Genomic DNA, 57,363 nt, shown 5'->3' with positions numbered 1-57,363 from the left:
TCGGAACCGGATCAGAGCTTGACGATCATCTTTCCGGTGTTGTCGCCGCGCAGCACCCCGAGGAACGCCTCCAGGTTGTTCTCGATGCCCTCGACGACCGTCTCGCGGTACTTCAGCTCACCGGAGCGGATCCAGCCGCCGACCTCTGCGACGAACTGCGACTGGAGGTCGTAGTGGTCGCCGACCAGCAGGCCCTCGATACGGCCGCGGGTCTGGATGAGACGGGCCAGGTTCTTCGGGCCGGGGGCGGCCTCGGTGTTGTTGTAGACGGAGATCATGCCGCAGATCGCGATCCTGCCGTGCAGGTTGAGGGAGCCGATCGCGGCCTCGAGGTGGTCGCCGCCGACGTTGTCGAAGTAGACGTCGACGCCGTCGGGAGCGGCCGCGCGCAGCTGCTCGGCCACGGGGCCGTTCTTGTAGTTGAAGGCCGCGTCGAAGCCGTACTCCTCGACGAGGAGCTTGACCTTGTCGTCCGAGCCGGCGGAGCCGATGACCCGGGAGGCGCCCTTGAGCTTGGCGATCTGGCCGACCTGGCTGCCGACGGCGCCGGCCGCGCCCGACACGAAGACGGAGTCGCCCTCCTTGAAGGAGGCGGTGCGCAGCAGGCCGGCGTAGGCGGTGAGGCCGGTCATGCCGAGGACGCCGAGGTAGGTGGACAGGGGCGCGGCCTCGGGGTCGACCTTGACGGCCTGCTTGGCGTCGACGGTGGCGTACTCGCGCCAGCCGCCGAAGTGCAGGACGTGGTCGCCGACGGAGACGCCCTCGGCGGCGGAGGCGACGACCTCGCCGACCGCCCCGCCCTGCATGGCCTTGCCCAGCTCGAAGGGGGCGACGTACGACTTTGCGCTGCTCATGCGGCCGCGCATGTACGGGTCGACGGAGACGTAGGCGTTGCGGACCAGCACCTCGCCCTCGGCGGGCGGGCGGATCTCCGCCTCGGCCAGCTCGAAGTCCTCGGGCTTCGGCCAGCCGACGGGGCGGCTGAGCAGACGCCATTCGCGGCTGGTGGTGGGGAAGGCCGAGTCAGTCATGGGGAGGCTGCCTTTCGCATGCTTCAGTGCTTCAGATGCTTCAGTTGCTTCACTGCAAAATACTTCAGTACCTGAAACAACCATGCCTCTGAATATTTCATGATGTCAAGTAAAGAGGTACGCTGAGTCCATGCCGACCTCACATGCGACCCGCCTCCCCGACCCCGTGACCATGGAGGTCGTCGAGCTGATCGGCGAGGTCGTGGCCCGCTACTACGAGGACTACGAGGAGGCCGCCGCCGGCCACGCCCTCACCGGGGCGCAGGCCCGGCTGCTGAGCCTGCTCTCGCTGGAGCCGCTGCCGATGCGGAAGCTGGCGAAGAAGCTGAAGTGCGAGCCGTCCAACGTGACCGGCATCGTCGACCGTCTGGAGTCCCGCGGTCTGGTCGAACGGCGTCCCGACCCGGCCGACCGCCGGGTCAAGCTCGCGGCGGCGACGGACGAGGGGCGACGGATCGCCAAGGGCCTGCGCGAGTCGCTGCGGTTCGCCCGGGAGCCGCTGGCGGGGCTGGAGGCCGAGGAGCGGGAGGCGCTGCGGGGACTGCTGCGGCGCATGCTCGTGCCCGAGGGCGGCCGACCCTAGCGGGTTCCGCTGGAAGTGCCGCGATGTGCCGTCGTTTCGCTGCGGCGCCGTTGTGGCTGGTCGCGCAGTTCCCCGCGCCCCTTCAGGGCGCTGCCGCACCGCAGCCGACCTCCCCCGACCCGCTCAGTCGTCCTGTCCGTCGTCCGAGCTCGACTGCCCGCTGCCGCGTCGGCCGCCTCGGTCCGCCGCGCGCACCAGATCGCTGATCGCCAGCACCACGACGCTCACGCCCCGCGCCCAGCGCGGGCCGCCGCGCGCCGCCCACCAGACACAGGCGCAGCCGCCGAGGACGAGGGCGAGGAGCCCCGAGAGGACGAGCACGGTCACGCTCCTCCCCCTCCTTCCGCTGTGAACTCGTACTGCAGCTCGTAGAGATGACCGGCCTTCACCATCACGGTCACCTCGACGGGACGGTCGGCGTCGCTGTGGATCACGCGCAGTGTACGCAGTACCGGCATGCTGCTGGTGAGGCGGAGGGCCCGGTACTGGTCCTGGGTGGGCACCCGGGCGGAGACCCGGTCCGTGCTGCGGCGGGGCGGGTGGCCGAGTTCGGTCAGCAGGGCGGGAGTTCCGCCCCTGATCCGGCGGCGCTCGGCCAGCGGCGTGCCCTGCGCGAGGTCCGACGGATAGTAGGACTCGACGAGTTCGGCGGGTTCGTCGTCCACGAGGAGTATCTGGGCGCGCAGCAGGGCGGTGCCGTCCGGCGGGAGGCCGAGGGCGGCGCGGACGTCCGCGGGCGGTCGGATCTCGGTCACGTCGAGGAGTTCGGTGCGGGCGTGCGTGCCGTGTTTGGCCGCCTCGGCGAGCCAGCGGTAGGGCGCGCCGGGGCCGCCCGGCGTCATCAGGGCGGCGGGCCGGACCGTGCGCTGGCGGTGTTCGCGGACGGTGACGGCGGCGCCCGCGCGGCCGATCACCAGGCCTTCGTCCTTGAGGAGTTGAAGGGCCTTCTGCACGGTGGCGCTGGACGCGTCGAAGCGGTCCTTGAGCTGGGCGGTGGTGGGCAGGTTGGCGCCGGGGGCGAGCTCTCCGCCCATGATGTCGTCGCGCAGATCGGCCGCGATCCGCTCGTGCAGGGATCGGCGGTCGACGGCTTCCGGTTCTGCCTTGGGCACGGTCATCCGATCCTGATCTGGTAGCGCAGCCTCTGCCGTAGGGCAGGCATCACCATACGGTCGACCTGGATCGGCCGGTCGTCGCGGTCCAGGGTGAGCCGGACCAGCCGCAGAACGGGCTCGTCGGGGGCGGTGCGCAGGGCCTGGCGCTCGTCGCCGTCCGGCATCCCCGCCGTGACGTCCTCCCGGACGAGGACGCCGACGTGGCCGAGTTCGGCGAGCAGGGCGAGGGCGCCGCCGCGGATCTTGGCGGTGCCGGCGAGGCGGGTGCCGGCCGCTATGGCGGTCGGGTAGTAGGTGTCGGTGAGCTCGCTGGGCTCGTCGTCGAGGAGGATCAGCCGGCGGCGCACGACGACGGGCTCGCCCTCCGCAACGTCGAGCAGCGCCGCCACGTCGGCGGGGGCGGGCACCTCGCCGGCATGCACTATCCGCTGCGTACCCCGCCGCCCCTGTGCCGCGGCCTCGGCCGCCCAGGGGTCGCCCTGCCCCGTCCCCCGGGGCATCAGATACGGCAACGACGTGCTGACCCAATCGCTCCCACCCACGACGTCCTCCTGTACGGCCGACCGTTCTTTCGACCCTGCCGCCCTACACGGTAGGCGACTTGACTGATCCGCCAACCGCCACCCCGAGCCACCCTCAGCCACCCTTCACTACCTTGTTACCTTTCGCGAATAACAGTAAGGTATCGCCGCAGGACGCCCCTGAACCACCGGAGGTGGCCCCCCGTGCCCCTGACACGGCAACGTCGTTTCCCCCGCTCGCGCGCCTCCGTACGGGCCGCCCGCGCCTTCGTCGAGCAGATCCTGACCGAGTGGGGCTGCGTCGACCGGCTGGACGACATAAAACTGTGCGTCTCGGAGCTCGCCACGAACGCCCTGCTGCACGGCGTGCCCCCGGGCCGCCAGTACTGCGTGACCCTCACCCTGGACGGCCCGCTGATCCGCCTCGCCGTCCGCGACACCGGCGACCACCCGGTCCCCGCGGACCCCCCGACCTACGACGCCTGCTCGGGCCGAGGCCTCCATCTGGCCCGGCACGTCTCCGACGACTTCGGCATCACGGAGCACGCCATCGGCAAGACGGTCTGGACGATCTTCAAGGCCGGCTGAGCCGGCGACGGGGAGGCGGCGGGGAGGCGGCAGGGAGGCAGCAGACAGGCGGCGGTCAGGCGGCGGGCGACGCGGAAACGGCGAGGGTCCGGCGCACCGGGTGAGTGCGCCGGACCGCTCCGGACCGGGAACGTCCCCTCGGCTCAGGTCTTCCTGCGGGTCGTCATGAAGCGCTGGATCAGGATGAACGCACACAGCAGCACACCGGTGGCGATCTTCGTCCACCAGGAGCTGAGCGTGCCCTCGAACTGGATGATGCTCTTGATCAGACCCAGCACCAGAACACCGAACAGGGTTCCCAGGACATAGCCGGAGCCACCCGTCAGCAGGGTGCCGCCGATGACGACCGCGGCGATCGCGTCGAGTTCCATGCCCGTCGCGTGCAGCGGGTCGCCGGACTGGATGTACAGCGTGAACAGCAGCCCGGCCAGCGCCGAGCAGAACCCGCTCACGGTGTACACGGCGATCTTCGTGCCGCCCTGCGGGAGACCCATCAGCAGCGCCGACTGCTCGTTGCCGCCGATGGCGTACACCCGGCGCCCGAAGCGCGTGTAGTGCAGCACATAGAACGCCACGGCGAGGACGACCAGCGAGACGATCGCGCCGATCGACAGGAAGCCCATCCCCAGCGACACCTGCGCCTGGGCCATGCTGCTCACCGAGGAGTCGCCGATGGAGATCGACTCCTTGCTGATGACCAGGCACAGGCCGCGGAAGAGGAAGAGGCCGGCGAGGGTCACGATGAAGGGCTGGATCTCGAAGTTGTGGATCACATAGCCCATCAGGAACCCGCCGAAGGCGCCCACGGCCAGCGCCATGGGTATCACGACCACGATCGGCAGCCCCTGGCGCTCGACCAGCCAGGCCGTGAACATCGTCGTGAAGCCGATCACCGAGCCGACGGACAGGTCGATGCCGCCGGACAGGATGACGAAGGTGACACCGACGGCGGCGACCAGCAGATAGCCGTTGTCGATGAACAGGTTCAGGAAGACCTGCGGCTCGGCGAACCCGTAGTACTGATAGCGGCCGAGGCCCACGCCGTACATCACGAGGAAGAGCAGGGCCGTCGCCACGACGGGCAGCCGCCGGTCGCCGAGCAGCCGCGCGGCCTTGGACGGGGTACGGCTGTCCGGGGCCGTGGGGGCCTGGGTGGTCGTGCTCATCACGACACCTCCATCTTGGGAGCGGCCTCGGTCGCCGCGGCGGTGTCCGCGGGCGCCGCGGCCGACTTGGCGCCTGCCTTCGCGCCGAACCTGGCGCCGAATCCGGCGCCGAAGACCTTGGCCCGGAACTTCGGGGACTGCAGCAGACAGACGACGATGACGACGGCGGCCTTGAAGACCAGGTTGGTCTGGGTCGGCACGCCGATGGTGTAGATCGTGGTGGTCAGCGTCTGGATGACGAGGGCGCCGACCACCGTGCCGCCGACCGAGAACCGGCCGCCCAGCAGGGAGGTGCCGCCGATCACCACGGCGAGGATCGCGTCCAGCTCGATCCACAGGCCGGCGTTGTTGCCGTCCGCCGCCGAGGTGTTGGAGCTGATCATCAGGCCCGCGATGCCCGCGCACAGCGCGCAGAACGCGTACACCATGATCTTGATGCGCCGGGACCTGATGCCCACCAGCCGGCTGGCCTCGGCGTTGCCGCCGACCGACTCGACCAGCAGTCCGAGGGCCGTGCGCCGGGTCAGGACGACGGTGACGGCCACCACGACGGCCACCACGAAGATGGAGAACGGCAGCGTCAGCCAGTAGCCGCCGCCGATCAGCTTGTACGGCTCGCTGTTGATGGTGATGATCTGGCCGTCGGTGATCAGCTGGGCGACACCGCGCCCGGCGACCATGATGATCAGCGTGGCGATGATCGGCTGGATGCCCATCCGGGCGACCAGGAAGCCGTTCCACAGTCCGCAGACGACCGCGGCCACCAGGCCCAGGCCCATGGCGAGCAGCACCCCGGACAGGGCGCTCTGATCGGCCTGGTCGCTGATGTACGAGCAGGCCAGTGCTCCGGTGATGGCGACCACGGCGCCGACGGACAGATCGATGCCGCCGGTGGCGATGACCAGGGTCATGCCGACCGCCACCAGGATGAGCGGCGATCCGAACAGCACGATCGAGACGAGGCTGCCGTAGAGGTGGCCGTCCGCCATCTTGATCGAGAAGAAGTCGGGGGTGAAGGGCACGTTGACGAGCAGCAGGAAGACGAGGACCGCTATCGGCCAGAACAGGTGATGGCGGGTCAGCGCTCGCCATCGGGTGGAGGTCGAGGTGGAGGTGGAGGTGGTCACTGGTGCTCTCCGCTCGCGATGGTCTCCAGGATCCGGCTCGTGGTGATCTCGGGCCCGTTGGCGATCTGCGCCACCAGCCGGCGGTCGCGCAGCACTCCGATGGTGTGACTGAGCCGGAGCACCTCCTCGAGCTCGGCCGCGATGTACAGCACCGACATGCCGTCCTCGGAGAGCGAGACGACGAGCTTCTGGATCTCCGCCTTCGCGCCGACGTCGATGCCGCGCGTCGGCTCGTCGAGGATCAGCAGCTTCGGCTGGGTGATCAGCCAGCGGGCCAGCAGCACCTTCTGCTGGTTGCCGCCGCTGAGCTGGCCGACCCTGGCCTCGGGGTTGGCGGGGCGGATGTCCAGCGCCTTGATGTACTTGGCGACGAGTTCGTCGCGCTGCGCGACCGGGATGGGCCGGGTCCAGCCGCGGGAGGCCTGCAGGGCCAGGATGATGTTCTCCCGGACCGTCAGATCGGGCACCAGGCCCTCGGTCTTGCGGTTCTCGGAACAGAACGCGACGCCTGCGCCGATCGCGTCGTTCGGGGCGCTCATCGAGACCTGCCTGCCGCCGATGGACACCTTGCCGCTGTCCGGCTGGTCGGCGCCGAAGAGCAGCCGGGCGAGTTCGGTGCGGCCCGATCCGAGGAGGCCGGCGAGCCCGATCACCTCGCCCTTCTTGATCTCCAGGTCGAAGGGGGCGATGCCGCCGGTCCGGCCGAGGCCGTCCGCCTTGAGCAGCGTCTCGCCCACGTCGGCGTGCAGTTGCTGGTCGTGGAGCTCCTCCAGCTGGTCCAGGGCCTTGCCGATCATCAGCTGGATCAGCCCGACCTGGTCGAGGTCCGCGACCAGGTGCTCGCCGACGAGCGTGCCGTTGCGCAGGACCGTCATCCGGTCGCAGATCTCGTAGATCTGGTCGAGGAAGTGCGACACGAACAGGATCGCCACGCCCTCGTCCTTGAGCTGCCGCATCAGGCGGAACAGCTCCTTGACCTCGTCGCGGTCGAGGCTGGACGTCGGTTCGTCCAGGACCAGCACCTTGGTGCCCGAACCCTGTCCGTCGCTGTCGCCGGTGCCCACCGACCGCACGATCGCCACGAGTTGCTGCACGGCCAGCGGGTACGAGGACAACGGCGCGGTCACATCGATGTCGAGGCCGAGCCGGTCCACCAGCTCCGCGGCCTCCTTGCGCATCCGCTTCCACTGGATACGGCCCATGCGGGTGGGCTCGCGCCCGATGAAGATGTTCTCCGCCACCGACAGGTTGGGGCAGAGGTTCACCTCCTGGTACACCGTGCTGATGCCGGCCTGCTGCGCCTGCAGCGGGCTGCCGAACCGCACGGACTTCCCGTCCAGGGTGATCGTGCCGCCGTCCAGGGTGTAGACCCCCGTCAGGACCTTGATGAGGGTGGACTTCCCGGCGCCGTTCTCGCCCATGAGGGCGTGGATCTCGCCGGGGAGGAGCCGGAAGTCGACGTCCGACAGAGCCCGTACCCCTGGAAACTCTTTGACTATGCCCGTCATCTCCAGGACGGGCCGCGGCTCTGCCATGGCAGTGCTCTCCTCGTTCGAAAAGGTTCAGGCCCGCAGGGAGCCCCGGGACCGATGGCGCTCGGTCGGCCGGAGGCTCCCTGCCGGTGGGTGCGTCGGTCAGTACTTCCGGGTCGGGAGCGCGGCGGCGGCCTGGTCCTGCATGAAGTCGCCCTCCTCGGTCTTGATCCAGCGCTCGACCGTCTCGCCGTCCTTGACCTTCTTCACGACGTCCATCAGCTGGGGGCCGAGCAGCGGGTTGCACTCGACGATGGCGTTGATCTTGCCCTCGGACATGGCCACGAAGCCGTCCTTCACGCCGTCGATGGAGACGATCAGGATGTCCTTGCCCGGCTTCTTGCCCGCCGCCTCGATGGACTGGATGGCGCCGATGGCCATGTCGTCGTTGTGCGCGAAGAGCACGTTGATGTCCGGGTTGGACTGCAGGAAGGCCGCCATGACCTGCTTGCCGCCGGCGCGGGTGAAGTCGCCGGTCTGGCTGACGACGATCTTCCAGTCGGAGGCGTGGTCGGCGTCCATGACCTCCTTGAAGCCCTTGGCGCGCTCGATCGCCGGGGCGGCGCCGGTGGTGCCCTCCAGCTGGGCGATCTTCACGGCGCCCTTGAGGCCGGCCTTCGCGATGACCTTCTCCAGGATCTTCGCGGCGCGCCGGCCCTCGTCGGTGAAGTCGGAGCCGACCAGGGTGACGTACAGGGACTCGTCGGAGGTCTCGACGGAGCGGTCGGTGAGGACCACCGGGATCTTCGCGGCCTTCGCCTCCTTGAGCACCGCGTCCCAGCCGGTGACGACCACCGGCGAGAAGGCGATGACGTCCACCTTCTGCGCGATGTAGCTGCGGATGGCGGAGATCTGGTTCTCCTGCTTCTGCTGCGCGTCGGAGAACTTGAGGCTGTAACCCGCCTCCTTGGCGGCCGACTTCACCGAGTCGGTGTTGGCGCTGCGCCAGCCGCTCTCCGAGCCGACCTGGGAGAAACCGAGGCTGATCGCCTTGCTGCCGTCCCCGGAGGAGGAGCTGGACGCGGTGTCGTCCTTCTTGGCGCAGGCGGCCAGGCCGCCCACGGCCGCCACGCCGACCGCCGCGGTGAGGAAGTTCCTTCTGCTGAGCATGTTCTTCTCCTTTGAAGAGCCGGGCCGGGGATGGACCCGTTGACACTCGAGAGGACCGGCCGCACTGCGTCCAGCCTGTCGATCATTGTTCGGTATGTCGGCCACAGTGGGGGGCGGGGAGACCTGTCGGTCCGTCAGAGAGGTACGCCTTCCGACTGGGCGGCGTACGGGAAGGAGCTGGCGCGGACGACGAGTTGGGGCTCGATCGCGGACCGGGGCGCGGCGGCCGGCGGCCGGCCCTCGATCAGTTCCAGAAGCAGTGCGATGCCTCGCCGGCCCACCGTCGAGAAGTCCTGTCGGACGGTGGTGAGCGGAGGCGCGAAGAACTCCGACTCCGGGATGTCGTCGAAGCCGACCACGGCGACGTCCTGGGGGGTTCGGACCCCCGCCTCGCGCAGGGCCCGGAGCACGCCCAGCGCCATCTGGTCGTTGGCGACGAAGACGGCGGTCAGCCCTCGGCCCACCCAGCCGGCCAGTTCCTGGCCGGCCCGGTAGCCCGACAGCGGACTCCAGTCCCCCCGCAGCAGCATGGGCGGTTCGACGCCGGCCGCTTCGAGGGTCGCCCGCCAGCCGGCGGCCCGGTCGGCCGCCTCCTGCCAGTCCTCCGGCCCGGCGAGGTGCCAGACCGTGCGGTGGCCGGCGGCCAGGAGGTGACCGGTGGCCAGCCGCGCTCCCAGGTGCTGGTCCACGCTGACGCTGGGGACGTCCACGCCGGTTCCGCTGCCCACGACCACCACCGGGAAGGGATGGCGGAGTTCGGCCAGAGCCTCCACCGCCGACCGCTGTGGGGCGATGGCGACCACGCCCTCCACCCCGCCCTCGCTGAGGTGGTTCAGGGCCTCGGACACCTTCTCCATGGTCAGTTCGCGCAGACTGACCGTCGAGACGAGATATCCCTCGGCGCGGGCGGCCTCCTCGAGCGCGAACAACGTGCTGGCCGGCCCGTACAGGGTGGTGTCGGAGGCGACCACACCCAGGGTCCGGGTGCGGCGAGTCGCCAGGGCTCGTGCGGAGGAGTTGCGACGGTATCCCATCTCCTCGATCGCGTGCAGCACCCTGGACCGGGTCTCGTCCCGCACATTGGGGTGATCGCCCAGCACGCGGGACACGGTCTGGTGGGAGACGCCGGCCAGTCGTGCCACGTCAGCCATGGTGGGCGGTCGAAGCTGCGCGCGGGTCACGGCCGTACCTCCTTGGCGATCGTCTGCCGATAAGTCCTGCGCCGCGGGCGGATGTTGCCGCGCCGTGACGGTGGACGCCGACTGGTGAATGCGGAGGTCATTGTGAGCGCTAACAATTCACGGCGGTCAAGAGGCCTGCATCGGAACGGCGTCACGGTTGAATAACGCGCCCGGTGGCGAGGGTGGCCGGGCCGACCGCGGATCCGGTGGCCGGAACACGTCCAACTCCCGCCCGCAGCAGTCCTGTTCGCCCCGCGGAGAAGCTACGAGCACCACCAGAGGAACCTCGTGCACGTCTCCGACGGCGACGGCTCCGGGGAGCTCCCCGACGTGGGGTCGGCCGTCGGGGTGGCGTCGGAGTCCGAGGGGGTCGTCGACCCGGAGGAACCGGGGAGGGTGGCCGACTGGGCTTCCTTGCCGGGGGTCCGCGTGGCGGCGGTCGCGTCGTCCGGGGACTCGGAGGCCGAGGCCGAGGCCGACGGGGAGCCGGAGGCGTCGGGGGAGGGCGAGGCCGTGCCCTCGCCCGTGCCGGTCCTGTCGTCCAGGGGCTGTGCGGAGGCGCTCGGCTCCGCCGTCGAACCGTCGACCTCGGCCGACTCGCCCCCGGCCACCGCCGGGTCCGGGGTGGAGGAGAATCCCGGCGCGTCCACGCCGAGTTCGGCCAGGCTCAGGCCGCCCGCGGCCAGGACGAAGCCGACGGTGACCAGAATGGTGCGTTTGCGGCGCCGCCGATGGACCGTGGCCTTGCGATCGCGACGACTGGCGTCCGACGCGGCGGCCGTGCCCGCGGGGGCCCGCCGGCTGCCCCGGCCCTGCTCGCGGCGGCGCGCGGCGCGGCCCTGCGGCTCGGCGTCCGGGCGGTCGTCCTCGACGCCGTCGGCCGCGTCCCGGTCCCGATCCCGGTCCCGATCCCGGTCCTCGTCGGGGTCGGACCCGGGTGCGTCGGGCGCGGGCACGTCGGGCGCGGGTTCCTCCCACGTCCGCGCCGGTTCCCGGGGATACGCGCGTAGCGTTTCGGCGGATGCGCCGCACCCCGGGCAGGCGAGAGCGCCGTTGAGGTGCCTTCGGCACGGGTTGCAGTAGTCCATGACGCGGGAAGACTAGGTTCCCGGGTGGTCACGTTCCTAGGTCCGGCTGTGAAGGTTGTGTGGGAAATCGATCATCCCGGCGTGGCGAGTTGATCAGCATGAGTCGAAAGCTGGGCCGAAACTATCGAAACCGTTACCTGTTCGACCCATTGACACCCGCCGCGCGCCATCCTTACTGTCTGCCCAGCATTTCGAACAAGTGACGAAATCTCGAACAGTCGAAGGGCAACTTCCGTGCGCATCACCGGAATCAGCACACACGTGGTCGGGACGCCCTGGCGCAACCTGACCTACGTCCTGGTGCACACCGACGAGGGCATCACGGGTGTCGGCGAGACCCGCATGCTGGGCCACACCGACGCGCTGATCGGCTACCTGAAGGAGGCCGAGGCCAACCACATTCTCGGCTCCGACCCGTTCGCTGTCGAGGACCTCGTGCGCCGGATGAAGTACGGCGACTACGGTCGGGCCGGCGAGATCGTGATGTCCGGCATCGCCATCGTCGAGATGGCCTGCTGGGACATCAAGGGCAAGGCCCTCGGCGTCCCGGTCTGGCAGCTGCTCGGCGGCAAGGTCACCGACAAGGTCAAGGCGTACGCCAACGGCTGGTACACCACCGAGCGCACCCCGGAGGCCTACCACAAGGCCGCCCAGGGAGTCATGGAGCGCGGCTACAAGGCGCTCAAGATCGACCCCTTCGGCACCGGTCACTTCGAGCTGGACCACGAGCAGACCCTGTACGCCGTCTCCCTCATCGAGGCCGTGCGCGACGCCATCGGGCCGGACTCGGAGCTGATGCTGGAGATGCACGGCCGGTTCTCGCCGGCCACCGCCATCCGGCTGGCGAAGGAGCTCGCGCCCTTCAAGCCCGCGTGGCTGGAGGAGCCGTGCCCGCCGGAGAACCTGAAGGCGCTGGAGAAGGTCGCGGCCAAGGTCGACATCCCGGTCGCCACCGGTGAGCGCATCCACGACCGCATCGAGTTCCGCGAGCTGTTCGAGAGCCAGGCCGTCGACATCATCCAGCCGGACGTCGGCCACATCGGCGGAATCTGGGAGACCAGGAAGCTCGCCGCGACCGCCGAGGCGCACTACGTGCTGGTCGCCCCGCACAACGTCGGCGGCCCGGTGCTGACCGCCGCCTCCCTCCAGGTCGGGTTCACCTCCCCGAACTTCAAGATCCTCGAGCACTTCAACGACTTCGCGGACGCGGAGATCAAGAAGGTCGTCAAGGGCGCGCCCGAGGTGATCGACGGCTACTTCCACCTCTCCGACGCGCCCGGTCTCGGCGTCGAGCTGGACGTGGACGCCGCCGCCGAGTTCCCGCAGCAGCAGGCCCGCTTCGACCTGTGGGCCGAGGGCTGGGAGCAGCGCAAGCCGAAGGGCAGCGAGCAGTGAGCACCGCCGTCGTCGTCGACGCGCCGGGCGAGCACCGGATCGTCCCGCACGAGCCCCGGCGGCCGGAGCCCGGCGAGGCGCTCGTCCGGGTCCATGCGACCGGCATCTGCGGCAGCGACCGCGAGGTGTACCAGGGCAACCGGCCCGAGGGGTACGTCCGCTACCCGCTGACCCCCGGCCATGAGTGGTCCGGGACGGTCGAGGCGGTCGGCGCCGGGGTCCCCGCGTCCCTCGTCGGCCGCAAGGTGGTGGGCGAGGGCTTCCGCAACTGCCAGGTCTGCGACCGCTGCCACGCGGGCGAGACAACGTTGTGCACGGACGGGTACGAGGAGACCGGCTTCACCCAGCCGGGAGCGATGGCCGCCACCCTCACCCTGCCGGCCCGGCTGCTGCACGTGCTCCCGGACGACGCCGATCTCACCGCCGCCGCCCTGCTGGAGCCGGCCGCCTGCATCGCGGCCGCCGCGATCAAGGCGCGCGCGCTGCCCGGCGAGAAGGTGGCCGTGGTCGGCACCGGCACCCTGGGCATGTTCGCCGTCCAGTTCCTGAAGGCGGGCTCCCCGGCCGAGCTGCTGGTCGTCGGGACCCGCAGCGACCGGGAGGACCTCTCCCGCCGGTTCGGCGCCTCCGACTTCCGCACCCGGGACCAGGAGCTGCCGGACGACTTCGACGTCGTCATCGAGACCGCCGGCTCCGCGTCGGCCGCGCGCACGGCCGCCTCGCTGCTGCGCCGCGGCGGACGGCTGGTGCTGACGGGGATCCCCGCGCCGGGCGCCGACGGGCTGGACCCGACGGACCTGGTCGTGCGGCAGCTGGAGGTGCACACCGTCTTCGGCGCGCCGCCGGACGCCTGGTCGCACACCGTGCGGGTGTTCGGTGCCGGGCTGCTGGATCCGCTGCCGCTCGTCACCCACGAGCTGCCGCTCGCCGAGTTCTCCGAGGCCATCGAGCTGGTGGGATCCGGCGATCCCAAGGTGGGCAAGGTACTGCTCCGCCCGTAGGAGAATCCGGCCCGGCGCCGGAGAACCCCCTAGCCGTACGCCGGTACGGCGGCGACCTGACGGCCGCCGTACCGGCGTACACCCACATCCCGCACCCCGCACGCCCTGAGCCGCGAACCTCGTCCGAAATATCGAACACGAAGGACAGCTTGTGACGACCGACGCTTCCGCCACGGCCGCCCGCCGACCCGGTGAGCAGGCGCTCACCGCGCTCGGCCTGGGCGCGCCCGCCCTCGACCCCGCCGACGCCTCCTCCCACACCTTCCCGGGCGGCGGCCGCTGGCGCACCGAGGTCCCTTCGTGCGAGGGTCCCGAAGCGCTGGCCGTCATCCTCAAGGAAGCCTCGCGGCTCGACGTGCCGATCCACCGGATCAGCCAGGGCAGCGGCGTGTGGATGCTCTCCGACGCCGAGATCACCGAGATGGTCGAGGCGACGGGCGAGCGCGACATCGAGCTCTGCCTGTTCACCGGCCCGCGCGGCACCTGGGACATCGGCGGCTCCACCCGGACCGACTCGCGCGGCGGGGGCCTGCGGGCCCGCGGCCATGACGCGGTGGCCGGCTGCGTCGAAGACGCCGTCCGCGCAACGGAGTTGGGCGTCAAGTGCCTCCTCGTCGCGGACGAGGGCGTGCTGTGGACGCTGCACCGGGCCCGCCAGGCCGGCATCATCCCGGCCGACACGACCCTGAAGGTGTCGGCGCTCATCGGCCCCGTCAACCCGGCCGCGTACGCGGTCTACGAGCGCCTCGGCGCCGACTCGGTCAACGTGCCCAGCGACCTCACGCTGGACCACCTCACCGAGATCCGGCGGGCGTCCGGCGCCCCCATGGACATGTACATCGAGGCCCCCGACGATCTCGGCGGTTATATCCGGATGTACGAGGTCGCCGAGCTGATCCGGCGCGGCGCACCGCTCTACCTGAAGTTCGGTCTGTCCAAGGCCCCCGGGATCTACCCGTATGGTCACCACATGCGCGATCTCACGCTCTCCACGGCCCGGGAACGAGTGCGGCGCGGACGGCTCGCACTGGACCTGCTCGCGCGGCACGGAGCGGACGGCGACATGGCGCCTCTCGGCTCGCGACTGCCCGGCGAACTGAACCGGTTCGACATTCACTCATAACGTTCCGGAAACCCTGCTTCACACAAGCCGACACAGGCGCGCAGAATCCCACACATCTTCTTCTCGGTTTCTTCTCGGTGTTCTCGGCCTCAACTCCGGGAGCTCCAGGGCCCGTTCGGCACCGCGAGACCGATCCCTGCACACACATCAAGGATGATGAACATGCGTAACCGCAGAGCCGCACTCGCCGCCATAGCCGGAGCCGCCTCCCTCGCCCTGACCCTGTCCGCCTGCGGACAGTCCGGCGAAGGCGGCAGCGATGACGCCGGTGGCGACGCCAAGGGCGGGACGATCGGCATCTCGATGCCGACCAAGTCGTCCGAGCGCTGGATCACCGACGGCGCGAACGTCGAGAAGGACCTCAAGGCCAAGGGCTACAAGACCAAGCTGGTCTTCGGCGAGGACGACCCCGACCAGCAGGTCAACCAGATCGAGAACCTGATCACCCAGGGCGTCAAGGCACTCGTCATCGCCGCCATCGACAACAAGTCCCTGAACAACGTCCTCCAGCAGGCCGCCGACGCCAAGATCCCGGTCATCTCCTACGACCGTCTGATCCTCGGCACGAAGAACGTCGACTACTACGCGTCCTTCGACAACGAGAAGGTCGGCAAGCTCCAGGCCACCTACCTCGTCGACAAGCTCGGCGTGGCCGCCGGCAAGGGCCCGTTCAACATCGAGCTGTTCGCCGGCTCGAACGACGACAACAACACCAAGTACTTCTTCAACGGTGCGATGAGCGTGCTCCAGCCGTACATCGACAGCAAGAAGCTCGTGGTCAAGTCCGGCCAGACCGAGCTCACCAAGGTCACCACGCTGCGCTGGGACGGCGCCACCGCCCAGAAGCGCATGGAGGACATCCTCACCTCCACGTACACCAGCGGCCGGGTCGACGCGGTCCTCTCGCCCTACGACGGCATCTCCATCGGCATCCTCGCCGCGCTGAAGTCGGACGGGTACGGCACCAAGGCCAAGCCGCTGCCGGTCATCTCCGGCCAGGACGCCGAGCTGGCCTCGGTGAAGTCGATCATCGCGGGCGAGCAGTCGATGACCGTCTACAAGGACCTGCGCAAGCTCGCCCAGGTCGCCACGGACATGGTCGACGCCTCGCTCAACGGCAAGAAGCCCGAGATCAACGACACCAAGTCGTACGACAACGGCACCAAGGTCGTCCCCGCCTACCTGCTGCAGCCGGTCAGCGTCGACAAGACGAACTACGAGAAGGAGCTCGTCGAGGGCGGCTACTACACGGCGGACCAGCTCAAGTAAGCGTCGAACCTTACGGATTGGAAGGCACGACCATGGCGGGACCCGTCCTGGAAATGCGCTCGATCGTCAAGACCTTTCCCGGCGTAAAAGCGCTGTCGGACGTCTCACTGACCGTCCGTCAGGGCGAGGTCCACGCCATCTGCGGTGAGAACGGCGCCGGGAAGTCCACCTTGATGAAGGTGCTCTCCGGCGTCCATCCGCACGGCAGCTACGAGGGTGACATCCTCTTCGAGGGAGAGATCTGCTCCTTCAGGGACATCCGGGCGAGCGAGCAGCACGGCATCGTCATCATCCACCAGGAGCTGGCGCTGTCGCCGTACCTCTCCCTCGCGGAGAACATCTTCCTCGGCAACGAGCACGCCAAGGGCGGGTTCATCGACTGGAGGAGGACCCTCGGGCACGCCACGGAGCTGCTGCGCCGGGTCGGTCTGAGCGACCACCCGGAGACCCGCGTCGCCGACATCGGCGTGGGCAAGCAGCAGCTCGTGGAGATCGCGAAGGCGCTGTCGAAGAAGGTCAAGCTCCTCATCCTGGATGAGCCGACGGCGGCGCTGAACGACGAGGACAGCGACAAACTCCTCGATCTCATCCTGGAGTTGAAGAACCAGGGCATCACCTCGATCATCATCTCCCACAAGCTCAACGAGATCCGCAAGGTGGCGGACTCGGTGACGATCATCCGCGACGGGCACTCCATCGAGACGCTCGACGTGAAGTCGGCGGAGACGACCGAGGACCGGATCATCAGCGGCATGGTGGGCCGCGACCTCGACCACCGCTTCCCCGAGCGCACCCCGCACGAGCCGGAGAAGGGCGCGGCCCCGGCCCTGGAGATCCGCGACTGGACCGTGCACCACCCGATCGACCAGCAGCGCAAGGTCGTCGACGACGTGTCCATCCAGGTGCGCCGCGGGGAGATCGTCGGCATCGCGGGTCTGATGGGCGCCGGCCGCACCGAGCTGGCGATGAGCGTCTTCGGGCGCTCCTACGGCCGGTACGCGGGCGGCACGGTCCTCAAGGACGGCAAGGAGATCCGGACGAAGTCCGTCGCGGAGGCGGTCGAGCACGGCATCGCCTACGTCACGGAGGACCGCAAGCACTACGGCCTCAACCTCATCGACACGATCAACCGCAACATCTCGCTCACCGCGCTGAACAAGGTGGCCAAGCGCGGGGTCGTCGACGAGCACGAGGAGCGGCAGGTCTCCGAGGGCTTCCGCAAGTCGATGAACATCAAGGCCCCGACCGTGTTCGAGCGGGTCGGCAAACTCTCCGGCGGCAACCAGCAGAAGGTCGTCCTCAGCAAGTGGATCTTCGCGGGTCCGGACGTGCTGATCCTGGACGAACCGACGCGCGGCATCGACGTCGGCGCCAAGTACGAGATCTACACGGTCATCGACCAACTGGCCGCCCAGGGCAAAGCGGTGGTCTTCATCTCCTCCGAGCTGCCCGAACTGCTCGGCATGTGCGACCGCATCTACACCATGGCCGCCGGGCGGCTCACGGGTGAGTTCCCGCGTGCCGAGGCCACGCAGGAAGTGCTGATGCGTCAGATGACGAAGGACAAAGAGGTAACGCGATGAGCACCGATGTGACCGACAAGATCCCGGCCTCGGCGCCGCCCGGCAAGAGCGGCGGGTCGGCCTCCGGCGGCGGACTGCTCCAACTGGTGCTGGACGGCCTGCGCCGCAACATGCGCCAGTACGGCATGCTGATCGCCCTCGGTCTGATCGTGATCCTGTTCCAGGTGTGGACGGACGGCGACCTGCTGCTGCCGCGCAACGTCTCCAACCTGGTGCTGCAGAACAGCTACATCCTGATCCTCGCGATCGGCATGATGCTGGTGATCATCGCGGGTCACATCGACCTGTCGGTCGGCTCGCTCACCGCGTTCACCGGCGCCTTCGCGGCCGTGCTGACCGTGCAGCACGACATCGCGTGGCCCCTCGCACTGCTGCTGTGCCTGGCCATCGGCGCGGTGGCCGGCGCGGCCCAGGGCTTCCTGATCGCCTACCTCGGCATACCCTCCTTCATCGTCACCCTCGCGGGCATGCTGATCTTCCGCGGTCTGACGGAGATGCTGCTGAAGGGCCAGACGCTCGGCCCGTTCCCGGACGGCCTGCAGAAGATGGGCAACGGCTTCCTCCCGGAGGTCGGCCCGGACACGAACTACCACAACCTCACGCTGCTGCTGGGCTTCACCCTGATCGCCTTCTCGGTCCTCCAGGAGGTCCGCGACCGCAAGCGGCAGCAGGAGTTCGCCCTCGAAGTGGCGCCCAGGAACCTCTTCCTGCTCAAGCTCGTCGCCATCGTCGCCGCGATCCTCACGGTCACGATGCTGCTCGCCAGCTACAAGGGCGCGCCGATCATCCTGATCGTCCTGGCCGTGCTGGTGGTCGGCTACGGCTACGTCATGCGCAACGCGGTCTTCGGCCGTCACATCTACGCGATCGGCGGCAACCTGCCGGCCGCGAAGCTGTCCGGCGTGAAGGACAAGAAGGTCACCTTCCTGGTCTTCCTGAACATGGGCGTGCTCGCGGCCCTGGCGGGTCTCGTGGTCGCCGCGCGGCTGAACGCGGCGTCCCCGAAGGCCGGCCTCAGCTTCGAACTCGAGGCGATCGCCTCGTCGTTCATCGGTGGAGCGTCCATGAGCGGCGGCGTCGGCACCGTCCTCGGCGCGATCATCGGCGGTCTGGTCCTCGGCGTGCTGAACAACGGCATGAACCTCCTCAGCGTCGGCACCGACTGGCAGCAGGTCATCAAGGGCCTCGCCCTGCTGGCCGCGGTCGGGTTCGACGTCTGGAACAAGCGCAAGTCCGGTTCCTGAACCTGAACGGGCCCCCGCCGGAAGGCGGGGGCCCGTTCTGTTTTCGGCAGCAGGCAGGCAGCAAACAGGCAGCAGGCAGCAGACAGGCAGTGGAAGGCAGCACATGGTGAAGACGCCCTTCGGCACACTGGCCGACGGCACCGAGGTCTCCAGCTGGTTCCTGGAGAACGGCGGCACCCGGCTGAAGGTGCTCTCCTGGGGCGGCGTCGTCCAGTCCCTGGAGATCCCCGACCGGCACGGCCGCCACGCCGACGTCTGCCTCGGCTTCGACGACCTCGAGGACTACGTCGCCAGTACCCCGTACTTCGGCGCGCTGATCGGCCGCTACGGCAACCGCATCGGCAAGGGCCGGTTCACCCTCGACGGCACGGACCACCAGGTCGACGTCAACGACGGCGCGAACAGCCTGCACGGCGGCGCGACGGGCTTCGACAAGCAGGTGTGGGACGTGGAGCCGTTCACCGAGGGCTCCGACGTCGGCCTGCACCTGTTCCGTACCAGCGCCGACGGCGAGATGGGCTACCCGGGCACGCTCGAGGTCAAGGTCACCTACACCCTCACCGAGCGCGGCGAGTGGCGCATCGACTACGAGGCCACCACCAGCAAGGCCACCGTCGTCAACCTCACCAGCCACGTCTACTGGAACCTGGCAGGCGAGAGCAGCGGCACCATCGAGGGGCACGAGCTCACGATCGCCGCCGACCGCTACACGCCCACCGACTCGGGCCTGATCCCCACGGGCGAGCTCGCGGAGGTCTCCGGCACGCCCTTCGACTTCCGCGAGCCCAAGACGATCGGCCGGGACCTCCGGGCCAGTCACATCCAGCAGCTGCGGGCCAAGGGCTACGACCACAACTGGGTCCTCGACAAGGGCGTCACGGCCGAGCCGGTCCAGGTGGCGACGCTGCGCGACCCGGGCTCCGGCCGCACCCTGAAGATCGCCACCGACCAGCCGGGCCTGCAGTTCTACTCCGGCAACTTCCTGGACGGCACGCTCGTCGGCACCGGCGGCCGCGCCTACCGCCAGGGCGACGCCCTCTGCCTGGAGACGCAGGGCTTCCCGGACTCACCGAACCAGCCGGCGTTCCCCTCCACGGTGCTGCGGCCCGGACAGACATACCGGACGACGACGATCCACTCGTTCGACGCGTAGACAGCATTACCGCTGATGCGGTCACGGTGGCTGGTAGGGGTAAGACGGTGCGAGTGTGCCCAGGGTTCCGGAAGCCAAACAAGAACTCACACTGCTTTCACACCCGTTGAACAACACCCCGCCAGTCTCCGTATGTAAGAGCGGCCCGCGCTCCCCCGCGCGGGCCACCCAATGACGACGGGCCCGGTCGTCCCCGCCGGGCCCGCCCCATACGGAGGTTCCATGGCCGACAACGTCTCCTCGTTGTTCCGTAACACTGCGGCCCACAGTCCGTCGATGGCGGCACTGACTCGCGAGGGCGGCGAGGGGGTCGGCCCGGTGGACTTCTGCATCCCCTGCAACCCGTACTTCCCCACCCCGGCCATGATGGACACCATGTCCGCGCGGCTGCGGGACATCATCACGTACTACCCCAGCGGCGCCGACACGATCACGGCCGAGCTCTGCAACCTGCTCCAGCTCCCGCCGCAGGCCGTCGCCATGGGCAACGGCTCGACCGAGCTGATCACCTGGATCGACCATCTGCTGGTCCGGGAGTCGCTGGCCGTCCCCGTGCCCACCTTCGGCCGCTGGACCGACCAGCCGATGGAGACCGGCAAGCGGGTCGACATGTTCCCGCTCCAGGAGTCCAGCGGCTTCGCCCTGGACCTCGCGCAGTACGCCGAGTTCATCCGCACCCGCGGCACCAAGGTCGCGGTGATCTGCAACCCGAACAACCCCGACGGCGGCTTCCTGCACAAGCACGCGCTCGTGCAGTTCATGGACGCGATGGCCGACCTGGACCTGATCGTCATCGACGAGTCGTTCCTGGAGTTCGCGGACGCGGAGCAGGAGCCGAGCGTCGTCCAGGAGGCGATGATCCGGCCGAACGTCATCGTCCTGCGCAGCCTCGGCAAGAACTTCGGTCTGCACGGCATCCGCTTCGGCTACATGGTCGCCAACCCGTCGCTGGCCGGCCGGGTCCGCTCGATGCTGCCGAAGTGGAACCTCAACGCCTTCGCCGAGTACGTGGTGTTCATGCTGAAGGAGCACGGCCCCGAGTACGCGCAGAGCCTGATGCAGGTGCGCCGGGACCGTCTCGACATGGCGAGCCAGCTCAGCGCGCTGCCGGGGCTGACCGTCTACCCCTCCCAGGGGAACTTCCTCTTCGTGCGCCTTCCCGTCGGCGCCGAGGGCACCGTGGTCCGCGACCGGCTGCTCGCCGAGCATCGCATCCTGGTCCGCGAGTGCGGCAACAAGATCGGCTCGTCGAGCCGCTTCCTGAGGCTCGTGGTGCGCCCCCAGGTGGACGTGCGTCGCCTGGTGTCCGGCCTGGAACAGGTGCTCTACGGGACCAGGAGGGGAGCTGCCGTGCCCGAGCTGAGCACCGGGATCAGCTACAGCTCGGGTACGGCGGCGGTGGACCGGCTGGTCACCAACGGGGCCGGCATGCCCGGTCTTGCCGCTCAGGCCATGGGCATGGGCGCCCAGATGCCGGGGCTGGTCGCGGCCGCCCCGGCGATGGCCGCCCCCGCGATGGCCCCGGCGATGGCGCAGTCCGCACCGTCCGACGGCGTCGGGATGCCGATGCCGGCCGCAGCACAGGTCTTCCCCCAGCCCGTGCAGATGCCGGCACCGGTGCCCGCCCCGCAGCCCATGGTCCCGGCGATGGCCCCCGCGGCGATGGCGCCGGCCATGGCCCCGGCCGCCCAGGCCCCGCCGATGGGCCCGACCCCCACCGGCGTCCCGGCCCGCGGCGGCCTCACCGCCGCCCAGGTCAGGGGCACCAACGGCCTCTCCCCCGCGGCCGCCACCGGCTGGCCCAACGCCCAGAGCTGGCCGAACGCGGCGGGCATGGGCCAGGTCAGCTAGTCAGCGCTTCCTGGGCGCGGGTGTGCTGCACGGCCTTCGGCCGGCAGCGCGCCCGCGCCCACCTTTGCCGTGGAGGCGACCTCAGTAGGCGACGGGCCAACCGCTGCTCCAGTCGAGGAGGTTGACGCCCAGCTTGGGCGTGCCGTTGTCGTTGCCGTCGTAGTAGTGGTAGACGATCAGGTCCCCGTCGGAGTCCTTCATGATCGACTGGCCGCCTGGGCCGATGTACCGGCCGTGCGACTCCAGTACGGGAGTCCCGCCGTTGTTCGTCATCGCGACGCCGCTCTTGTCGTAGTACGGACCCGTCACGGCGGTGGCGCGGCCGACCTTGATCTTGTAGGTGGAGCCGACGCCGGCGCAGCAGGTGTCGTACGAGGCGAAGAGGTAGTAGTAGCCGCCCCGCTTGACGATGTACGGCGCCTCGACGGCCTTGGTCCCGGTGGGGCGGGCGGCGATCGAGCGGCGGGCGGTGTCGGAGGAGAGCTGCTTCCCGGTGGCGGGGTCGATCCGGATCATCTTCAGCCCCGTCCACCAACTCCCGAAGGACAGCCACCACTTGCCGTCGTCGTCGACGAAGAGGTTCGGGTCGATGGCGTTGTAGTCGCCGGCGGTGGTCGAGGTGTAGACGGTGCCGTAGTCGGTCCAGGAGCCGGGCAGTCCGGTCGTCGAACCGGCCAGTCCGATCGCCGACCTGTTGGAGCCGAACGTCGAGACGGCGTAGTACATCAGGTACTTGCCGCCCTGGTACGAGAGGTCGGGCGCCCAGGCCTCCGTGGCGCCGTACGACGACCACCAGCCCGGCTTCGTCGGGAACGCGTCGCCGCCCGCGCTGAACGCGATGCGGTCGGTGGAGGTGCGGTGGGCGAGACCGCCGCCGGTGGCGTAGAGGAGGTAGCGGCCGGCGGAGGTGCGGATCATCGTCGGGTCGTGCACGACCGTCGATCCGGTGACCGTGCCGGGGTTGGGGTACGCGGAGGCGGTGGAGGGGGTCAGGGCGAGCAGGATCGCGGCGGGGAGAGCGAACAGGGCGGCTCTGCGTGAGATGCGGCTCATGCGGACGCTCCTTCGGTGGGGCCCGCCGTTCGCGATGCCGAACAGCGGTCGCGTCATCGGGCCGGACCGTAGATTCGAACCCCTTGCGCGTCAACGGCCCGCGCGGACACCCGAAAGTCTTCGAGAAACGGACGGCTCCCCCCTGGAACCCAGAGGGGAGCCGCCGATGCCGCCTTCGCCTACGTGAGGGCCGCGATCAGTTCTCGCGCAGCCCTGGAGACTTCGGGGTCCGGATCGTCCAGCAAGCCCCGGAACACCCCGGCGCCCGCCAGAACGGCGCTCTGGCTCGCGGCCTCCCAGGCGATCTTCTCCTGGTACCCCTGCGCGTCCTTGCCCGGTGCCAGGCGGGCGGTGGACTCCCACTCCCTGGCCGCATGGATCCTGGCGATGAGCGCCAGGATCTCCGCGCGGCCGCGGACGGTGTCCGCTCCGGCCAACTCGACCAGGAACGGCACCACATGGGGTGTCGCCTCCGACACGACGAAGCCGAGGGAGCACACGCGGTCGCCGAGTTCGTCGACCGCATCGCGCGCGGTCTCCTCATCACCCCAGGCCACTCTGGAAAGGAGTGGCGGGATGTCGCGAGCCGATCCCGTCGAGTCCCTGAGACTCCCCCAGGGGACCTGGGGGACCCGCTTGAGCATGCGTCCCATCGCCTCCCCTTCCGGAGTCCTCAACCCGTGGACGAACGGCGGCCGCCGCACGCTTGCGGACGGCTCCCCCGGAGGGATCTCCGGGGGAGCCGTCGTCTCACTTTTCCCGCGAGGGCAGACAGCGCCCCGCGTCACTTCCTGTCACCAGGGCGGACACGGCAGGCCACTCGCTTTCCTCGGCTCCAGGAACTCCTCCCGGAACACGTCCAGGGAGGCCCTGAGAAGAGGAATGTCGATCTCGGAACGGACGTAGCTCAGCCGGGCCGAACTGTCGTCGAAGCGGAACTCCAGCAAGAGCTCACCCCGCTTGCCGTCGATCATCTCGACGACTTCCATCGACTCGTAGTCGTTGTGGTCGCTCAGGATGATCAGGGCCATGAACTGCCGCCCTTGAACGGAGAACGATCTCATAGCCATCCCTCGAACTGGACTCGACCGCCGCGCATGCTCCAGCGAGCACCACGGCCTGTTGCGCTATCCATGATCTCGAGCACCTCCCCACCGTAGTGCGCGGATGACGGGCTGATGGCTCTTGTCGCGTTGGGGTTGCCCAGTAGCTCACCCACAAGATCCGCTCCGCCCCGGTTCAACGCACCGAAGTCGTTCTTCCGGTTGGCTCCCCGGAGGAACGGCGCGTACTTGGCGACGTGGCCCGGCGTGCGGCTGTCCGGGTCGGTGTGCTTCTGCAGAGACCTTCCCGCCTCGGTCATGTGGAACTCGTACTGGAACGGCTTGCCCTTCTTGGGCGGGATGGGCCGCAGCGCCGCAGCGGTCAGGTCGAAGTCCGTGGCGTCGGCGAGACAGTTGTGCGCGAGGACCGGCGTGGACCCGGCCAGCACGTAGTACGTGTGGACGTCCGTGACGGTCAGGTTGTGGACCGTGGCCTTCTTGGCGGTCCATGCCTCGACCGCGCCGACCTGGATCCAGGCGCCCGAGGACGTCTGAAGCCACTGGCCCGGCTTCAGTTCACCGGCGTCGACCCACTCCCGCAGGGACGGCACCCAGAAGGGGTGGCCGGCCGTCGCGGTGACCGTCGTGGTGGTCTTGGACCGGCTGTCGGACGGGCCGTCATGGACCGCCGGCGTGATCCGCACGAGGTCCTTGCTGCCCTTGCCTATGATCGTCGCCGTGGCCGTCTGGACGGAGGTCTTCCCCGTCTTCGGGTCGGTGGCCACGACCTTGTCGCCGACCTTGACCTTCTCGATCGGCCTGGTCGATCCGTCGGCCATCAGCACCCGGGTGCCGGGCTTGAAGCTGTTGGACTCGCAGGCCGCCGACTGGACCTCTTCCTTGACGGTCTCCTTGACCTCCTTCGCGACCTTCTTGACCGCCCGTCTCACCTGCGACGGCTTCGGACGCGCCTTCGGCTGCGAACGGGGCTTGGCACGCGGCTTCGGACGGGCCGCCGCCTTGCGGGCCGCGGCCCGGCGGGCTGCCGCCTTCTTCGCCGCGGCACGCGCGGCGCGGGCACGAGCCTGGGCTGCCGCCCGCTTGGCCGCCGCGCGTTTCGCCGCCGCACGGGCCGCTGCCCGCTTGGCCGCCGCGCGCTTCGCAGCGGCCGCCTTGCGGGCAGCCTCCCGCTTCGCCTTCGCCGCCGCGCGCTTCGCGGCCTCGATCGCCCGCTTGCGGGCCAGGGCCGCCGCCCGCCGGGCCGCCGCCTGCGCCGCCTTGCGGGCCGCGATGATCGCCGCACGACGGGCCGCCGCGCGGATCGCCGCCTGGATGGCGATACGGGCCGCGATGCCGATCAGGATCGGGAAGAACGCCCCGGACGGATCGGAGAACGTGGCCGGCGCGTTGTTGCTGTAGGCGTACGGGTTCATCGTGCCCGGGTTGCCGTAGTCGACCATCGGGTCGACCTGGATGAACCGGCCCGACACCGGGTCGTAGTCACGAACGCCCAGTCGGGTCAGACCCGTGTCCTGGTCGACCGTCCCGCCGACGAAGCCGCGCCAGCCGGGCCAGGTGGAGGGCTGTTGGCCCCGCGCCTCACCGAACGGACTCGACTTGCGCCGAGTGACGCCCATCGCCGGGTCCACCATGTCCACGACCGTGTGGGACGTGCCGTGGTGGTCGGCGAGCATCATCTGACGGACGCCGCCGGTCGCCCGGACCGTCGTCGAACCGTCCGGGTTTCCGTAGAACCGTTCCGCCTTCGCGCTGGTGTTGGCCGCGTTGACGGTCAGTTCCGCGTCGGCGAGGTAGAGGGTGCGGCTGCCGTCCGCGCCGGTGCGGATCAGGCGGTCGCCGTCCGCGCCGTAGAGGTACGACGTGGTCTTCGTGCCGCCGCCTTCGACCGGCTGGGTCACCTTGCGCAGCTGGCCCTCGATGTCGTACTCGAGGGTCTGCTCGGTGCCGCCGTGCTGGCGTCCCGTGGTGTGGCCGGCCTTGTCGTAGGAGAAGGTGTTGAGGCGTTCCCCCTGCGGGCCCACGGACTTGATCTCCGCGAGCGCGTTCGGGCCGCCGACGCCCGCCTTGCCGTACACGTACGAGCGGGTGACGTCCTTGGTGGCGTCGCCCGTCGGGTCGTGCTCGACGAGGGTCTTGCGGTTGCCCGCGGTGTCGTAGTCGTAGGAGTTCCAGTAGGCGTCCGGACCGCCGACGGTGTCCTTCGACGGAGCCGCCGCGCAGTCGTCGGTCTTCGCCGTCCAGGCCGAGGTCATCTGGCGGAGCTGGTCATAGACGAAGCACTGCGTGTCCGTCTTGCCCGCGTCGGGCGCCGCGCTGCCGGGCACGTCGGTGATCTTGGTGACGTTGCCGGCCTCGTCGTAGCCGTACCGGGTCTCGTTGATCCGGACCGGGCTGACCGAGCGGTCGAAGGTCGCCGTCTGGAGCCGACGCGTGAACTCGTCGTAGACGTACGAGCCGTAGACCTTCTTGCCCGCCGGGCCGGCATCCGTGCGCAGGATCTCGCCGAATGCCGAGTACTCGACGTCCGCAAGGTACGTGGACGCGCCACCCATGGCGATCGGCAGGTCGTCGGAGTTGTAGCGGAAGACGACCCGCTCGGTGACGAGACCGCCCAGACCCGGCACGGACACCCAGGCGAGGTTGCCGGTCGGCGTGTAGGAGTACTCGTACTCGTACGTGCCGGCCAGGCCCGTCTCCTCCGCGGGGATCACCGTCTTCGACGACTCCACCCGGTAGGCGTCGTCGTACGCGGTGACCTCCTCGCGGTACTCACGGCCGTTGTCGTAGCGGATCTGTGCCGTGGGCAAACCCTTGCCGAGGCTGTCGTACGTCCATTCCATGCGCTTGGGACCGGTCGAGGAGCCCTCGCGCAGGGAGGTCTGACGGCCGCCCGCGTCGTAGGTGGTGAACAGGGACCGCTTGAGCGGGTCGACGGTCTCGATCACGTTGTCGGCGTTGTCGTACCGCACCTCGACACGGCCGCCGTCGGGATCGACGACCGCCGTCTGCCGGCCGCGCTTGTCGTACTCGAAGGTCGTGACGGCGCCGCCCGGGGCGGTCACCCTCCACAGGTTGTCGAGGTCGTCGTACTCGTACCGCGTGTCCCGCCACTTGGTGCGGGCCTTGTCGGTGTACTCGCGCAGCCGCTCGGTGCGGCCCTCGGCGTCCTCGAAGACGGCCGTGACGGTGTCCCCGCCCGGCGGGATCGTCGTGGAGACGTCGCCGTCGCGTTCGGTGGTCGTGCGGAGCTTCTCCGTGCCGCGGTAGTAGGTGACCTCGGCGGTGGGCTGGCCCAGTCCGTCGAAGGTCGTGCGGCTCTGGGACGGCACCTCGTGGTCGCCGACCTGGAGGAGCTTCGCCTCGGGCTCGGCCGAGTTGTAGTACCCCTCGTTCTCCTTCCACGGACGGCCCACGCTGTCGTAGAAGACGTCGTTGACGATCCGGCCCGCGCCGACCGCCTCGTCCTGCGTCTGCCGCTCGCGCAGCAGGCCGTCGAGGATCTCGTACGAGACCGCGTACTGGCCGTTGTCCTTCAGCGTGCGCGAGGTGACGATCGTCGGACCGTCGCGGCGGACGGTGTAGTCGTACGTGGCCGTCGGGGTCTGGGTCGCCGGGTCGCGGTCGATCTCCCAGACCTTGAGGAGCCGGCCCAGCGGGTCGTACTCCATCGTGGCCGTCTTGCCGTTGGCGTCCGTCTCGGTCAGCGGCAGGCCGCGGACGTCGTCGAAGACCGTGGTCTCGGTGAACCCGAGCGGGTCGTGCGAGACCTGCTGGGTCGGCCGGGTCACCGTGGTCGGCGTGTACTCCATCCACGTCTTGCGGTTGTCCGCGTCGTACGTCGCCGTCTCACGGCCGTGGATGTCGTACTCGGTGCGGTCGATGGTGATGAAGCCGTCGCCCGTGCCGTTGAGCTCCTGGACCTCGGTGGGCAGCCCCTTGGTGGGGGCCGCGCCGAAGGCCAGGTTGTCGTAGAGCGTCCGGGTGTCCTCGACGACCTCGGCGTTCGCGGTGCCGCAGGCGCCCAGCGTGGTCCGCTCCCGCGACTCCGGCTCGATCAGATACGCCGTGGTGTTGCGGGCGTAGGCGACCGTGGAGCAGCGGAGCTTGCCGCCCGGGGTCTTCTCCTCGACCTCGTACGGCAGACCGTAGCTGTCGTACTTGGTGGTCTCGGTGGTGGTGCGCCAGGTGTCGCCCTTGACGCGCTCGCGGGTGCGGACGCTCTCCGGGCGGGACATCCAGGCCTCGAGAGGCGTGGTTCCGGCGCGGGTCCGGGTCGCGGTCTTCACGGCCCAGGGGGTGGTGACGGTGGCCGAGTCGACGGGGCCGCCGTCGGACTCGTAGCCGATCTGCTCCAGCAACTGGCCCTGGTACTGCGGGAGATCGCTGTACGTCTTGCCCTCGCTGTCGGTCACCGTCGAACTGCGGGTGCCGGAGGGCAGCTTGTCGCCGTGCAGGCCGCGGTAGTAGCGGTGCTCGGTGAGCTGCTTGACGTCGTCGCCCGTGCCCTGGCGGGTGCGGACGCGTTCGTAGCCGCGGTACTGCGACCAGGTGCGGTGCTTGTTCTCGGTGAACTCGCTGTCGTCGTAGGCCCATCCGGCGCCGCCGAGGAACTCGTACGAGGTGACCTTGGCGGGGCTGTCGGTGACCAGGTCCTCTTCGCGGACCTCGGTGACGACGTACTTGTGGAACCAGTCCTTCACCGGGTTGAGGGCGCCCTTGGGCGTCCAGTACTGCGGGAAGCAGCGCATGGTGTTGGACTCGGGCGAGGCGGGCATCCGCTTGGGCTCCAGGGCCTGGCAGTCGCGCGCCGAGTAGGTGACGCCGATCCGGCCGCCGGTCTCGGTGTCGATCGCGTGCACCCGGTAGCGGGAGAAGGGCGGCAGGCCCTCCACCTTGTCGACGCGGTTGTCCAGCTGGATGCCGGCGAAGGTGACCTTCGGCATCGCGGCGCTGCCGCCGGCGCCGTGCCCGGTGCGGGTGACGGCGTCCAGCCACAGGGCCGGGGAGGTGCCGTCGCCGGTGGCCGGGTAGGACTGCTCCAGCGTCCAGGAGTCGACGGGCTTCAGGGCGCTGCCGGAGAGCACGCTGGCGGTGATCTTCGTCAGGCGCTTGGTCGTCCAGAACGTCGGGGAGTATTTGTCGGTGCACTTGGCGCCCGACAGGCACTCCTGGTCCAGCGGCACGTCCGGCCAGTGCTTGGCGTTGGCCGCGGTCCGCTTGGGCTCGGTGCAGTCGAACGCGGCGGTGGGGATGCAGCGTTCGGTGGCGGTGAAGGAGACCCGGCCGGCCGGCTGGACGCCGAACAGCTTGTCGGAGCGCAGGCCGTAGTCGATGCGGTCGAGCTCCGCGAACCGGGTGTAGGAGATCTGCTGGTCGGCCTTCATGTTCTGGCCGTAGTAGTTGGTTCTCTTGTTCCACCACAGGGTCATGGCGTCGCCGAGCGGGTCGACCACGTAGTCCAGGTTCCAGCGGTAGGCCTGGTAGCAGTCGGAGTCCATGAACGCGGTGGCGTGGCAGGGCTCGCCCGGGTGGTTGCCGAACACCGGCACCGTGAGGGCCGAGTTGGTGACCGTGCCGTCGGGCGCGCCGGGCAGCTTGTTCAGGCCGAAGTGGTACTGGGTGCCGTCGGTGGTGGTCAGGACCCAGTATTCGCCGCCCTTCGCGCCGTTGGCGGCGTCGGACTTGTGCTGCAGGCGGGAGCCGTCGTCGTCGGCCGGACGCCACTCGTCGGTGCCGTCCTTCCTGACGAGTTCGGAGGTGTTGCCGCCCAGGGACATCACGACATGGTCGGAGCCCCAGCACAGGTCGCCGCTGTCACCGGTGTTGTTGGGCTTCTGCTCGGCCCCGTTGGCGTCCTTGATCGGGTCCTTGTCGTCCGAGCAGGAACGGAAGCGGCGCTCGATGAAGCCCGGCTCGTAGTCCCAGCCCTCGGCGAGCCAGGAGGACTGTCCGTTGGTGGAGGCGGTACGGCCGTCCACCGCCTGGGAGCTGTAGGAGAGTTCGACCTCGGGCTGCGGGCCGCCGGGGACCTCGGGCGCCTCGATGGGGTAGCTCCAGGAGAAGCCGCCGGACGAGGAGCCCGCCATCCAGGAGCCGGACGGCGACAGCGAGGTGGCGCCGTGGTTGCCGCCCGGCCCCGCGGCCTCGGCGGCGGCCGCGAACACGGCGGGCGCGGCGGCGGCGGTGGACCGGGCGGCCGCGGTGGACGCCGCCGTCAGGTCGGTGCTGCCCGAAACGGTGTGCGCGGACGCGTCGTTGGCGCCCGGCAGCGGGGTGCGGGTACGGCAGCGTTCCAGTTCGGGCGTGGTCAGCGCACAGGCCGGAAGCCGGTAGAGGCGGAGCCGGGAGCCCCAGTCTCCGCCGTAGGTGTCCTTGAACGACGCGTAGTCCAGCTCCAGTTCGACCGCGCCGGAGGCGGCGGGTCCCAGGCCGTTCCGCGCGGGGGCCGCCGTGAACAGCAGGCCCTGCACACCGGCCTTGCGGGCGGCGGCCGCGTCCCTGACCTGGACCTGGACGGCGCTGCCGGGTGCGGCGGCGGCGCGGGCCGACTTGCTCTTGGCCCCGACCTGACGGGCCTTCACCAGGCCGCTCTGTACGGCGGTTGCCCCCTGGTCGGCGCCGGTGGTCAGCGGCGCCTTCCTGGGGAGCTTGTCGCTGCGGTCCGTCACCAGGGTGGTGAAGGTGCGGGCGGGGACGATCCCCGCGGCGGGCTTGAAGGCGCCCGTGGCCTCGTCGCGCGTAGCGGGCCGCTTCTTGTCGAAGTCCTGGCCGGGTACGGAACGGTCGCGCTTGACGTCGGAGATCCGGGTGCTCCCGTCGGCGGCGCTGGCGTCGTCGGGTATCAGCCCGACGAACAGCACAAGCCCGACTAACAGGGAGACGGATCTGGTCCAATGACCGAAATAGCGCAGCTGTCTTATCAAGTGGTCCACAAAAGGACCTCCCCCTCACTCTGTGTGACCGAGTGTTGAACGGTCAGACAGTAAGCGCTGTCGATCACTTGCACAAGTAATGCACAGGCAATGCGACAATCCCCACTTTCACTATGAGTTGGCAAAGGAATCCCTATGACCGCGGGTACTGTTCGGCGTCGCGGCCCCCGGTCGGGGGCACGCACGGCAACGAACTCCGGGGGGATTCGCCCATGCCTGCACCATCCCGAAGACCACAGCGGACCCGGCGGTTAACGCACGCCGTACTGGTCGCGGCGATCGCCGGCGGGACGCTCTGCCTGACACCGCTGACCTCACCGGTGTCGGCCTCGACCACCGCCGCCGACCCCGAGCAGCACGCTCTCCAGCAGGCCGCCGAGACCGGCGAGCCCGTGGAGCTGGTGTCCGAGCGCACCGAGACCAGCGAGACTCATGCACTGCCCAACGGCAACCTCCGCCACACCCAGCACACCCTGCCCGTGCGGGTGAAGCGCGAGGGCGTCTGGACGCCGGTGGACACCACGCTCGCCGAGGCGTCCGGCCGGATCCAGCCAAAGGCGGCGCCCGGCCGGGTCGCCTTCTCGGCCGGCGGCGACAACCGTCTGGTGACGCTCTCCGACCGGGGCGGTGAACTGGCCCTGACCTGGCCGAACGCCCTTCCCGAGCCGGTGCTCGACGGCCCGACGGCGACCTACCGGGAGGTCTTCCCGGGCGTCGACCTGGCCGTGAAGGCGAGCCTGGACGGCTTCAGCCAGGCCCTGATCGTCAAGACGCCCGAGGCGGCCGACCGCCCGGAGCTCAAGGAGATCGACTTCGGTCTGCGCACCGAGGGCCTCGACCTGCGCAAGAACGCGGAGACGGGCGCGCTCACCGCGGTCGACGCGGCCGGGCAGACGGTGTTCGCCTCCTCCACGGCCCGGATGTGGGACTCGTCGGGGACGACGGAACAGGCGCCGCCGGCCGCGACCGCCTCGACCTCGAAATCGGCCAAGTCGGCCAAGTCGGCCGGGTCGGGGGCTTCGACCGCAGCTGTCGACACCTCGGGCCCCGTCTCCGACCCGTCTCCGCTCACCCCGGGCACCAGGAGCAGCGAGGTCGGCGTCGAAGTGGCCGACGGCCGTATCTCCCTGACGCCTGATCAGAAGCTGCTCGACGCCCCGGACACCGAGTTCCCGGTCTACATCGACCCGCGGATGACCGGCACCCGCGAGGCCTGGACGATCGCCTACAAGCCGCATCCGACCAGCAGTTACTGGAACGGCACCGGCTGGGACGGCGGCACGACGAGCGAGGCGCGCGTCGGCTACGAGTCGTCCACGGGCGGCACGGCCCGCTCGTTCTTCCGCGTGGGCTCCAAGTTCCTGGCGGGCGTGAAGGTGATCGACGCACAGTTCCAGATCACCGAGACGCACTCCTGGTCCTGCACGCCCAAGCCGGTCGAGCTGTATCTGACGGGCGGGATCAGCTCGGCGACCACCTGGAACAAGCAGCCTTCCTGGTCGACGCGGCAGGACAGCCGCAGCGTCGCCCACGGCAACGAGACGTTCGGCTGCCCGAACGCGGCCGTCGACTTCGACGCCAAGGACGCGGCCGTCAAGGCGGCGGCGAGCAAGTGGTCGAGCATCACCTTCGGGCTGCGGGCCCCGCAGAGCGCGGAGGACGCCAAGGACGAGTACAGCTGGAAGAAGTTCAAGCCGGACGCCAAGCTGATCGTCGAGTTCAACCGCCGGGCGAAGGCCCCGTGGGCGTTGGACACCATCCCCAGCACCAAGGTCGGCGCGAACGAGTGCGGCAACGGCTCCTCGTACGTGACGGTCGGCAACACGGACGTGACGCTCACCGCGCAGGTGTGGGACCCGGACGGCGGTTCGGTCAACGTGCAGTTCCATCTGTGGGCGACCGGCAAGCACGCCGTCTCGCCGGGGATCTTCTTCGACAAGCGGGTGAAGGTCACCGTCAAGTCGACCGACTCCAAGGGCGCGCAGGCGCGGATCACCGTGCCGAAGGCGCTGCTCAACCAGCACAAGGGCGCGAGCGGCGGGCAGTTCTCGTGGAAGGCGCAGGCCGAGGACGTCGCGGACGACGGCTTCGCCTCCGACTGGACGCCGACGGCGGGCGCGGCCGGCTGCCGCTTCGGCTTCGACCCGAACGCGCCGACCGTGATGCCGCTGGTCGGCTCCAAGGACGACCTCTACCCCGAGACGACGGCCGACGTCGAGCCGGTCGAGGGCGCGCTGGCCCGCACCGAGGGCACCTTCGAGTTCGGTGCCAACGGCGTGACGGACACCACCGAGTATCTGTACGGCCTGGACCGCACCCCGCCGAGCAGCTCGGCGAAGCCCGCGGCCAAGGGCGGCCCGGCGCAGGCGAAGATCACCCCGCTCACCCCGGGACCGCACACGCTGTATGTGCGGCTGAAGGACGCGGGCGGCAATGTCGGCCCGGTCTACCCGTACCGCTTCTATGTGAAGAGCCCCGGCGTCACGGACAAGCCCGGTGACGTCAACGGCGACGGCATGCCCGACCTCTTCGCCGTCGACGGCACGAACAACCTGCGGCTGTACGGCGGGACGGGGGCCGGAAGGCTGGCGACGATGGTCCCGCTGTCCTCCGACGGCAGCTGGAACGGCGCGCTGCTGACCCACCGCGGCGACTGGACCGAGGACTTCTACGAGGACCTGGTGGCCCGCCGCTCCGACGGCAAGCTGTGGCTCTACCCGAACAGCGGACAGGGCGAGTTCACCGAGGACACCAAGCAGGAGGTGTACGTCTTCCCGGACCCGGAGACGGACGTGGCGACGGATCCGGCCGCCATCAAGCAGATCGTCTCGGTCGGCGACATCACGGCGGACGCCGAGGCGAGCTACCCGGACTTCGTGGCGGTCATCGGCGACCAGCTCTGGTTCATGCCGGGCAGCTTCAGCGGCACGCTCGACTCCGGCTACCTCATCGGGACCGCGGGCTGGAGCGGGATGCAGCTCGCCTCCCCCGGCGACGTGGACGGCGACGGCTTCACCGACCTGATCGCCCGCAACACGGCAAACGGCGAGCTGTGGGTCTACCACGGGCGCAGCCCGGGCGACGCGGACGGCGACGGGGTCACCGACGGCGGCACCGACCCGGCGTCGCTGGGCGCGATCGCGGGCCGCACCGCGTACGCGACCGGTTGGACGACGGCGGCCCGGCCGCTGATCACCGCCTACGGCGACTCCGACGGCGACGGCGTCTCCGACCTGTGGACGACGACGGCGAACACCGCGGCGGGCCTGGAGTTCCTGCCGGGCCGCAAGAGCGGGCTGGTGGGCCCGCCGGTGGCCGTGGGCACCGGCGGCTGGCAGGCGATCAAGCTGCTGTCCTGAGCCGTCAGGGACTGAAAGTACGCTGCCGCCCTCCGGGCCAACCGGAGGGCGGCAGTCTTGTGTCGACACTTGCCCGGCAAGTAACTTGACGAGCACTCACTTTGCCTAACTGACAGGCTCCCGACAGGAACCGTTCCTACGGTGCCGTGTTCATGACAGATATGACGGGAAACCCCAACGGAACCCCCCACGAATCCGACCACCCCATCGGCCGGCGCACCGTGCTGATCGCCTCGGGCGCCACCGCCGCGACGCTGGCCGTCGGCGCCACGGCCGCCGTCACCGCCCCGACCGCCGAGCAGCAGCCGGACACCGCCCCCGTCGCCGCCGCGGCCGTCTGCACCCTCACGAAGGAGATGACCGAAGGCCCCTACTACCTCGACGGACAGTACGTCCGCGCCGACATCACCGAGGGCAAGGCGGGCATCCCGCTGAAGCTGAACCTCACGGTCGTCGACGACGACACCTGCGTGCCCCTGTCCAACGCGCTCGTGGAGATCTGGCACGCCGACGCCCTCGGCGAGTACTCCGGCTTCGTCGGCAGCAACGGCCACAACGAGCCGGACAGCGGCACCTTCCTGCGCGGCGGAGTCCTGACCAACTCCAGCGGCGTCGCATCGCTCACCACGATCTACCCCGGCTGGTACCGGGGCCGCTGCATCCACATCCACATCAAGGTGCACACGAACGTCACCCTGACCTCGGACGGCTCGTTCACCGGCGGCCAGGAACTGCACACCGGCCAGCTCTTCTTCAGCGAGACGATCACGACCGCCGTCGCGGCCGTCTCCCCGTACTCAACCAACACGGTCACCCGCACCACCCTCGCCCAGGACTCCATCTACGACGACGGAGGCGCCGCGTCGGGCCTGGTGACCCTGACGGCCCTGGGCAGCTCGACGTCCGCGGGCTACGCGGGGACGCTGACACTGGGCGTGGAGAGCTGACCCGCACCATATGACCGGCTGACCGGCTGACCGTCCGACCGGCTGGGCGTCACCGAAATCGTGGTGACGCCCAGTCGGCGTGCCCGATGCGGGCCGTGATCCGCTAGCGCGGGCTCACTTGGCCGGGCACTGCTGCCAGGCCATGTGGTAGACGGTGCTGAGGTCGCCGTCGGTCGAGTCCATGGTCATGAAGCTGACCTTGCTCGGCGTCGAGGTGCCGGCGCTGACCCGGAGCTCGGTGTTGATGTTGAAGTTGCGCTGGACTCCGCAGGGGGCCCAGACCAGTTGGGCCCAGTCGGTGGTGTCGGTCGCCTGCCAGTTGTCGTTGAGGGAGCCGCTGAAGTTGTGGTTCTTGAACACCGTCTGCGACGAGCCCTGGAAGTAGTACGAGGCCCGCTGGACGGCGCTCGCGCCCGACTGGAGCGAGGCGTAGCCGCGGTAGTCCGCCTTGGCGATGGCGTACGTGAACCCCGACGGGACGTGCACGATCAGGTTGAGCTGGCAGTTCTTACGGAAGGCCGTGGGGTTGGAGCTCCCGCCGACCTGGGCGAGGTAGTCGCTGTAGGTCACCGTGAACGCGGTGTTGTCCTCGGAGACGGCGACCGCCGCCGTACCGGCCGGACAGCCGGAGCCGTTCACGGTCGCGACGTCGATGACGATCCTGTCCGGCGGCGGGTTGTCGAAAACGGGGGACGAGTTGTGCGCGGGTATCGCCGCGGTGATGAGAGCGGCGACCGCGCCGCCCAGGAGCAGCCCACTTGCCATGATCTCTCCTTCGATCGAAGGGTGGGGGGTGGCAGCGCCCGGCTCCACGCAGCGTCGGCTCCACGGAAAACTGTGAAGCTGCTGTGAAGAACCGGGGCGATCGCATCGTAGGGAGCCCCCTGAACCGCAGCCAGGTCGAACTCCGGCCATTCACCCGGGCCCGTTCACACCTCCACCATGCGCACGGCGGAGATCGCGGAGATCACGAGCCGGGGACCGAATTCCTTTGCCCCGGCGATGCGGGCTCCCTCTCGGCTGATACCGACGAGATGGACGACGAGGTCGGGAATGTCCAGCAAAGGCGTCAGGTCCAAGGACTGAGGGGCCCGCGAATAGGGGTCGAACGCCAGGTACAGCCTGCTCAGTCCGGGGAACACCCGGCGCAGCTGGGACAGATGGCCGTATTCGATGAGGCCGGACAGCTCCAGATTCCGGATCTGCGGCAGCGGGGCGGCCGGCAGCAGTTCCTGCAGCGAGCGGACGACCAGCGCCAGGTCCTCGACCTTGGGGGATCGGGACACCGCCCGCACGATCTCCGGGACGTCCCGACCCGCGATGTCCGCGTGCAGACGGCGAAGGCTCGCCCAGCCGTCCAGATCCGCGAGCCACTCGTCGTGTTCCGAGGTCACGCTCAACTCGCGCACCCCGCTGTGCGGCCGTATGGCCGCCCAGCCTTCCCTGGGCATTCCGGAAAGGGCGAGTCCGCGCAGTTCGCGCATCCCGGCCAGCAGCCCCAACTGCTCCTGGGAAAAGCCCTGGACCCCTAGGGAGAGAGAGGTCAGATTCAGGTCGGGCAGCACCCGGAGATCCCGCAGGGAGGTACAGCCCGACAGCACGAGATTCCGCAGATCGCCGCGTCTGCGCAGGAATTCCAGATGCTCCACCGCCGCGTTGGCGCGAATCTCGATCTCTTCGATCCCGTCCACCGGAAGTGTGGCCTCGAGTTCCTCCGCCGAGTGGGGGCCGCTGACGACCAGCCGCCGGATCGTGCCGAACCGGGTGAGACAGGCCAGCTCCGAGGGCAGTCGGACCCGAAGCAGCGGACAGTGCATCCCGGCCAGCACGTCACGGGCGTATTCCTCGGTGGGCTGCAGGGCCCAGCCCGTCACGACGTCCCGTCGGACGTCGTCGGCCGGGTGCGGTGCGAATCGTCTGAGCGCCTGCCGGGCTCGTGCGGTGCGGATCCGCACGAGCACCGCGACGATCTTCCTGGCGGTCTCCTCGCTGAGGCCGTCCGGGCCGGGCAGCGTCTCCACGCCCCAGTCGCCCAGCTCCGTGACCTCGCCGACCTCCGTGCCGCCCTGCGGCGGCATCAGGCTGCGGACCCGGTCCCGCACCCCGCCCATCAGCCGCTCGTCCAGGGACAGAAGGCTCGTCGCGCACCGCGCCGCCAGCAGATGGAAGTGCCACCGCCCCGCCCTCTTCAGGACGGCGTCCCCGCGCCGGACCAGCTCCTCGACGAGGTGATGGGCGTCCTTGCGCGTGGCATGGCCGACCGCCAGGACGATCACGTCGCTCCACGTCTCGTCCTCCGCGTGCTTCAGGAGCTCCAGGACGTATCCGCTCTCGTGGAGTTCCTTCGCGGCGAGGTAGTCCTGGAACGTGCGGTGGATGAACTCGATGGTGTCGTCCGTGCGCTCCCTGAGCAGCCCACTGCGGTGCAGCAGGAAGAGCAGCACCCGCTCGGGCGTCTCCTCGCCGCGGAGCTGGTCCACGTCCCGTATCGCCGGTTCGAGCTGCCGGATGGCCTGGGCGCGGGTCATCTGCTGCTGTCCGGTACGCACCAGCCAGACGGCGAGCCGCTGGAGCAACTCGTGCTGCAGGTCGGAGTCGAGGGTGACGTGGTCGGTGTGCAGGACGCCCCGTCCGGCGTCCCGGCCGCCGAGGAGCATCGCGAGGGCGGCCCGGTAGAGCGACCAGCGGGTGGTGGGCAGCAGGCCCCGCCGACGGCGGTGCAGCGCGCAGATCACGGCGCAGAGCAGGGGCGTGCGGGCCATGTCGCGCAGCGCGGCGTTCCGGCCCAGCTGGTGGATGAGGTCCTGCTCCAGGGTGGTCAGCAGTTCCCGCTCGTCGACGCCGCGCCGGGTGTCGAAGAGGTGATCGCACTCCAGCCGGGCCGCGTCGTGCCACGCGCCGACGAAGGTGGTGATGTCCTCGTCGCTCATGGGGAGCAGCGTCAGCTCCGCGAAGCCGTCCTGCGCCAGCCAGTCCTTCTCGACGGCGTTGGGGCGGACGGTCGCCAGGCAGCGGGTGAACTGGTAGCGGTCGAGGAGGGCGGAGAGCCAGCGGCGGGCCTCCTCCCGCTGTCGGCCCGGGACCTCGTCCAGCCCGTCCACCAGGAGCAGTGCCCGGCGGGCCTCCAGGACCCGGCGAGTCCAGCCGTGGGGTGCGCCGTCCGTGATGCCCCGGCCGACGGACGGCAGCTCCGAGACGGTGGGGAAGCGTCCGCCGCGGGCGTACATCTCGCGCAGCGGGATGACGAAGGGGACGAGGCCGTTCAGTTCGGCGAGCTCCGGTCCGAGGGTGCCGTTCGCCGCGTGCGCCGCGAGCCACCACACGAGGGTGGTCTTGCCGGCCCCCGCCTCGCCCCGCAGCAGCACGCGGGGGCGGGCGGTCAGCAGGCTGTCGATGCGCTGCGGCGAGGTGTCGGACGCCCTGGTACCGCTGTCGGCGAGGATCCGGGGCTCGTCGGCCTGCAGGCTCAGATAGGCGGTGTCGAGGTCCCAGCGCGATTCGCTTCTGCCGAGGTCGTCGATCCCGAAGATCTCCGTCTTGCGGTACTGCGAACTCAGGTCGGCCGCGTAGCGGTTCTCGAACAGCTGGTCCTGGGGATGGACCTCGGTGACCGCCTCGAACCAGGGGATCGCGAATCCCGAGCTGCGCGACACGCTCAACGCCGCCTCGATCGGGGCGGCTTCGATCCGCAGGTGATGCCGGCCGCGCGGTATCTGGGTCACGACGCCGAGCAGCACCTCCCCGGCGAAGACCGGTGCGCCCGACAGCCCCTGCAACGGCGAGGCCTCATGGCCCCGCTCCGCCGCGGCCGGCCGGTCGAGTTCGCAGACGAGAAGGTCGCGCATCCGTCCGGCCATCGGCAGCACGGTCGCCCGGTACTGGTCGAACTCCAGCTCCTCGCCGCGCTCCCCGTAGCGCTGGATCCCCGGGAAGCCGACGATCTGGCAGTGCGGGACGGGCTGGCCGGTGTCGATCCGGCCGTTGCGGAAGACGCCCAGGGCGGCTTCGCTCTCCGGCGCGATCACCCGCTCCCTGGCATGCAGCAGCGCGACGTCGAAGGATTCGTCCGCCCACTCGACCGTGCACTCCACCGCCGAGCCGGACGGGTGGATCACCTCGATGAGGTCATGCCCCTGCACCAGGTGCCGGGCCGTCAGCACGAAGTGGGTGTCGATGAGCACACCGCTCCCCTGGCCGCCGGCCTGCACGGCGACGACCCGGCCCAGCGCCGTCCCTGCGATCACTGCCCGTCACCGCTCCGTCCGAAGCGCGCCACGCTCCCCCTGCTCTCGTTCCCCACCTTCCACGGCTGCCCGGTACGCGCGTCCAGGGCCTTGAGGGTGACGGCGACCTTGTGGGTGCTGGAGCTGCCGCCCCGGGCGTCCGCTCCCGCCTCGAAGACGTATGCCTTCACCTTGAGACCGCCCGCGGTCTCCTTGCGGATCTCGACGGTGAACTCCAGCTCGATGTCGCCCAGTTCGAAGACGACGTCCTGCCCGGTCGCGCGGCTCGCGGCCGTGATCAGCTCATCTCTCACTGCCTGCACGGCGTCGGCCAGTTCGACGCGGTCGTCTGCCATGTGTCTCCCTCGGGTCGGTGCGGCGCAGCCCACGCTAGAGAGATCGCGGACCCGGCGTCCGGTGTTTCGCCATGCCCGAACCATGTCCGAACCATGTCCGAACTAACGCGGAAACAAGGGCAGTTGACCGTTGCATCCCCAGGTCCTGCACAGCCCCGCATCAAGGATTTCCTCAGGTCCGCTTCTAACTTCCTCTGCATGACGGGAAACACCGAGCACCACGACGAGTCCATCGACACCAACGACAACCAGCCGGGCAAGCACCGGCTCGACAAGAGCATGAAGCGGCGTCGCGTCCTGATCGGCGGCACCGCGGTCGCCGCGGCCGGCGGCCTCGCCGTCGCCGGGTTCGCCTCGGCGGCCGACAGCACCGCCGAGACCACCGCAACCACCGAGGCCGAGGCCGCGACCAGCGCGTCCAGCGGCGTCTGCACCCTCAACGCCGAGGTCACCGAGGGGCCGTACTCCCTGGACGGGGCCCTCGTCCGCGAGGACATCCGGGAGGACAAGGAGGGCTTCGAGGTCCAGTACACCTTCACCGTCGTCGACCAGGCCAACGACTGTGCGCCGCTCGCCGACGCGCTCGTCGAGATCTGGCACTGCGACGCGCTGGGCGAGTACTCCGGCTTCGTGGGCGGCAACGGCCACACCGAGGAGGACAACGGCACCTTCCTGCGCGGCGGTCAGATGACCGACGCGAACGGCCAGTGCAGCATCACCTCGATCTGGCCCGGCCACTACGTCTCCCGCGCCGTGCACGTCCACATGCGGGTGCACACCGAGGTGACGCTCACCGACGACTCGTACACCGGCGGCGACGTCATCCACACCGGTCAGCTCTTCTTCGACGCCGACATCAACGAGGAGATCCAGGCCACCTCGCCGTACTCCGCGAACACCACCAAGGAGACGACGCTGGCCAACGACAGCATCTACGACGACGGCGGCGCGTCCTCCGGGCTGCTCACCCTGACCGCCCTCGGCTCCAGCGTGTCCGACGGCTACAAGGCGACGCTGACCGTGGGCGTCGACTCCGCCTGATCAGGCACGCGTAAACCCCGCAGTGCCGGGCCGCCGCTTCACGAGAGCGGCGGCCCGCACCGCCGTCAGGGGTTCTCCCAGGCCGCGGGTTCCGCCGCCAGCTCCTTCACCGGGGCCGGCAGCGCGTCCGCCGCGATGTCGGCGATCGTGACGCCCTCCAGGACCCGGCGCACGTTCGCCCGCAACGCGATCCACAGCGGCAGCAGGGGCTGCGCGGAGCCCGTGTACGTCAGGCCCGTCGGACGTTCGCCGCGTACGGACACGATCGGGCCGTCCACCGCCCTGATCACGTCCGCGACCGTGATCGCCGCCGGATCACGGGCCAGCCGGTAGCCGCCTCCGCCGCCGCGCCGGCTGTCGACGATCCCGCCGCGCCGCAGATCGCCGAGGATCCCCTCCAGGAACTTGTGCGGGATGTCCTGCTCGGCGGAGATCGACTCCGCCTTCACCGGGTCGCCGCCGCCCTGCCGCACGGCGAGCTCCAGCACCGCCCGTACCGCGTAGTCCGCCCTTGCCGAGATCCTCATGACCCCATTGTGAGGTCATCCCCGCACCGGAGCCTGTCACGCCAGCCTGATCACGTTCCAGGACAGCGGCTCCAGCGTCGCCGTCAGCCGGCCGGCCGTCAGCGCGGTCCCCTCCGCCGGGTGCGGGGCGACCCGGTCGGGGTCGGCGAGCGTGTTGCGCGCGTCCGGGTCGGCGTCCGCGAGCACGCTGTGCTCGACGACCGACGTCAGGTCCAGTCCGCTCAGCCCGACTTGGAGGGGCAGCGCCTCGGTGCGGCTGCGGTTGACGGCGAAGACGGTGACCGTGCCGTCCTCGGCACGGACGGCGGTCGCGTGCAGCAGGTCCGCCTCGCCGTACTTCGCCGTCTCGTACGTCGGCGAGTCCACCCGGACGTCGAGGACCGTGCCGCGGCCGTACTTCGAGGCCTGCGCGAACGGGAAGAACGTCGTCTGCCGCCAGGCCGGGCCGCCCGGCTCGGTGAGGATCGGCGCGATGACGTTGACGAGCTGGGCGAGACAGGCGACCGTCACACGGTCGGCGTGCCGGAGCAGCGCGATGAGGAGCGAGCCGAAGACGACGGCGTCCATGACGCTGTAGTTGTCCTCCAGCAGACGGGGAGCCTCCGCCCAGTCCCGCGCGCCGGAGTTCTCGATCGCGTGCCACCCCGAGATGTACCAGACGTTCCACTCGTCGAAGGAGAGGTTGATCTTCTTCTTCGACTTGAGCTTCGCGCCGATGTGGTCGCAGGTGGCGACGACGTTCTCGATGAACGACTCCATGTCCACGGCGGAGGCCAGGAAGGAGTCGACGTCGCCGTCCTGGGGCTCGTAGTAGGCGTGCAGGGAGATGTGGTCGACCAGGTCGTACGTCTCCGCGAGGACCGTCGCCTCCCACTCGGCGAAGGTCGGCATGGACTGGCTGGAGGAGCCGCAGGCGACCAGTTCGACGTCCGGGTCCAGCTGGCGCATCGCCCGGGCCGTCTCGGCGGCGACCCGGCCGTATTCCTCCGCCGTCTTGTGGCCGGTCTGCCAGGGGCCGTCCATCTCGTTGCCCAGACACCAGAGCCTGATGCCGAAGGGGTCCTTGTCGCCGTGGTCGGCGCGCAGGTCCGAGAGCGCCGTGCCGGCCGGGTGGTTGGCGTACTCCTGGAGTTCCAGGGCCTCGGCCACGCCCCGCGTGCCGAGGTTGATCGCCATCATGGGCTCGGCCTGCGGGCCGACCTTCTTCAGGAAGGCGATGTACTCGGAGAGTCCGAAGCGGTTCGTCTCCGTCGAGCGCCAGGCGAGGTCCAGGCGGCGGGGGCGGTCCGCCACCGGGCCCACCGAGTCCTCCCACTTGTAGCCCGAGACGAAGTTGCCGCCGGGGTAGCGGATGGCCGTGACGCCGAGTTCGCGGACGAGCGCCAGGACGTCCTGGCGCAGGCCGGCCTCGTCGGCGGTGGGGTGGTCGGGTTCGAAGATGCCCGTGTACACGCAGCGGCCTAGGTGTTCCACGAAGCTGCCGAAGATTCGGGGGTTTACTTCGCCGACCTTGAAAGCGGGGTCGAGGGTGAAGCGTGCGGTGTGCATGTGCGCCTTTCGAAGTGGGTGGTTCCTGTTCGTTGGCGAGTGCGGGTGCGTTGTGGCTGGTCGCGCCCACGCGGCGGAGCCGCAGGCAGATGCAGCCCCGCGCCCCTAAAAGACGGCCGGCCAGCCGTTCTTTTTCCAGGTCAGGGTGTTCAGCCCCAGCTTTGGCGTGCCGGCGTCCGCTGCGTCGTAGTAGTGGTACGCCAGGACATCTCTGCCCCTGTCCTTGAAGATCGATTCCCCGCCGGTGCCGACGTAGCGGCCGTGGCCGGCCAGCAGCAGGTCGCCGCCGCCCTCCAGCAGGGGCTTGCCCGTGCTGTCGACGTACGGGCCCGTCACCGACGTCGATCTGCCCACCCTGATCCGGTAGGTGGAGTTCACGCCCGCGCAGCAGGCGTCGTAGGAGGCGAAGAGGTAGTAGTGGCGGCCGTGCTTGACGATGTACGGGCCCTCGACCGCGTAGGGGGCGTCCGGGCGGGTCGCCAGGTGGTGGACCTGTGCGTCCGGGAGGGCCTTGCCCGTTCTCGGGTCGAGTTCGACCATGCGGATGCCCGTCCAGTACGAGCCGAAGCTCATCCACAGGCGGCCGTCGGCCTGGATCAGGGCCGGGTCGATGGCGTTCCACGAGTCCGTGCGTTCGGAGGCGAAGGCCTTGCCGTGGTCGTTCCACGTGCCGGGGAGGCCGCTCGGGGAGGTGGCCACGCCGATCGCCGAGTGGTTGGTGCCCCAGGAGGAGACCGCGTAGTACAGCCAGTAGCGGCCGGCCCGGTAGGAGAGGTCGGGGGCCCAGGGGTCGCCGGTGTCGTTGTACTCGTACCACCAACCCGGCGGCCGGTCGAAGGCGTTGCCCGCGTCGTCCCACTGGACGCGGTCCCTCGACGTGCGGGCCCCGATGACCCCGCCGGTCGAATAGGCCACATAGCCGCCGGACTTGAGGCGGAGCACCGTCGGGTCGTGGATGATCTGCTGGCCCGTGATCGGCTGCGGGTCGGGGTAGACGACGTCGGCCCGGGCCGTGCCCGGGAGCAGGGTGACGACCGCCGCGGTGAGCAGAGCCGTCGGGAGTCGGAGGCGCATCGGATCTCCTTACTGTCCCGCCAGTCCCGTGTGGGCCACGCCCTTGACGATCTGGCTCTGGAAGAAGACGAACACGACGATCAGCGGGAGGCCCGCCAGCAGGCCGCCGGCCATGAGCTGGGGCCAGACGATGCCGAAGGCGTTCTGCACGGTGGCGATGCCGTTCGGCATGGTCATCAGGTCGGGGTTGTTGGTCACCATGTACGGCCAGAGGAAGTTGTTCCAGGAGGCGATGAAGGTGAAGATGCCGACCGCCGAGAGGGAGGGCTTGGACAGCGGCAGGACGATCGTGAAGAAGATCCGCCAGCGGCCCGCGCCGTCGATGAAGGCCGCCTCCTCCAGTTCGCGGGGCAGCGACTGGAAGAACTTGTAGAGGATGTAGACCATCGCCGCCGGGGCGCACTGCGGCAGGATCATGCCCCAGTAGGTGTCGACCATGCCGAGCGACTGGACCGTGGTGAAGAGCGGGACGCCGAGGATCGCCGGGGAGAACATCAGGCCCGCCATGGTCAGCGCCAGCAGGGCCGACTTGCCCCGGAACTCCGTGCGGGCGAAGCCGTAGCCCGCGAGGGAGGCGACCGCCAGGACGATGAAGGTGACGCAGACCGACACGACCACCGAGTTCACGAACCAGTTGGGGATGTTGCCGGCCTCGATCACCGCCTTCCAGGACTCCGCCGTGAAGTCCTGCGGGATCCAGCGCGGGGAGGTCACCGAGTCGGTGGGGGTCTTGAGCGAGGTGGACAGCGCCCAGGCCAGCGGGGCCAGCCAGAGGAGGGAGAGGGCCGCCGCCACCAGGGTCAGGGCGATCTGGGCCGGGGTCCAGGTGCTGCGCGGCCTGCGGAGGAGGGGGGTCGGCCGCTCGGTCGTCGGGTTCGTCGTCGTCGGCGTCACTGTCGTCATCGGGGCGTGCCCTCCTCGCGGTTGCGCAGCAGCCACATCCGCCCGAGGGCGACGGCCGCGACGATGATGAAGAGGATGAAGGAGATCGCGGAGGCGTAGCCCACGCGGTAGCTGGTGAAGCCCTGTTCGAGGGTGTACTGGACGAAGGTGCGGGTCGATTCCTCGGGTCCCGGCCCGAACTGGTACATCACCACAGCCTGGTCGAAGACCTGGAGCGAGGCCAGGATCTGCAGGGCGAAGACCAGCCCGGTGATGTTGCGCAGGTTGGGCACGGTGATGTGGAGCATCCGCCGGAACGCGTTCGCCCCGTCCAGCTCGGCCGCCTCGTAGAGGTGTCGGGGGATGTTCTGGAGGGCGGCCAGATAGAGGAGGAAGGAGAAACCGACCGTCCACCAGACGGTCGCGATGACGACCGCGAGCATCGCGGTGGACTTCTGGGTGAGCCAGGGGGTGTCCCAGCCCAGGACGTGGTTGACCATGCCGTTGGTGGGCTGGAACAGCCACCACCACAGGTTGCCGATGACCGCGGAGGGCAGCAGGAACGGGGCGAAGAAGCACAGTCGCCACAGCCACTTGAAGTGCACGGTGTGGTGGGCGATCAGGGCCATCAGCAGGGCCAGGACGACGATCGCCGGGACCACGTACAGGGTGAACTGCACGCTGTGCCAGAGCGAGTCCCAGACCAGGTCGTCCTTGAGTGCCTCGCGGTAGTTGTCGAGGCCGACGAAACCGGTGTGCTCCCCGGAGATGTTGGCGTCCGTGAAGCTGAGGTAGAGGCCGCGGACGACCGGCAGGACGACGAACAGGCCGTAGAGGACGAAGAAGGGGGCCACGAACCAGCCGCCGTGCTGGAAACGGCGGCCCCAGCGGGCGCGGGCCGAGTCGGCGGCCACGGCGGTGCGCGACGACGGCAGCGTCCCGGCGTGCGCGAGCGTGCTCAGGTGGGTGGTCGTGTGCGAGCTCAGGTGCGTGCTCATGCGCTCGCTCCCTTCAGCTCCTCGGCTGCCGTGCGGCCGTCCATCGGGTTCTTCATCGTCAGCAGCTGCTGGAGCGTCGACTTCATCCGGCGGGCCGCCGCGTCCGGTGCGGTGGAGCCGAGGTTGGAGGCGGCGACGATCGGGCCGAGGCGCTGGGCGAGGATGCCGGTGGAGCCGGCGAACCAGATGTGGGGTTCGTTGGCCTGGTGGTCCATGGCCGGGCGCGAGTACTCGTTCTGCGGGGCGAGCTTCAGATAGGCCGGGTCCTCGAAGGTCGGCAGATAGGCGGGGACATGGCCGCCGTTCGCCCAGGTGGTGGCGTGGGTGACCATGTAGGCGGCGAGCCGGTACGCGCCCCGGTCCGCGTCGCCGCCGCGACCGGCCTGGTGGGGCAGGACGAAGGAGTGCGACTCGGCGTGGGTGGCCGGGGTGCCGAACACCGGAGGCAGCGGCTGGGCCCCGTACTCGACCTTCTCGCCGTTGAAGTACGGCACCGACCAGTTGCCCTCCCAGGTGAAGGGAGAACCGGCGAGGAAGGCCTCGCCATCCGCCTCGCCGACGGTGACATAGCCGTCGGTGACGTGCTTGCGGAGGAACTCCAGGACCCGGGTGGCCCGGTCGGTGTCGAAGGTGAGGGTCGTCCGGTCCTCGTCGAAGTAGGTTCCGCCGAGCTGCTGGTAGAAGGCGACGAAGAACCACCAGCAGAAGTTCTGGTCGGTGGCGTGCAGGCCGAGTGTCTGCCGGCCGTTCTTCAGCTGCCCCTTGGCGGTCTTGAGGATCTCGAACCAGTCGTCGGTGGAGGTGGCGGTGGGCAGGCGGCCGTCGGCGTCGAGGAGGCCGGCCTGCTCGCAGACGTCCTTGCGGTAGAAGTTCAGCTGGACGTGGATGTCGAGCGGCAGCGCGTACAACTTGCCGTCCACGACGCCGCGTTGCCACAGCACCGGGTTGAAGTCGGCCTCCCGCACCCCGTTTTCGGCGAGGAGGTCCACGTCCCACGGGTCGAGCAGGCGGCCGGGCGCGAAGCCGGGGATGCGGCCCTGGTGCATGACGCCGAGGTCGGGGGCGCGGTTTCCGGCGGCGGCCATGGCGAGCTTGGTGTAGTAGGGGCCGCCCCAGGCGAGGGTGGAGTCCTTGACCGCGGTGTCCGGGTTCGCCTTGCGGAAGGCGTCCACCATCGCGACCTGGTTGGCCCCGTCGCCGCCCTGGAAGAGGTTCCAGTAGCGGACGCGGGTGCGGGCTCCGGACGCGAGCGCGTCGGCTCCCGTGCCGAGGGCCGCGAAGCCGAAGCTGCCCGCCACCGCCAGTCCGCCCGCGGCGGCGAGCAGTTGCCTGCGATTCAGGCCAGGTTGTCCCATACCTTGCCCCTGTCGTTGCTGTCGGTGACCATTCGTTCGACATTTCGGATCATGCTCGCAACTTCGAACGGACCGTAAAATCGAAGCGCCTGCGCGTCAATGCTTTCGACAGGATCTCTGATAGCGCTTTCTATCCTTGAGTCCTCAACGACCCCCCTCGCCTATCTCCCGCTCGACGACTTCTCGTGACGGGGACACGACCGGCCGCGTAGTCTCGAACAGGCCGCCGTACAGCGGTCGAGAAGGGGGAGCTGATGGACGTCGCGGGCGCGCGCGGGAGGGCGGCCCGGATCGCCTCGGCGCTGCGGCGCGCGAGGACCGGACCCGCCATGCGCGAGCTGACCGGCGATCTCTCCGCCGCGTTGCGGGCGCGCCCCTGTCGGCCCTGCGGTGTGCGGGACGTGTGCCGGGCGCTGTGCGAGGAGATGTCCGCGCTGCGCGGCGGACGGCCCGTCGAACTGCGCTTCGAGCGCTTCCCCGACGCCTTCGAGGTGACCGGGCTGTGGGTGGAGTTCCAGGACTTCGACCTGGTCATCGTCGAGGAGCGGGCCGAGGACGTGCAGCAGCTGGTCATCCTGGGCCATGAGCTGTGGCATCTGCACGCCGGGCACCGGCACCACCACCACGGCGTCGGCACGGCCGCGGCGGGCGTCCTCGCCGACCGGATCGCCGACCGGTCCGACTGGGACTCCATCGCGCTGACCGTCGCCGCCCGCAACGGCTCCCGGGCGGACGACGAGGCCGAGGCCGACGACTTCGGGCACCGGCTCGCGGCCCGCGTCCGGCGCTATCTGACCGACTCCGGAGCGACGGCCTCCGGGCCGGCCCGATCCGCGGGACGGCCAGGGCCCGTCGGCCCCGCCGCCGAGACCTCCGCGGTCCAGCGGACCCTCGGCTATCGCGGACGCCGGGGTGCGGCGCGGTGAGCCATGGGATGTACATCTCCTTCTGGCTGCCCACCGTGGTCCTGGGCGCGGCCCTCGCCATCAAGCTGCCCAGCATCCTCAAGCTCTGGCGGGACCCGCTGCTGCGCGCCGTCGGCGGCCTGCTGGTGTTCGCCTGCGCGGTGTTCGTGTTCGCGGCCCCGAAGACCATCGCCTGGACCAACCGGGTCACCGGCGTGCCGAACATCGCGGCCCCCTGGGTGTACTCCCTGCTCACCGCGCTGTCCGCGTCCTGGCTGCTGCTGATCATCGCCTGGCGCAACGGCCGCACCGAGCGCTCCGCCCAGACCCGGCGCGCGACCCGCTGGGTGGTCTCCGTCTACGCGGGTGTGGTGGTCGCGCTGTGGGTGCTGTTCGCGCTCGCCGACGTCCCCGTGGAGCAGATCCGGGACCTGGACACCTACTACGCCAACACGCCGTTCATGCGCGAGGAGATCCTGCTCTATCTGCTCGCGCACACGGTGGCCTGCTCGGTCACGGCCCGGCTCGTGTGGAACTGGAGCCGCACCGACGGCCTCGACGCCTGGCTGCGCTGGGGCCTGAGGTTCCTGGGGGCCGGCTATGTGACGAACCTGCTGTTCAGCGCCGCGAAGCTGACGGCCGTCGCGGCCCGTTGGACCGGGCACGACCTGGACTGGCTGAACACCAGCATCGCGCCGTCGGCGGCCTGTGTCGCCGCCACGCTGGTCGCGATCGGCTTCATCGTCCCGCACGCCGGCCAGTATCTGCAGGAGCGGTGGCGGATCCGCCGCCGGCACCGCAACCTCAGGCCGCTGTCCCGGCTGATGCGGACCGTCGCGGGCGGGCGCGAGCCGTTCGACCTGCGCGCCACCCCGGAACTGCGGCTGATCCGCCGCGAGACGTTCATCCGCGACGCGCTCCTCCAACTGGCCCGGCACCTCGACGACGACCTGCGCGCCCGGTCCTACGAAGCCGCCGTCGCCCTCGGCTTCGAGCGCGGCGTCGCCCAGACGCTGGCCGCCGCGGTGACGCTCCTGGACGCCGTCGAGGCCAGGGAGCAGCAGTCCCGGCCGCACGCGCAGCCGCCCGTGCCGGAACACCCCGCCTCCCCCGCCTCCGCCTCCCCCGCCGCTTCCCTGCCTTCCCCGCCCCGCGCCGACACCACCTACCTCCTGCGGGAGATCCAGGCCGTGTCCCTCGTCCTTCGCCACCCCGACGACATCCAGGCGGTGCGCGCCCGCGCGAACGCCCCGGCAGAGAGCTTGTCCACGCATGAGTGAACCCTCCAACCCCGCCAGAACCGCCGTAGTCCTGGGGGGATCCCATGCGGGCATGCTCGCGGCACGCGCCCTGACCGGCCTCGCCGACCGGGTCGTCGTCGTCGAGCGGGACGTGCTGCCCGACGGCCCCGCGCCCCGCAAGGGCCTGCCGCAGGCCCGCCACGCCCACATGCTGTGGTCGGGCGGGGTGCGGGCGGTGGCGGAACTGCTGCCGGACATCGTCGAGGCGCTGCAGGCCGTCGGGGCGCGCCGGTCCCCGGTGACGACGGACATGGTCGTCCTGGGCCCGCGCGGCTGGTTCCGCCGCTGGCCCGAGTCCCACCACGTGATCCTGGCCGGCCGCGACCTCCTGGACGCGACGATCCGCGCACAGGTCCTCGCGGACGACCGGGTCGAACTGCTGTCCGGAACCGAGGTGGTGGGGCTCGTGGGAGACGCGGGGGCGGTCACCGGGGTACGAGCGCAGGAACGATCCGGCGCGGAGCGGGTGATCCCGGCCGGTTTCGTCGTCGACGCGACCGGGCGGGGATCGCGGGCCGAGGGGTGGCTGGGGGAGCTCGGACTGCCGCCGGTGGAGCGGCGCGAGGTGGACTCCGGGCTGGCCTATGCCAGTCGGCTGTATCTCGCGCCCGAGCAGGCGCGGTCCGGGTACCCGATCGTCAACGTGCAGCCCGACCCGCGGGACAGCCGGCCCGGTCGGGCGGGGTTTCTGCTGCCCATCGAGGACGGCCGCTGGATCGTCACCCTCAACGGCACCCGGGGCGGCGAACCCTCCTCCGCCAACGACGACTTCGTCCGCTTCGCCCGTGAGGAACTGCGCCACCCCGTCATCGGGCAGCTCCTGGAACAGGCCGAGCCGCTGTCCGACGTGTCGTACACCCGGACCACCCTCAACCGCCGTCACTTCTACGAGCGGATGCCGGCCTGGCCGGAGAACTTCGCCGTCCTCGGGGACGCCCTCGCCGCGTACAACCCGCTCTACGGTCATGGCCTCGCGGTCGCCGCCCAGAGCGCGGTGGCCCTGCGGGACGTCGTCCGGCGGCACGGGTGGGACTCGCCCGGGCTGTCCCGTCGCGTCCAGAAGGCGGTGGCCCGGCCGGCCCAGACCGCCTGGGACCTCGCCGTCGGCCAGGACGTGTTCTATCCGGGCGCGACCGAGAACGGGCCGACGCTGCGGGACCGGCTCCAGTCGGCGTACGTCGGCCGTCTGATGCACACGGCCACCGGCAGCGGCCGGATCGCCCGCCGGGTGACGGACGTGACGTCGCTGGAGCGCGGCCCGCAGGTGCTGCTGACCCCGTCGGTGCTGGTGGCTGCCGCCGTGGGGTCGCTGAAGCCCGCGCTGAGCGGGCCGCCGCTGTCGGGGGACGAGTTGAAGCGGGCCGGGCTGGAGTAGGTGCGGCTGTCGGGGGGCGGCCGGGTGGGTCGCACGGCCCGACGCTGCGGGGTGCCGCCCCTGGCGGCACCCCGGCCCGCAGGCGTCGGCTGCGTCAGCCCTTGAACGGCGGCTGGGCCAGGCCCTTCCCCGCCCCCGGGACCACCAGCAGTGAGCCCGCCACCGGGTGGGGGGCGGCCAGGCCCACCCGGGCCGTGGTGATGTACAGGTCCGTCAGGTCGGGGCCGCCGAACGCGCAGGCCGTGACGCGCGGCGTCGGCAGGGCGATCACGCGGTCCAGCTCGCCCTCCGGGGTGTAGCGGCGGACCGCCGCCCCGTCCCACAGCGCCACCCACACACAGCCGTCGGCGTCGACGGTGAGGCCGTCGGGGAAGCCCGCGCCGTCCTCGATCTCGACCAGGGGGCGGCGGCCGGACACCCGGCCGTCCGGCGCGCGGTCGAAGACGTCGACGCGGCGGGTCGGCGAGTCTATGTAGTACATCAGCGTGCCGTCCGGGCTCCAGCCCGTCCCGTTGCTCACCGCCACGTCGTCGAGGATCACCTCGGCCGAGCCGTCGCCGGTGAGCCGGGACAGGGTGCCGCCGCCGGGCGCCTCGTCGTAGCGCATGGTGCCGGCCCACAGCGAGCCGTCGGGGGCCACGGCCGCGTCGTTGGCGCGGCGGCCGGGGACCGGCTCGTGGTGCAGCCAGCGGAAGCCGCCGTCGTCGTCGAGGAGGCCCACGCCGTCCCGCAGGTTGAGGACCAGGCCGCCGCCGGCGCGGGGCTTGGCCGCGCCGACGTGCTGGTCGGTCACCCGGACCGTGCGACGGCCGGTCGCGGGGTCGTAGGTGTGCAGCCGGGAGCCGAGGATGTCGAGCCAGAGCAGCCGGCCGGCGGCCGGGTCCCAGGTCGGGCCCTCGCCGAGGGTCGCCTCGGCCCGGACCGCGACCTCGTAGGCGGTGCCGGTCGTCGTCATGCCACGCTCCGGTAGCCCAGGAGCTCGGAGAGCTCGGCCGCGCCCTTCATGGCGAGCTGCTCCAGTTCGATGCGGCGCTCGTCGCTCCAGCGGATCATCGGCACCGAGATGGAGAGGGCGGCGACGACCTGACCCGTGCGGTCGCGCACCGGAGCCGCGACACAGCTGACGTCCGGGTTGGACTCGCGGCTCTCGACGGCGACCCCGCGCTCGCGGATCTCGGCCAGGGCCGCGCGCAGGGCGTCGGGCTCGGTGATGCTGTTGGGGGTCATCCGGACGAGGTCGGCGTCGTCGGGGATGCGCGCGCCGAGCTCCGGCTCGGGGAGCGAGGCCAGCAGCATCTTGCCGACGGAGGTGCAGTGGGCGGGCAGCCGGCGGCCCGCGGCCGAGACCATCCGGACCGCGTGCGTCGAGTCGACCTTGGCGATGTAGATGACATCGGCGCCCTCGAGGATCGCTACGTGGACCGTCTCGTCACACGTTTCAGCGACGGAGCGCGCGACCTGCTGACCCTCGGCGGCGAGGTCGAGCTGCTCTGCGTAGCGGCTGCCGAGCTGGTAAGGGCGGACCCCCAGGCGGTACCGTCCGGGCTGTCCGGGCACCGCAACGATGTACGACCGCGCCGAGAGCGTGGTCACGAGTTCGTGCACGGTGGTGCGCGGAAGCTGGAGCTTGCGCACTATGTCGGGGGCGGAGAGCGAACCGTCCCCGTCGAGGAAGAGCTCGAGAATGTCGAGAGCTCGGGTCACGGCAGGTACGAGGCGTCCCATGTCCGGCCCCCTCCCTTAGTTAGTTGTCTCAGTGCCTGTGTTCGAGATTTCAACAGGCGATCGGCATGACGAACACAGGCTGTCATATGGCTTTCCGCTGGGCAATGGTCGTGAAACGTGCGGGTGGGCCAGGATGGGGGGTATGCCGACCCAGAAGCGCCTTGCCGGCTCTTTCGCATCGTTCGACTTCCAACTCGTCCTGCTGCGCCGCATGAACGACCACAACCCGGAACTGGTGGACACGGCACGCCGCGGACTCGGCGTCTCCCTCACCCAGATGCGGGAGGCCAACAAGCGTTGGCAGTCCATGACCCACTCCCCGCACTCACGCGGCGCGCTCTCCCGCTACCGCACGGTCCTCGGTGAACCGGAGTCCAGAACCCCCCGCCGCGTCGGCGACCTCGACTGCGAGGCCTGGCTCTGGCCGGTCCAGCTCTGGCCCGAGCTGCGCTTCGAGGTGCTGGTCGCCCCGAACGGCATGGCCTGGAACGAGTGGCTGGTCCGCTCCCCGCAGTCCGAACCGCCGACCCTGACCAGCCTCGCCGACCTCACCCCCTGGTCCTGCACGGTCGACGAGGTCGCCGAGGCCTTCGCCCCGGCCCGCCCCCTGGAGGGCACCGCCCCCACCCGCTGGGGCCTCGCCTACACCGCACCGGACGGCCGGGGGGTGGAACGGGACGTCGTCTCCGAGTTCACCTACGGGCTCCTGCAACGGACGACGGCCAGGCAGTAGGGGGAACGGAGCGCGGGACAGGGGGATCCGAAGGCCGCGGTCGGACGGCGGTCGGGCGGCGGTCAAGGGGTGACGGCCGCCGCCAGGATCGCCGCCGCCACGGCCGACACCGACTCCGGGTGCAGGAACAGGAAGAGGTTCGGCTCGACCAGCTCCAGCTCCATCACGCGCGGTTCGCCGTCGTCGCCGTCCACCAGGTCGACCCGCGCATAGAGCAGCTCGGGCGCGTCCGGCACGGCTGCCAGGGCGCGCTCGGCGACGGCGAGCTCGGCCCGCGTCGGCGTCCAGGGCTCCAGGCCGGGGTGGGCGACCTTGTCCGCGTCGAAGGCGGTGCCGGGCGCCAGTACCGCCCGCTTGCGGCTGGCGTGCAGGAGGCGTCCGCCGAAGAACTGCAGGGCCCGCTCGCCGCCGGTGTCGATACCGCGCAGATACGGCTGCACCATCGCCGTCAGCCCCTCCGCGTGCATCCGCGCGAGGTGCCGTACGGCCGTCTCGTGCTGCTCGGGCGTGTACCGGGCGGCGTAGCGGGCGCCGGCTCCGGAAGCGGGCTTGACGACGTACTCGTGGTCGCCCGGCAGTCCGTCGGGGCCGAATGCGACGTCGGGGCTGCCGTCGGGGCCGGTGGGCTCACCCGGGGCGAGGTAGCGGGTCGGGACCGTGGGCACCCCGGCCGCCGCGAGCTCCCCGAGGTAGCGCTTGTCGCTGTTCCAGCGCACGACGGCGGCCGGATTCGCCAGCCGCGTCAACTTGCCGCACCTCTCCGCCCACGTCGTGAACTCGTCCGCCCGCCAGCTGTAGTCCCAGGTCGAGCGAATGACGGCGAGGTCGTAGGAGGCCCAGTCGACCGCGTCGTCGTCCCAGATCACGACGTCGGCCTCGGCCCCCGCCGCCTCCAGGGCGGCTCGCAGCACGGGAAGATCGCGGTCCTTGCTCGGCTCCGGCCGGGGGTCATAGGTGACGAGGGCGACTCGGGGCACGACAGGACTCCGTTCTCGTACGTCTGTACGCCTTTCGCGCACCCGTGCAGGCTAACGGCCGACGGCTCGACCGTCAGTCCTCGCCCTCGCTCTCACCCTCGCTCTCGCCCGCCCTCTCGTCGTCGTCCGGCTGCCAGTCGAGCAGCCGCACCTTCGCCACCGTGCGCACGTGCCGGCGCATCGCCGCGGCCGCCTGCCCGGGCCGGCGGGCGGCGATCGCGTCGACGATGGCCTGGTGCTGGGCGAGGGAGCGGGCGGGGCGGCCGGGCTGGCGCAGGGACTCGGTACGGCTCTCGGCGATCTGGTCGGCGATGGAGCGCATGAACTCCGCGAGGAGGCTGCTGTGGGCGGCCGCCGTCACCGCCGCGTGGAAGCGGCGGTCGCCCTCGACGCCGTGAGCGTCCCGCTCGATCTCCTCGGCCATGTGCGCGAGCGCCGAGCGCATCGCGGTCAGGTCCTCCTCCGTGCGGCGCTCGGCGGCCAGTTCGGCGAGCTTCGTCTCCAGCGCCTCGCGGGCCTCCAGCACATCCGGCAGCCGCCTGCGGCGCTCGACCATCTCCTCGACCGGCTCGACGTCCAGGCTGTCGCGGACCAGATACGTGCCCCCGCCGTGCCGCGCCTCCACCAGGCCCTGGACCTCCAGGACCACGATGGCCTGCTTCACCGAGGCCCGGCTGACGCCCAGCCGCTGGGCCAGGTCGCGCTCGGGCGGGAGCCGATCGCCGGCCTTCAGACCGCCCTCGACGACGTACTGACGCAGCCGGTCCAGCACCTGTTCGTAGAGGCGCTGCTTCGTCATGGGCCGCAGGGCGTCGGTCACGGGTCCCCCTCTCGTCGCCGCACGCCCTCTTGACGGACGCTCCGGCTGCCTCCACGCTACCCCCAGTCCGGCAAAGTGGCTCAGCCACTCAGCCACCGAACCACTGCCCCTCGCTACCCCCAATACCCCCCACTACCCCCCACTCTCCTCCGCTCGGGACCCAACGACGGGAGCCCGTATGTCCCCCGAACTCATCTCGATCCTCGTCCTGGTCGTGGTGTTCGTCATCGCCACCACCCGTTCCGTCAACATGGGCGCGCTCGCCTTCGCCGCCGCCTTCGGGGTCGGCGAACTCGTCGCCGACCTCGATGCGGACGGCATCTTCGCCGGCTTCCCCGGCGCCCTGTTCGTCGTCCTGGTCGGTGTCACGTACCTCTTCGCGATCGCCCGCGCCAACGGCACCACCGACTGGCTGGTGCACGCCGCGATCCGGCTCGTCCGGGGGCGGGTGGCGCTCATCCCCTGGGTGATGTTCGCGCTCACCGGCGCGCTCACGGCGATCGGCGCGGTCAGCCCGGCCGCGGTCGCCATCGTCGCGCCGATCGCGCTGAGCTTCGCCGCCCAGTACGGGATCAGCCCGCTGCTGATGGGCGCGATGGTGGTGCACGGCGCCCAGGCGGGCGGCTTCTCGCCGATCAGCATCTACGGGACGATCGTCAACGGCATCGTCGAGCGCGAGCACCTCCCCGGCAACGAGGTCGCGCTCTTCCTCGCCTCCCTGTTCGCCAATCTCGTCATCGCCGCCGTCGTGTTCGTGCTGTTCGGCGGACGGAAGCTGTGGGCGCGGGGCGCGCAGGCCGTGGCGGGGCCGGCTCCGGAGGCCGGCGCCGTACCCGCGAAGGGGGACCCCCCGGCCCCCGGCGGGACCGCCGCGCAGCCCCCGGGCGCCGCCGCGCAGCCCTCCGGCACCGCTACCGTCGCCGCGGCTCCCACCGACGCCCCCGCCGTCGCCGTGAGCCTCACCCCGGCCCGGGTCGCCACCCTCGGCGCGCTGGTCGCCCTCGTCGTCGCCGTGCTCGCCTTCGACCTCGACGCCGGGCTGACCGCGATCACCCTCGCCGTCCTGCTGAGCACCTTCTGGCCGGAGGACAGCCGCAAGGCGGTGGGCCAGATCGCGTGGTCGACGGTGCTGCTGATCTGCGGTGTCCTGACATACGTCGGCGTCCTGGACGAGATGGGCACCATCAAGTGGGCCGGCGAGGGCGTGAGCGGCATCGGCGTCCCGCTGCTGGCGGCGGTGCTGCTCTGCTACATCGGCGCGATCGTGTCCGCGTTCGCCTCCTCCGTGGGGATCATGGGCGCGCTGATCCCGCTGGCCGTGCCGTTCCTCGCGCAGGGCGAGATCGGGGCGGTCGGCATGATCGCCGCGCTCGCGGTGTCGGCGACGGTCGTGGACGTCAGCCCGTTCTCGACGAACGGCGCGCTCGTCCTGGCCGCGGCGCCGGACGTCGACCGCGAGCGTTTCTTCAGGCAGCTGATGATCTACGGAGGGGTCGTGGTGGCGGTCGTACCCGCGGTGGTGTGGCTGGTGATGGTCGTGCCAGGGTTCGGGTAGGCCCGGACGGGTCCGAGGCCCGGCAGGCGACAGACAGCGGTTCGACAGCTAAGGAGCATGACGCGTGTCCTCTCTCTTCCCGGCCCTGACGGACGCCGCAGCGGGGCGGGCCGCCCTGCGGTTCGGCGACCGCTCCCTGACGTACGCGGAGCTCGCCGCCGCGACCGGCGCGCTGGCCGACCGCCTCGCGGGCCACGACCGGGTGGCCGTCTGGGCGACACCGGAACTGGAGACCGCGGTGGCCGTGGTGGCGGCGCTGGAGGCGGGCGTCGCCGCGGTGCCGCTGAACCCGAAGTCGGGCGAGAAGGAGCTCGGGCACATCCTGAACGACAGTGCGCCGACCTTGGTGCTGACCGCGCCGGGCACCGAACTTCCCTCACCGGTAACGGACTTGGCGCGGGTCGAGGTCGACGTGCACGGCACGGGCGGCGCCCCCGGGAGTCGGGAGCCCGTGGGCGACGAGGACCCGGCCCTCGTCGTCTACACCTCCGGCACCACCGGGCCGCCGAAGGGCGCCGTCCTTCCGCGGCGGGCGCTCGCCACGACCCTGGACGCGCTGGCCGACGCCTGGCAGTGGACCGACGAGGACGTGCTGGTGCACGGCCTCCCCCTGTTCCATGTCCACGGTCTGGTCCTGGGCGTCCTCGGCCCGCTGCGGCGCGGCGGCTCGGTCCGTCACCTGGGCCGTTTCACCACCGAGGGCGTGGCCCGGGAGCTGAACGACGGCGCGACCATGGTGTTCGGCGTCCCGACGATGTACCACCGGATCGCCCAGGACCTCCCCGAGCAGCCGGAGTTGGCCAAGGCGCTGGGCCGGGCCCGGCTCCTGGTGTCCGGTTCGGCCGCGCTGCCCGTGCACGACCACGAGCGGATCCGGGCGGCGACCGGACGGCGGGTGATCGAGCGGTACGGCATGACGGAGACGCTGATGAACACCAGCGTCCGGGCCGAC

General features: G+C 70.3%; 46 protein-coding genes (1 of these 46 cut by a window edge). 19 read left to right on the top strand and 27 right to left on the bottom strand.

The features are described 5' to 3' along the window. Positions 1-11: 11 nt before the first annotated feature. Positions 12-1,031 carry an NADP-dependent oxidoreductase gene (locus ACWD4O_RS13790; protein WP_451279881.1) on the bottom strand — a complete coding sequence of 340 codons (1,020 nt, stop codon included), beginning with the start codon at positions 1,029-1,031 and terminating at the stop codon, positions 12-14. A 130-nt stretch (positions 1,032-1,161) separates the two neighbouring features. Here ACWD4O_RS13790 and ACWD4O_RS13785 point away from each other — a divergent pair, with 130 nt between their 5' ends. Continuing rightward, positions 1,162-1,614: a MarR family winged helix-turn-helix transcriptional regulator gene (locus ACWD4O_RS13785; protein WP_451279880.1), complete on the top strand. Its 453-nt coding sequence runs from the start codon at positions 1,162-1,164 to the stop codon at positions 1,612-1,614. A 123-nt stretch (positions 1,615-1,737) separates the two neighbouring features. Here the strand turns inward: ACWD4O_RS13785 and ACWD4O_RS13780 are convergent, their stop codons facing one another. From ACWD4O_RS13780 to ACWD4O_RS13770, 3 genes are read right to left on the bottom strand one after another with little or no spacing between them, the layout of a single operon-like run. Beyond that, a complete protein-coding gene (locus ACWD4O_RS13780; RefSeq protein ID WP_451279879.1) occupies positions 1,738-1,941 on the bottom strand; it encodes a hypothetical protein in 204 nt (67 codons plus the stop codon). Continuing rightward, positions 1,938-2,732 carry a GntR family transcriptional regulator gene (locus tag ACWD4O_RS13775; RefSeq protein ID WP_451279878.1) on the bottom strand — a complete coding sequence of 265 codons (795 nt, stop codon included), beginning with the start codon at positions 2,730-2,732 and terminating at the stop codon, positions 1,938-1,940. The genes ACWD4O_RS13780 and ACWD4O_RS13775 overlap by 4 nt, the downstream gene beginning before the upstream one ends. Beyond that, a complete protein-coding gene (locus tag ACWD4O_RS13770) occupies positions 2,729-3,271 on the bottom strand; it encodes a GntR family transcriptional regulator (RefSeq protein ID WP_451279877.1) in 543 nt (180 codons plus the stop codon). Before ACWD4O_RS13770 ends, ACWD4O_RS13775 begins: the two co-directional genes overlap by 4 nt. A gap of 183 nt (positions 3,272-3,454) precedes the next feature. On the opposite strand from ACWD4O_RS13770, the gene ACWD4O_RS13765 reads away from it, so the two are divergent. Continuing rightward, entirely contained in the window at positions 3,455-3,838 is a 384-nt protein-coding gene (locus ACWD4O_RS13765) for an ATP-binding protein (protein WP_451279876.1), read from the top strand. Positions 3,839-3,981: 143 nt separating this feature from the next. On the opposite strand, the gene yjfF is transcribed toward ACWD4O_RS13765, so the two are convergent. From yjfF to ACWD4O_RS13735, 6 genes are all read right to left on the bottom strand, one after another. Continuing rightward, entirely contained in the window at positions 3,982-5,004 is a 1,023-nt protein-coding gene (gene yjfF / locus ACWD4O_RS13760; protein ID WP_358805707.1) for a galactofuranose ABC transporter, permease protein YjfF, read from the bottom strand. Beyond that, positions 5,004-6,131 carry an ABC transporter permease gene (locus ACWD4O_RS13755; RefSeq protein WP_451279875.1) on the bottom strand — a complete coding sequence of 376 codons (1,128 nt, stop codon included), beginning with the start codon at positions 6,129-6,131 and terminating at the stop codon, positions 5,004-5,006. Before ACWD4O_RS13755 ends, yjfF begins: the two co-directional genes overlap by 1 nt. Then, positions 6,128-7,666, bottom strand: coding sequence for a sugar ABC transporter ATP-binding protein (locus ACWD4O_RS13750; RefSeq protein WP_451279874.1), 1,539 nt, complete (start codon positions 7,664-7,666; stop codon positions 6,128-6,130). The genes ACWD4O_RS13755 and ACWD4O_RS13750 overlap by 4 nt, the downstream gene beginning before the upstream one ends. A 99-nt stretch (positions 7,667-7,765) precedes the next feature. Next, on the bottom strand, positions 7,766-8,773 hold the full coding sequence (locus ACWD4O_RS13745; RefSeq protein ID WP_451279873.1) for an ABC transporter substrate-binding protein: 1,008 nt from the start codon (positions 8,771-8,773) through the stop codon (positions 7,766-7,768). A 134-nt stretch (positions 8,774-8,907) separates the two neighbouring features. Continuing rightward, a complete protein-coding gene (locus ACWD4O_RS13740; RefSeq protein WP_451279872.1) occupies positions 8,908-9,954 on the bottom strand; it encodes a LacI family DNA-binding transcriptional regulator in 1,047 nt (348 codons plus the stop codon). Positions 9,955-10,217: 263 nt separating this feature from the next. After that, the gene (locus ACWD4O_RS13735; RefSeq protein WP_451279871.1) at positions 10,218-11,042 is read right to left on the bottom strand and encodes an SCO2400 family protein; all 825 of its coding nucleotides are present in this window, start codon (positions 11,040-11,042) and stop codon (positions 10,218-10,220) included. Positions 11,043-11,276: 234 nt separating this feature from the next. On the opposite strand from ACWD4O_RS13735, the gene ACWD4O_RS13730 reads away from it, so the two are divergent. The 8 genes from ACWD4O_RS13730 to ACWD4O_RS13695 all read left to right on the top strand — a co-directional run bounded on the left by ACWD4O_RS13730 (position 11,277) and on the right by ACWD4O_RS13695 (position 21,661). Then, positions 11,277-12,437: a mandelate racemase/muconate lactonizing enzyme family protein gene (locus ACWD4O_RS13730; RefSeq protein WP_451279870.1), complete on the top strand. Its 1,161-nt coding sequence runs from the start codon at positions 11,277-11,279 to the stop codon at positions 12,435-12,437. Then, complete coding sequence (locus ACWD4O_RS13725) at positions 12,434-13,438, top strand: zinc-dependent alcohol dehydrogenase (protein WP_451279869.1); 1,005 nt, start codon at positions 12,434-12,436, stop codon at positions 13,436-13,438. Before ACWD4O_RS13730 ends, ACWD4O_RS13725 begins: the two co-directional genes overlap by 4 nt. A gap of 151 nt (positions 13,439-13,589) precedes the next feature. Next, positions 13,590-14,561 carry a hypothetical protein gene (locus tag ACWD4O_RS13720; protein WP_351909053.1) on the top strand — a complete coding sequence of 324 codons (972 nt, stop codon included), beginning with the start codon at positions 13,590-13,592 and terminating at the stop codon, positions 14,559-14,561. 162 nt (positions 14,562-14,723) lie between these two features. Beyond that, complete coding sequence (chvE, locus tag ACWD4O_RS13715) at positions 14,724-15,830, top strand: multiple monosaccharide ABC transporter substrate-binding protein (RefSeq protein ID WP_451279868.1); 1,107 nt, start codon at positions 14,724-14,726, stop codon at positions 15,828-15,830. Between the two features lie 32 nt (positions 15,831-15,862). Beyond that, positions 15,863-17,413: a multiple monosaccharide ABC transporter ATP-binding protein gene (mmsA, locus tag ACWD4O_RS13710; RefSeq protein WP_451279867.1), complete on the top strand. Its 1,551-nt coding sequence runs from the start codon at positions 15,863-15,865 to the stop codon at positions 17,411-17,413. Next, positions 17,410-18,657, top strand: coding sequence for a multiple monosaccharide ABC transporter permease (mmsB, locus tag ACWD4O_RS13705; protein ID WP_451279866.1), 1,248 nt, complete (start codon positions 17,410-17,412; stop codon positions 18,655-18,657). The genes mmsA and mmsB overlap by 4 nt, the downstream gene beginning before the upstream one ends. A gap of 37 nt (positions 18,658-18,694) precedes the next feature. Beyond that, positions 18,695-19,810, top strand: coding sequence for an aldose epimerase family protein (locus tag ACWD4O_RS13700; RefSeq protein WP_451279982.1), 1,116 nt, complete (start codon positions 18,695-18,697; stop codon positions 19,808-19,810). A 222-nt stretch (positions 19,811-20,032) separates the two neighbouring features. Further along, positions 20,033-21,661 carry a pyridoxal phosphate-dependent aminotransferase gene (locus ACWD4O_RS13695; RefSeq protein WP_451279865.1) on the top strand — a complete coding sequence of 543 codons (1,629 nt, stop codon included), beginning with the start codon at positions 20,033-20,035 and terminating at the stop codon, positions 21,659-21,661. 81 nt (positions 21,662-21,742) lie between these two features. Here ACWD4O_RS13695 and ACWD4O_RS13690 read toward each other — a convergent pair whose 3' ends face one another. From ACWD4O_RS13690 to ACWD4O_RS13675, 4 genes are all read right to left on the bottom strand, one after another. Next, positions 21,743-22,714, bottom strand: coding sequence for an arabinan endo-1,5-alpha-L-arabinosidase (locus ACWD4O_RS13690; protein WP_451279864.1), 972 nt, complete (start codon positions 22,712-22,714; stop codon positions 21,743-21,745). 179 nt (positions 22,715-22,893) lie between these two features. Continuing rightward, on the bottom strand, positions 22,894-23,271 hold the full coding sequence (locus tag ACWD4O_RS13685; RefSeq protein WP_451279863.1) for a hypothetical protein: 378 nt from the start codon (positions 23,269-23,271) through the stop codon (positions 22,894-22,896). A gap of 237 nt (positions 23,272-23,508) precedes the next feature. Further along, positions 23,509-23,745 carry a hypothetical protein gene (locus ACWD4O_RS13680; RefSeq protein WP_351909035.1) on the bottom strand — a complete coding sequence of 79 codons (237 nt, stop codon included), beginning with the start codon at positions 23,743-23,745 and terminating at the stop codon, positions 23,509-23,511. 29 nt (positions 23,746-23,774) lie between these two features. Continuing rightward, on the bottom strand, positions 23,775-30,638 hold the full coding sequence (locus tag ACWD4O_RS13675) for a polymorphic toxin-type HINT domain-containing protein (RefSeq protein WP_451279862.1): 6,864 nt from the start codon (positions 30,636-30,638) through the stop codon (positions 23,775-23,777). A gap of 284 nt (positions 30,639-30,922) precedes the next feature. On the opposite strand from ACWD4O_RS13675, the gene ACWD4O_RS13670 reads away from it, so the two are divergent. Both ACWD4O_RS13670 and ACWD4O_RS13665 read left to right on the top strand, forming a co-directional pair. Then, complete coding sequence (locus tag ACWD4O_RS13670; RefSeq protein WP_451279861.1) at positions 30,923-34,069, top strand: FG-GAP repeat domain-containing protein; 3,147 nt, start codon at positions 30,923-30,925, stop codon at positions 34,067-34,069. 152 nt (positions 34,070-34,221) lie between these two features. Continuing rightward, positions 34,222-35,016 (top strand): intradiol ring-cleavage dioxygenase, encoded by a 795-nt coding sequence (locus ACWD4O_RS13665; protein WP_451279860.1) that lies wholly within the window; start codon positions 34,222-34,224, stop codon positions 35,014-35,016. A gap of 114 nt (positions 35,017-35,130) precedes the next feature. Here the strand turns inward: ACWD4O_RS13665 and ACWD4O_RS13660 are convergent, their stop codons facing one another. The 3 genes from ACWD4O_RS13660 to ACWD4O_RS13650 form a co-directional block, all read right to left on the bottom strand. After that, the gene (locus ACWD4O_RS13660; RefSeq protein ID WP_450947182.1) at positions 35,131-35,781 is read right to left on the bottom strand and encodes a DUF4360 domain-containing protein; all 651 of its coding nucleotides are present in this window, start codon (positions 35,779-35,781) and stop codon (positions 35,131-35,133) included. Positions 35,782-35,945: 164 nt separating this feature from the next. After that, positions 35,946-39,260 (bottom strand): NACHT domain-containing protein, encoded by a 3,315-nt coding sequence (locus ACWD4O_RS13655; protein WP_451279859.1) that lies wholly within the window; start codon positions 39,258-39,260, stop codon positions 35,946-35,948. Next, positions 39,257-39,595 carry a trypco2 family protein gene (locus tag ACWD4O_RS13650; protein WP_450947180.1) on the bottom strand — a complete coding sequence of 113 codons (339 nt, stop codon included), beginning with the start codon at positions 39,593-39,595 and terminating at the stop codon, positions 39,257-39,259. The genes ACWD4O_RS13655 and ACWD4O_RS13650 overlap by 4 nt, the downstream gene beginning before the upstream one ends. A 198-nt stretch (positions 39,596-39,793) precedes the next feature. Here ACWD4O_RS13650 and ACWD4O_RS13645 point away from each other — a divergent pair, with 198 nt between their 5' ends. Next, positions 39,794-40,636, top strand: a complete 843-nt coding sequence (locus ACWD4O_RS13645; RefSeq protein WP_451279858.1) for an intradiol ring-cleavage dioxygenase — start codon at positions 39,794-39,796, stop codon at positions 40,634-40,636. A 65-nt stretch (positions 40,637-40,701) separates the two neighbouring features. Here the strand turns inward: ACWD4O_RS13645 and ACWD4O_RS13640 are convergent, their stop codons facing one another. The 6 genes from ACWD4O_RS13640 to ACWD4O_RS13615 all read right to left on the bottom strand — a co-directional run bounded on the left by ACWD4O_RS13640 (position 40,702) and on the right by ACWD4O_RS13615 (position 47,020). Further along, on the bottom strand, positions 40,702-41,163 hold the full coding sequence (locus tag ACWD4O_RS13640) for an RrF2 family transcriptional regulator (protein ID WP_358805725.1): 462 nt from the start codon (positions 41,161-41,163) through the stop codon (positions 40,702-40,704). 36 nt (positions 41,164-41,199) lie between these two features. Continuing rightward, entirely contained in the window at positions 41,200-42,711 is a 1,512-nt protein-coding gene (gene arfA / locus ACWD4O_RS13635) for an arabinosylfuranosidase ArfA (protein WP_451279857.1), read from the bottom strand. A 105-nt stretch (positions 42,712-42,816) separates the two neighbouring features. After that, positions 42,817-43,785 carry an arabinan endo-1,5-alpha-L-arabinosidase gene (locus ACWD4O_RS13630; protein WP_451279856.1) on the bottom strand — a complete coding sequence of 323 codons (969 nt, stop codon included), beginning with the start codon at positions 43,783-43,785 and terminating at the stop codon, positions 42,817-42,819. Positions 43,786-43,794: 9 nt separating this feature from the next. Continuing rightward, positions 43,795-44,688, bottom strand: coding sequence for a carbohydrate ABC transporter permease (locus tag ACWD4O_RS13625; RefSeq protein WP_451279855.1), 894 nt, complete (start codon positions 44,686-44,688; stop codon positions 43,795-43,797). Further along, positions 44,685-45,665, bottom strand: coding sequence for a carbohydrate ABC transporter permease (locus tag ACWD4O_RS13620; RefSeq protein ID WP_451279854.1), 981 nt, complete (start codon positions 45,663-45,665; stop codon positions 44,685-44,687). Before ACWD4O_RS13620 ends, ACWD4O_RS13625 begins: the two co-directional genes overlap by 4 nt. Then, positions 45,662-47,020 carry an extracellular solute-binding protein gene (locus tag ACWD4O_RS13615; RefSeq protein WP_451279853.1) on the bottom strand — a complete coding sequence of 453 codons (1,359 nt, stop codon included), beginning with the start codon at positions 47,018-47,020 and terminating at the stop codon, positions 45,662-45,664. The genes ACWD4O_RS13620 and ACWD4O_RS13615 overlap by 4 nt, the downstream gene beginning before the upstream one ends. 254 nt (positions 47,021-47,274) lie before the next feature. On the opposite strand from ACWD4O_RS13615, the gene ACWD4O_RS13610 reads away from it, so the two are divergent. The 3 genes from ACWD4O_RS13610 to ACWD4O_RS13600 are packed head-to-tail and all read left to right on the top strand — an operon-like array spanning position 47,275 to position 50,601. Continuing rightward, entirely contained in the window at positions 47,275-47,946 is a 672-nt protein-coding gene (locus ACWD4O_RS13610; RefSeq protein WP_451279852.1) for a toxin-antitoxin system, toxin component family protein, read from the top strand. A gap of 8 nt (positions 47,947-47,954) precedes the next feature. Then, positions 47,955-49,205, top strand: a complete 1,251-nt coding sequence (locus tag ACWD4O_RS13605) for an MAB_1171c family putative transporter (RefSeq protein WP_451279981.1) — start codon at positions 47,955-47,957, stop codon at positions 49,203-49,205. Then, positions 49,198-50,601, top strand: a complete 1,404-nt coding sequence (locus tag ACWD4O_RS13600) for an NAD(P)/FAD-dependent oxidoreductase (protein ID WP_451279851.1) — start codon at positions 49,198-49,200, stop codon at positions 50,599-50,601. Before ACWD4O_RS13605 ends, ACWD4O_RS13600 begins: the two co-directional genes overlap by 8 nt. A gap of 94 nt (positions 50,602-50,695) precedes the next feature. On the opposite strand, the gene ACWD4O_RS13595 is transcribed toward ACWD4O_RS13600, so the two are convergent. Together ACWD4O_RS13595 and ACWD4O_RS13590 are read right to left on the bottom strand one after the other, a co-directional pair. Further along, complete coding sequence (locus tag ACWD4O_RS13595) at positions 50,696-51,556, bottom strand: SMP-30/gluconolactonase/LRE family protein (RefSeq protein ID WP_451279850.1); 861 nt, start codon at positions 51,554-51,556, stop codon at positions 50,696-50,698. Continuing rightward, positions 51,553-52,326, bottom strand: a complete 774-nt coding sequence (locus ACWD4O_RS13590) for an IclR family transcriptional regulator (protein ID WP_451279849.1) — start codon at positions 52,324-52,326, stop codon at positions 51,553-51,555. The genes ACWD4O_RS13595 and ACWD4O_RS13590 overlap by 4 nt, the downstream gene beginning before the upstream one ends. Before the next feature lie 142 nt (positions 52,327-52,468). Between ACWD4O_RS13590 and ACWD4O_RS13585 the strand changes: the two genes are divergently transcribed. After that, a complete protein-coding gene (locus ACWD4O_RS13585; protein WP_451279848.1) occupies positions 52,469-53,059 on the top strand; it encodes a hypothetical protein in 591 nt (196 codons plus the stop codon). Positions 53,060-53,121: 62 nt separating this feature from the next. Here the strand turns inward: ACWD4O_RS13585 and ACWD4O_RS13580 are convergent, their stop codons facing one another. Both ACWD4O_RS13580 and ACWD4O_RS13575 read right to left on the bottom strand, forming a co-directional pair. After that, complete coding sequence (locus ACWD4O_RS13580; RefSeq protein ID WP_451279847.1) at positions 53,122-54,036, bottom strand: ATP-grasp domain-containing protein; 915 nt, start codon at positions 54,034-54,036, stop codon at positions 53,122-53,124. A 73-nt stretch (positions 54,037-54,109) separates the two neighbouring features. Next, the gene (locus ACWD4O_RS13575) at positions 54,110-54,856 is read right to left on the bottom strand and encodes a FadR/GntR family transcriptional regulator (protein ID WP_451279846.1); all 747 of its coding nucleotides are present in this window, start codon (positions 54,854-54,856) and stop codon (positions 54,110-54,112) included. Positions 54,857-55,034: 178 nt separating this feature from the next. On the opposite strand from ACWD4O_RS13575, the gene ACWD4O_RS13570 reads away from it, so the two are divergent. Next, positions 55,035-56,411 carry an SLC13 family permease gene (locus ACWD4O_RS13570; RefSeq protein ID WP_451279845.1) on the top strand — a complete coding sequence of 459 codons (1,377 nt, stop codon included), beginning with the start codon at positions 55,035-55,037 and terminating at the stop codon, positions 56,409-56,411. Between the two features lie 64 nt (positions 56,412-56,475). Next, a protein-coding gene (locus ACWD4O_RS13565) for an acyl-CoA synthetase (RefSeq protein ID WP_451279844.1) crosses the window boundary here: on the top strand, positions 56,476-57,363 show its 5' portion. Its footprint extends 561 nt past the window's final position; only the first 888 of its 1,449 coding nucleotides appear in the window; the start codon lies at positions 56,476-56,478; its stop codon lies off the right edge, out of view.

Source organism: Streptomyces sp. NPDC002623 (assembly GCF_053592635.1).
The sequence above is the reverse complement of the archived record's forward strand: the minus strand, read 5'-3'. Positions and strand labels throughout refer to the sequence as shown.

Bases quoted from the DNA above. Each gene is read 5' to 3' on its own strand.
- ACWD4O_RS13600 (WP_451279851.1), top strand. From the start codon at position 49,198: ATGAGTGAACCCTCCAACCCCGCCAGAACCGCCGTAGTCCTGGGGGGA.
- ACWD4O_RS13695 (WP_451279865.1), top strand. From the start codon at position 20,033: ATGGCCGACAACGTCTCCTCGTTGTTCCGTAACACTGCGGCCCACAGT.
- ACWD4O_RS13745 (WP_451279873.1), bottom strand. From the start codon at position 8,773: ATGCTCAGCAGAAGGAACTTCCTCACCGCGGCGGTCGGCGTGGCGGCC.
- ACWD4O_RS13660 (WP_450947182.1), bottom strand. From the start codon at position 35,781: ATGGCAAGTGGGCTGCTCCTGGGCGGCGCGGTCGCCGCTCTCATCACC.
- ACWD4O_RS13625 (WP_451279855.1), bottom strand. From the start codon at position 44,688: ATGACGACAGTGACGCCGACGACGACGAACCCGACGACCGAGCGGCCG.
- ACWD4O_RS13650 (WP_450947180.1), bottom strand. From the start codon at position 39,595: ATGGCAGACGACCGCGTCGAACTGGCCGACGCCGTGCAGGCAGTGAGA.
- mmsA (WP_451279867.1), top strand. From the start codon at position 15,863: ATGGCGGGACCCGTCCTGGAAATGCGCTCGATCGTCAAGACCTTTCCC.
- mmsB (WP_451279866.1), top strand. From the start codon at position 17,410: ATGAGCACCGATGTGACCGACAAGATCCCGGCCTCGGCGCCGCCCGGC.
- ACWD4O_RS13610 (WP_451279852.1), top strand. From the start codon at position 47,275: ATGGACGTCGCGGGCGCGCGCGGGAGGGCGGCCCGGATCGCCTCGGCG.
- ACWD4O_RS13595 (WP_451279850.1), bottom strand. From the start codon at position 51,556: ATGACGACGACCGGCACCGCCTACGAGGTCGCGGTCCGGGCCGAGGCG.
- chvE (WP_451279868.1), top strand. From the start codon at position 14,724: ATGCGTAACCGCAGAGCCGCACTCGCCGCCATAGCCGGAGCCGCCTCC.
- ACWD4O_RS13670 (WP_451279861.1), top strand. From the start codon at position 30,923: ATGCCTGCACCATCCCGAAGACCACAGCGGACCCGGCGGTTAACGCAC.
- ACWD4O_RS13640 (WP_358805725.1), bottom strand. From the start codon at position 41,163: ATGAGGATCTCGGCAAGGGCGGACTACGCGGTACGGGCGGTGCTGGAG.
- ACWD4O_RS13665 (WP_451279860.1), top strand. From the start codon at position 34,222: ATGACAGATATGACGGGAAACCCCAACGGAACCCCCCACGAATCCGAC.
- arfA (WP_451279857.1), bottom strand. From the start codon at position 42,711: ATGCACACCGCACGCTTCACCCTCGACCCCGCTTTCAAGGTCGGCGAA.
- ACWD4O_RS13690 (WP_451279864.1), bottom strand. From the start codon at position 22,714: ATGAGCCGCATCTCACGCAGAGCCGCCCTGTTCGCTCTCCCCGCCGCG.
- ACWD4O_RS13680 (WP_351909035.1), bottom strand. From the start codon at position 23,745: ATGGCCCTGATCATCCTGAGCGACCACAACGACTACGAGTCGATGGAA.
- ACWD4O_RS13630 (WP_451279856.1), bottom strand. From the start codon at position 43,785: ATGCGCCTCCGACTCCCGACGGCTCTGCTCACCGCGGCGGTCGTCACC.
- ACWD4O_RS13615 (WP_451279853.1), bottom strand. From the start codon at position 47,020: ATGGGACAACCTGGCCTGAATCGCAGGCAACTGCTCGCCGCCGCGGGC.
- ACWD4O_RS13585 (WP_451279848.1), top strand. From the start codon at position 52,469: ATGCCGACCCAGAAGCGCCTTGCCGGCTCTTTCGCATCGTTCGACTTC.
- ACWD4O_RS13750 (WP_451279874.1), bottom strand. From the start codon at position 7,666: ATGGCAGAGCCGCGGCCCGTCCTGGAGATGACGGGCATAGTCAAAGAG.
- ACWD4O_RS13735 (WP_451279871.1), bottom strand. From the start codon at position 11,042: ATGGACTACTGCAACCCGTGCCGAAGGCACCTCAACGGCGCTCTCGCC.
- ACWD4O_RS13570 (WP_451279845.1), top strand. From the start codon at position 55,035: ATGTCCCCCGAACTCATCTCGATCCTCGTCCTGGTCGTGGTGTTCGTC.
- ACWD4O_RS13605 (WP_451279981.1), top strand. From the start codon at position 47,955: ATGTACATCTCCTTCTGGCTGCCCACCGTGGTCCTGGGCGCGGCCCTC.
- ACWD4O_RS13790 (WP_451279881.1), bottom strand. From the start codon at position 1,031: ATGACTGACTCGGCCTTCCCCACCACCAGCCGCGAATGGCGTCTGCTC.
- yjfF (WP_358805707.1), bottom strand. From the start codon at position 5,004: ATGAGCACGACCACCCAGGCCCCCACGGCCCCGGACAGCCGTACCCCG.
- ACWD4O_RS13590 (WP_451279849.1), bottom strand. From the start codon at position 52,326: ATGGGACGCCTCGTACCTGCCGTGACCCGAGCTCTCGACATTCTCGAG.
- ACWD4O_RS13785 (WP_451279880.1), top strand. From the start codon at position 1,162: ATGCCGACCTCACATGCGACCCGCCTCCCCGACCCCGTGACCATGGAG.
- ACWD4O_RS13620 (WP_451279854.1), bottom strand. From the start codon at position 45,665: ATGAGCACGCACCTGAGCTCGCACACGACCACCCACCTGAGCACGCTC.
- ACWD4O_RS13645 (WP_451279858.1), top strand. From the start codon at position 39,794: ATGACGGGAAACACCGAGCACCACGACGAGTCCATCGACACCAACGAC.
- ACWD4O_RS13775 (WP_451279878.1), bottom strand. From the start codon at position 2,732: ATGACCGTGCCCAAGGCAGAACCGGAAGCCGTCGACCGCCGATCCCTG.